Source organism: Flavobacterium sp. SP2, assembly GCF_057626655.1.
Genome location: NZ_JBVHBT010000005.1, coordinates 230687 through 288357, shown reverse-complemented (window position 1 = coordinate 288357; position 57671 = coordinate 230687). Strand labels below are relative to the sequence as shown.

Annotated in this window: 47 protein-coding genes and 3 pseudogenes (2 of these 50 running past the window's edge); 19 read left to right on the top strand and 31 right to left on the bottom strand. The window is 31.5% G+C overall.

Annotated features, from left to right (window positions below):
• The 9 genes from ACZ098_RS12300 to ACZ098_RS12260 all read right to left on the bottom strand — a co-directional run.
• Window positions 1-162 carry the 5' portion of an NACHT domain-containing protein gene (locus ACZ098_RS12300; protein ID WP_487312044.1) on the bottom strand. Its footprint begins 4092 nt before the window's first position, so 162 of the gene's 4254 nt are visible here — the first part of the coding sequence; its start codon is at window positions 160-162; its stop codon lies off the left edge, out of view.
• A 32-nt stretch (window positions 163-194) separates the two neighbouring features.
• Entirely contained in the window at window positions 195-1439 is a 1245-nt protein-coding gene (locus tag ACZ098_RS12295) for a type II toxin-antitoxin system HipA family toxin (protein WP_487312043.1), read from the bottom strand.
• A 106-nt stretch (window positions 1440-1545) separates the two neighbouring features.
• Complete coding sequence (locus ACZ098_RS12290) at window positions 1546-1836, bottom strand: helix-turn-helix domain-containing protein (protein ID WP_487312042.1); 291 nt, start codon at window positions 1834-1836, stop codon at window positions 1546-1548.
• A 383-nt stretch (window positions 1837-2219) separates the two neighbouring features.
• Entirely contained in the window at window positions 2220-2840 is a 621-nt protein-coding gene (locus ACZ098_RS12285) for a hypothetical protein (protein WP_487312041.1), read from the bottom strand.
• 213 nt (window positions 2841-3053) lie between these two features.
• Window positions 3054-3680 carry an ATP-binding protein gene (locus ACZ098_RS12280; RefSeq protein ID WP_487312040.1) on the bottom strand — a complete coding sequence of 209 codons (627 nt, stop codon included), beginning with the start codon at window positions 3678-3680 and terminating at the stop codon, window positions 3054-3056.
• 379 nt (window positions 3681-4059) lie between these two features.
• On the bottom strand, window positions 4060-5310 hold the full coding sequence (locus tag ACZ098_RS12275) for a hypothetical protein (protein WP_487312039.1): 1251 nt from the start codon (window positions 5308-5310) through the stop codon (window positions 4060-4062).
• Window positions 5311-5370: 60 nt separating this feature from the next.
• A complete protein-coding gene (locus ACZ098_RS12270) occupies window positions 5371-5661 on the bottom strand; it encodes a helix-turn-helix domain-containing protein (RefSeq protein ID WP_487312038.1) in 291 nt (96 codons plus the stop codon).
• 1224 nt (window positions 5662-6885) lie between these two features.
• Window positions 6886-7716: an RteC domain-containing protein gene (locus ACZ098_RS12265; protein WP_487312037.1), complete on the bottom strand. Its 831-nt coding sequence runs from the start codon at window positions 7714-7716 to the stop codon at window positions 6886-6888.
• A gap of 32 nt (window positions 7717-7748) precedes the next feature.
• Complete coding sequence (locus ACZ098_RS12260; RefSeq protein ID WP_487312036.1) at window positions 7749-10178, bottom strand: aminotransferase class I/II-fold pyridoxal phosphate-dependent enzyme; 2430 nt, start codon at window positions 10176-10178, stop codon at window positions 7749-7751.
• Between the two features lie 223 nt (window positions 10179-10401).
• Here ACZ098_RS12260 and ACZ098_RS12255 point away from each other — a divergent pair, with 223 nt between their 5' ends.
• The 12 genes from ACZ098_RS12255 (at window position 10402) to ACZ098_RS12200 (ending at window position 18882) form a co-directional block, all read left to right on the top strand.
• Complete coding sequence (locus tag ACZ098_RS12255) at window positions 10402-10785, top strand: DUF7793 family protein (protein WP_487312035.1); 384 nt, start codon at window positions 10402-10404, stop codon at window positions 10783-10785.
• Window positions 10786-10878: 93 nt separating this feature from the next.
• Complete coding sequence (locus tag ACZ098_RS12250; RefSeq protein WP_487312034.1) at window positions 10879-11793, top strand: helix-turn-helix transcriptional regulator; 915 nt, start codon at window positions 10879-10881, stop codon at window positions 11791-11793.
• A 158-nt stretch (window positions 11794-11951) separates the two neighbouring features.
• Window positions 11952-12278: a hypothetical protein gene (locus ACZ098_RS12245; protein ID WP_487312033.1), complete on the top strand. Its 327-nt coding sequence runs from the start codon at window positions 11952-11954 to the stop codon at window positions 12276-12278.
• A 6-nt stretch (window positions 12279-12284) separates the two neighbouring features.
• The gene (locus ACZ098_RS12240; RefSeq protein WP_487312032.1) at window positions 12285-12914 is read left to right on the top strand and encodes a hypothetical protein; all 630 of its coding nucleotides are present in this window, start codon (window positions 12285-12287) and stop codon (window positions 12912-12914) included.
• Window positions 12915-12917: 3 nt separating this feature from the next.
• Complete coding sequence (locus tag ACZ098_RS12235) at window positions 12918-13808, top strand: HTTM domain-containing protein (RefSeq protein ID WP_487312031.1); 891 nt, start codon at window positions 12918-12920, stop codon at window positions 13806-13808.
• On the top strand, window positions 13798-14154 hold the full coding sequence (locus ACZ098_RS12230; RefSeq protein WP_487312030.1) for a DCC1-like thiol-disulfide oxidoreductase family protein: 357 nt from the start codon (window positions 13798-13800) through the stop codon (window positions 14152-14154). The genes ACZ098_RS12235 and ACZ098_RS12230 overlap by 11 nt, the downstream gene beginning before the upstream one ends.
• Window positions 14155-14416: 262 nt before the next feature.
• On the top strand, window positions 14417-14962 hold the full coding sequence (locus ACZ098_RS12225; protein ID WP_487312029.1) for a DUF4199 family protein: 546 nt from the start codon (window positions 14417-14419) through the stop codon (window positions 14960-14962).
• A 95-nt stretch (window positions 14963-15057) separates the two neighbouring features.
• Window positions 15058-16146, top strand: a complete 1089-nt coding sequence (locus tag ACZ098_RS12220) for a serine hydrolase (protein ID WP_487312028.1) — start codon at window positions 15058-15060, stop codon at window positions 16144-16146.
• 215 nt (window positions 16147-16361) lie between these two features.
• Window positions 16362-16751, top strand: a complete 390-nt coding sequence (locus ACZ098_RS12215) for a helix-turn-helix transcriptional regulator (protein WP_487312027.1) — start codon at window positions 16362-16364, stop codon at window positions 16749-16751.
• A gap of 166 nt (window positions 16752-16917) precedes the next feature.
• Window positions 16918-17148 carry a hypothetical protein gene (locus ACZ098_RS12210; protein WP_487312026.1) on the top strand — a complete coding sequence of 77 codons (231 nt, stop codon included), beginning with the start codon at window positions 16918-16920 and terminating at the stop codon, window positions 17146-17148.
• Between the two features lie 1130 nt (window positions 17149-18278).
• Window positions 18279-18446: a hypothetical protein gene (locus ACZ098_RS12205; RefSeq protein WP_487312025.1), complete on the top strand. Its 168-nt coding sequence runs from the start codon at window positions 18279-18281 to the stop codon at window positions 18444-18446.
• 106 nt (window positions 18447-18552) lie between these two features.
• Window positions 18553-18882, top strand: a complete 330-nt coding sequence (locus tag ACZ098_RS12200) for a peroxiredoxin family protein (protein WP_487312103.1) — start codon at window positions 18553-18555, stop codon at window positions 18880-18882.
• A 434-nt stretch (window positions 18883-19316) separates the two neighbouring features.
• Here ACZ098_RS12200 and ACZ098_RS12195 read toward each other — a convergent pair whose 3' ends face one another.
• From ACZ098_RS12195 to ACZ098_RS12165, 7 genes are all read right to left on the bottom strand, one after another.
• Entirely contained in the window at window positions 19317-20603 is a 1287-nt protein-coding gene (locus ACZ098_RS12195) for an HlyD family secretion protein (protein ID WP_487312024.1), read from the bottom strand.
• Between the two features lie 2 nt (window positions 20604-20605).
• Window positions 20606-22801 (bottom strand): peptidase domain-containing ABC transporter, encoded by a 2196-nt coding sequence (locus ACZ098_RS12190; RefSeq protein WP_487312023.1) that lies wholly within the window; start codon window positions 22799-22801, stop codon window positions 20606-20608.
• 42 nt (window positions 22802-22843) lie between these two features.
• Entirely contained in the window at window positions 22844-23935 is a 1092-nt protein-coding gene (gene gwsS, locus ACZ098_RS12185; protein ID WP_487312022.1) for a grasp-with-spasm system SPASM domain peptide maturase, read from the bottom strand.
• 1 nt (window position 23936) lies between these two features.
• Window positions 23937-24107 (bottom strand): hypothetical protein, encoded by a 171-nt coding sequence (locus ACZ098_RS12180; RefSeq protein WP_487312021.1) that lies wholly within the window; start codon window positions 24105-24107, stop codon window positions 23937-23939.
• Entirely contained in the window at window positions 24100-25026 is a 927-nt protein-coding gene (locus ACZ098_RS12175; protein WP_487312020.1) for an ATP-grasp domain-containing protein, read from the bottom strand. Before ACZ098_RS12175 ends, ACZ098_RS12180 begins: the two co-directional genes overlap by 8 nt.
• 9 nt (window positions 25027-25035) lie before the next feature.
• Window positions 25036-26784, bottom strand: coding sequence for a hypothetical protein (locus ACZ098_RS12170; RefSeq protein ID WP_487312019.1), 1749 nt, complete (start codon window positions 26782-26784; stop codon window positions 25036-25038).
• Window positions 26785-26943: 159 nt separating this feature from the next.
• The gene (locus ACZ098_RS12165) at window positions 26944-27225 is read right to left on the bottom strand and encodes a hypothetical protein (protein WP_487312018.1); all 282 of its coding nucleotides are present in this window, start codon (window positions 27223-27225) and stop codon (window positions 26944-26946) included.
• A gap of 618 nt (window positions 27226-27843) precedes the next feature.
• Here ACZ098_RS12165 and ACZ098_RS12160 point away from each other — a divergent pair.
• Together ACZ098_RS12160 and ACZ098_RS12155 are read left to right on the top strand one after the other, a co-directional pair.
• Complete coding sequence (locus ACZ098_RS12160) at window positions 27844-29337, top strand: MauE/DoxX family redox-associated membrane protein (protein ID WP_487312017.1); 1494 nt, start codon at window positions 27844-27846, stop codon at window positions 29335-29337.
• A gap of 88 nt (window positions 29338-29425) precedes the next feature.
• Window positions 29426-29686 (top strand): DUF6520 family protein, encoded by a 261-nt coding sequence (locus ACZ098_RS12155; protein WP_487312016.1) that lies wholly within the window; start codon window positions 29426-29428, stop codon window positions 29684-29686.
• Between the two features lie 38 nt (window positions 29687-29724).
• Here the strand turns inward: ACZ098_RS12155 and ACZ098_RS12150 are convergent, their stop codons facing one another.
• The 3 genes from ACZ098_RS12150 to ACZ098_RS12140 are packed head-to-tail and all read right to left on the bottom strand — an operon-like array spanning window position 29725 to window position 36825.
• A complete protein-coding gene (locus ACZ098_RS12150; protein ID WP_487312015.1) occupies window positions 29725-32334 on the bottom strand; it encodes a S9 family peptidase in 2610 nt (869 codons plus the stop codon).
• A gap of 60 nt (window positions 32335-32394) precedes the next feature.
• Entirely contained in the window at window positions 32395-33798 is a 1404-nt protein-coding gene (locus tag ACZ098_RS12145) for a RagB/SusD family nutrient uptake outer membrane protein (protein WP_487312014.1), read from the bottom strand.
• 18 nt (window positions 33799-33816) lie between these two features.
• The gene (locus tag ACZ098_RS12140) at window positions 33817-36825 is read right to left on the bottom strand and encodes a SusC/RagA family TonB-linked outer membrane protein (protein WP_487312013.1); all 3009 of its coding nucleotides are present in this window, start codon (window positions 36823-36825) and stop codon (window positions 33817-33819) included.
• 1107 nt (window positions 36826-37932) lie between these two features.
• On the opposite strand from ACZ098_RS12140, the gene ACZ098_RS12135 reads away from it, so the two are divergent.
• The 3 genes from ACZ098_RS12135 to ACZ098_RS12125 all read left to right on the top strand — a co-directional run bounded on the left by ACZ098_RS12135 (window position 37933) and on the right by ACZ098_RS12125 (window position 40676).
• Entirely contained in the window at window positions 37933-38187 is a 255-nt protein-coding gene (locus ACZ098_RS12135; RefSeq protein WP_487312012.1) for a helix-turn-helix domain-containing protein, read from the top strand.
• An 841-nt stretch (window positions 38188-39028) separates the two neighbouring features.
• The gene (locus ACZ098_RS12130; RefSeq protein WP_487312011.1) at window positions 39029-39823 is read left to right on the top strand and encodes a Fic family protein; all 795 of its coding nucleotides are present in this window, start codon (window positions 39029-39031) and stop codon (window positions 39821-39823) included.
• A 76-nt stretch (window positions 39824-39899) separates the two neighbouring features.
• Window positions 39900-40676 carry a S1/P1 nuclease gene (locus ACZ098_RS12125; RefSeq protein WP_487312010.1) on the top strand — a complete coding sequence of 259 codons (777 nt, stop codon included), beginning with the start codon at window positions 39900-39902 and terminating at the stop codon, window positions 40674-40676.
• A gap of 790 nt (window positions 40677-41466) precedes the next feature.
• Here the strand turns inward: ACZ098_RS12125 and ACZ098_RS12120 are convergent.
• The 7 genes from ACZ098_RS12120 to ACZ098_RS12090 all read right to left on the bottom strand — a co-directional run bounded on the left by ACZ098_RS12120 (window position 41467) and on the right by ACZ098_RS12090 (window position 46515).
• Window positions 41467-41655: a hypothetical protein gene (locus tag ACZ098_RS12120; RefSeq protein ID WP_487312009.1), complete on the bottom strand. Its 189-nt coding sequence runs from the start codon at window positions 41653-41655 to the stop codon at window positions 41467-41469.
• 652 nt (window positions 41656-42307) lie between these two features.
• Window positions 42308-42715 (bottom strand): hypothetical protein, encoded by a 408-nt coding sequence (locus ACZ098_RS12115; RefSeq protein WP_487312008.1) that lies wholly within the window; start codon window positions 42713-42715, stop codon window positions 42308-42310.
• A gap of 123 nt (window positions 42716-42838) precedes the next feature.
• Window positions 42839-43195 (bottom strand): hypothetical protein, encoded by a 357-nt coding sequence (locus ACZ098_RS12110; RefSeq protein ID WP_487312007.1) that lies wholly within the window; start codon window positions 43193-43195, stop codon window positions 42839-42841.
• A 156-nt stretch (window positions 43196-43351) separates the two neighbouring features.
• Window positions 43352-43954, bottom strand: a complete 603-nt coding sequence (locus ACZ098_RS12105; protein WP_487312006.1) for a LuxR C-terminal-related transcriptional regulator — start codon at window positions 43952-43954, stop codon at window positions 43352-43354.
• A gap of 445 nt (window positions 43955-44399) precedes the next feature.
• Window positions 44400-45281, bottom strand: coding sequence for a hypothetical protein (locus ACZ098_RS12100; RefSeq protein WP_487312005.1), 882 nt, complete (start codon window positions 45279-45281; stop codon window positions 44400-44402).
• A 405-nt stretch (window positions 45282-45686) separates the two neighbouring features.
• Entirely contained in the window at window positions 45687-45881 is a 195-nt protein-coding gene (locus tag ACZ098_RS12095) for an ATP-binding protein (protein ID WP_487312102.1), read from the bottom strand.
• A 112-nt stretch (window positions 45882-45993) separates the two neighbouring features.
• On the bottom strand, window positions 45994-46515 hold the full coding sequence (locus ACZ098_RS12090; RefSeq protein ID WP_487312004.1) for a peroxiredoxin family protein: 522 nt from the start codon (window positions 46513-46515) through the stop codon (window positions 45994-45996).
• A 179-nt stretch (window positions 46516-46694) separates the two neighbouring features.
• Between ACZ098_RS12090 and ACZ098_RS12085 the strand changes: the two are divergent.
• Window positions 46695-48079: pseudogene (locus ACZ098_RS12085) on the top strand (IS3 family transposase).
• Here the strand turns inward: ACZ098_RS12085 and ACZ098_RS12080 are convergent.
• The 4 genes and pseudogenes from ACZ098_RS12080 to ACZ098_RS12065 all read right to left on the bottom strand — a co-directional run bounded on the left by ACZ098_RS12080 (window position 48076) and on the right by ACZ098_RS12065 (window position 54857).
• Window positions 48076-48885 (bottom strand): hypothetical protein, encoded by an 810-nt coding sequence (locus ACZ098_RS12080; RefSeq protein WP_487312003.1) that lies wholly within the window; start codon window positions 48883-48885, stop codon window positions 48076-48078. The pseudogene ACZ098_RS12085 and the gene ACZ098_RS12080 sit on opposite strands and share 4 nt — an antisense overlap.
• 2038 nt (window positions 48886-50923) lie before the next feature.
• A pseudogene (locus ACZ098_RS12075) lies at window positions 50924-51013 on the bottom strand (IS200/IS605 family transposase); the annotation flags it as partial.
• Between the two features lie 169 nt (window positions 51014-51182).
• The gene (locus ACZ098_RS12070; RefSeq protein ID WP_487312002.1) at window positions 51183-52679 is read right to left on the bottom strand and encodes a hypothetical protein; all 1497 of its coding nucleotides are present in this window, start codon (window positions 52677-52679) and stop codon (window positions 51183-51185) included.
• Window positions 52680-52979: 300 nt separating this feature from the next.
• Window positions 52980-54857, bottom strand: coding sequence for a fibrobacter succinogenes major paralogous domain-containing protein (locus tag ACZ098_RS12065; RefSeq protein ID WP_487312001.1), 1878 nt, complete (start codon window positions 54855-54857; stop codon window positions 52980-52982).
• Between the two features lie 448 nt (window positions 54858-55305).
• Between ACZ098_RS12065 and ACZ098_RS12060 the strand changes: the two are divergent.
• Window positions 55306-56690: pseudogene (locus tag ACZ098_RS12060) on the top strand (IS3 family transposase).
• 77 nt (window positions 56691-56767) lie between these two features.
• On the opposite strand, the gene ACZ098_RS12055 reads toward ACZ098_RS12060, so the two are convergent.
• Window positions 56768-57671 carry the 3' portion of a sensor histidine kinase gene (locus tag ACZ098_RS12055; protein ID WP_487312000.1) on the bottom strand. 92 nt of this gene lie beyond the right edge of the window, so 904 of the gene's 996 nt are visible here — the last part of the coding sequence; its start codon lies off the right edge, out of view; its stop codon occupies window positions 56768-56770.

Below are 57671 nucleotides of genomic sequence, written 5' to 3'. Positions count from 1 at the left end.
TTTACTTAAATATTTATTATCAATTATTTCAATTGCATTATCATACCCATCTTGAGAACCTGAAACTTGGATTCTTTTGCGTACAACTGTGTATTTTAATTCCCTAAAAATCAATTCTAAAAATTCAATAGCTAATATTTCTAAATCTCCTCCTTTTTTCATACTTTTTCTTAAACTTCGAATAATTAATTTTACTATTTAAATGCTTTCTCCATTATTTCTTGTTCGCTTCTTGCGATTCCAATTTCAGAGGCTCTTTTTTTCCATTGGCTTACGCTTTTTAGCACCTCATTTATTATACTGCTCATTTGATCGTTATCTAGTCTAAAAAAATCACCTACACTTTTCGCTACTTCAAAATCTAAAGCATTATTATCCATATCGATGTTTAATGCTAAACCGTCTTTATCAATTGATGGGTTGAGGTCATAGGCAGGAGATAAAATCCAACCCTCTTTAGTTAAAATAAATCCATGGTTTCGCAAATGGTCGTCTGTGTTGGATATAGCAATATTAAATACTATTCTTCTCCATAGTTGGTGTAGGTTTTCTTCAATGTTTGCGCCATAATTGCTTATGAATTCTGCTAAATCTAAATAACTGGCTGGATTGTCGCGAATGGTGTCTTCGTTGTTTGCTGTCATTGTCATTGCAGATGCAAAGTGAATTCTTTCCCCGTTTTCACGGTCGAAGCGTTTGGTAAAAAATGTATTGTAATTGCCTGAAATTTTATCCATTTTGCATGGTGCCATGGTAATCCCTGCATCGCAAGCTAATAGGTAAACTAAATATTCCCAGGCGGCTTTGTCTGTGGTATCGTTTTTGGAAGGAAATTTTGCAATCCAAAGTTCTTTATTTTCATCTAAAATATTGGCTTTCGGTCTTGCACCACCTAATGATGAACCTGGTGCCATTAAAATTGCCAACCATTTTTTTATGTCATCATTATTTTCGTCATTTTCAAAAGTATTGGCCGCTTGTTGTAATTCACGAATTGACGACCATGGAGGAGTAGGAGCTTCGTTATTATTGTCTAGGAAAGGTCCTTCAAGCTCTGTTTTAAATCGTAATGCTCCCATTCGGCTTTCATCATAAACGCCTAATAAATAATCTATATCATATAGAGTTGGCGCTTTTTCATTTTTCGCATTGGCTTGTTGTGCGTTTCTTCTTTTCATTAAAGTACGTCCCCAAGTATCGGGCATGCTGTCTAAGAATACTCCAAAATTTTCTTTGTTGTTTGGGAATTGAGTTCCTTTGTATAATTGAATATCTGGATCTAACAGGAACTTTTGTTCGCTTTTTAACCAATCGTCACTATACTCAAAGCTAAATGCTTTTTTTGCTTTTGCAAAGTGTGCTGAGAGCGTGCCAATTATTTTAGGTTCTGGCATTCCTTTCCAATGAGCGTAAACGTATATATCGATTTTTGTGGACATTCTGGATGGTTATATTTTTAGACTTTTGGATTATTCTAGATGTAATTTTCGCTCCATAGCATTGCGCAAAAATCACTCGAACTGACGTATCATTTATATTTTATAGTTACTTTAGAAGTTCAAGGTCTTGTAATTTTCTTCCTAATTCATCATCTGCTGCTAGTTTTAGAAAATCATCTTGAAGACCTAAAACTCTTAATACATTAAAATAAGCACCAATTGCCACACTTGGATTTCCTTTTTCTATTTGATATAAAGTAGTTCTAACAATATCTGCTCTTTCAGCTACTTGTATAGCTGTTAATTTTCTTCTTTTTCTAGCTAACTTTATATTTTCTCCCATCTGTTCTAATAGTATTAGATGCTTAGGAAATATGGTTTGTTTTTTTCTACTCATTTTACTAATGTTCATTACTATGAACAAAATTAGTTTTTTTGTTCATAATAACAAACATTTCTAACTTTATTTTTATTTATACTATTACCATCTATTTTATCTACTATTTCTTTATCTATAGTTTTAGTTGCTTTTTTTGTCCCAAATTTGGTAAATAATTTGGTCACATATTTCATATTGCGAGGTGCGATAAGTATTTGATGATAAACAACAAAATATGACAATAAACTTATTTGGTTTATTATTCAAAAACTAGTTTATTATTTTGAAATACATCTATTTATTATAAAATATTTCATTTGCGATTTACTACTGATTGTGTAGTGTTTTGCGAACAGAATATTTGTTAAGTTTTGGCAATAAATGATTTTATTTACCAAAACTTAATTTTCTAAATAAATATCAATAAATGATTTTAGATTATATAAATCGATTTGGTTTTCATCTTCTCCTTGCAATTGTCCAATTTCGATAAACGCAATATCATTTGCAAAAGATTTTTCACCGATTAAGTGTTCGATATGGGTATAAACTGCTTCTCTAAGTCGTGGATTGTCTTTGTGTACGATGTAGTTTTTCAGTAGCACTCTAATTCCTAAATCGGTTGGTTTGTTTGGGTTTTCTAATGGAATGAAATACATTTCGCTTATTCGTAAAGTTATGCCGTAATATTCTAGTGGTTTGTCGGTGCCGTTTTCGTATTTGGTTATGTCGCTTTCTGGTTGGAGGAAGGCTGTAATTTTCCAATGCTTTACTGTTGGCGCATAATGGACTACTAATTCCACTTCTTTGAATAAGTATGGATTTCCGTTTGCTGTTATGATTAATTCGGCTTTGTTTTTTTTGTTTTTGATTATGATATCAAGATCCTCGTTGTACTGGTGCAGGATCTCTAGTAGGTTGTCGAAATGGGTTTTTAGTTCGTCTTGTGGTATTTCGTTTAGGAGTAGGAAAACGAAGTTGTTATGTTGGAAGTGGTTCCAGAAGTTGGTTATTGTTTTCATTTTGTTTTTTGTTTTTGGAAGCGGATTATTTTGATTAATTGGAATTTTGGTTTTTTTTAAACACATAGAAGCATAGGATTTAGTTGCTTATTAAGGCGCTTCGCTTTGGATAGGTTTTAATAGTTTTCGCTGAAGCGAATTTTGGGACGCGGATGAAACGGATGCTTTGCAACGCGGATTTTTACAGATTTTTTTATTTTTAGTATTTGCAATTTATCTTCGTTTGTCTATTACTTGCCCGTCATAGGCAATTAAATTGCATAATTCTCTTAGTCGAGAGCGAACACGATTGCCATAATGGGTTTCAATCTCGCTTGCAGAGAGGTTTGTGGTTATGTGGGTTTGGATTTTTTTTGATATGAAAATATCGTAACGGCTTAGAAGTATTTCTGCCATTACGTTGCATTCGTTTCCATAGTATTTTAGGTTGTTTTCTGTACCTAAATCGTCGAAACAGATTGTTTTTGGCGCTGCTTCGTACAGTTTTCCTTTGCTGTATTTGTGTATGATTTGGTAACCGTCTTGTATGAATTCGAAGCTTATGTCTCTGCATGGTTTTACGTAAAATTTGTGTTCGGTAGGAGTGAGGTATTTCATGATGTTCATTAGTGAGGTTTTGCCGCAGCCTATTGGTCCGGTTAATAATATGCCCTTATCGAGATTTATGCCATATTGGAAACATGTTGGTTCGTCTTTGAGGAAATAGGCGATTAGTTTGTAGATTATTGGGTAATCGGTTTCAAGGATTTTGAAATGATTTCCGTATAGTTCGATACCTTTTTTTTCTATCCAGTTGGCTATGTCAGGGTAGCTGTAATTTGATTTTAAATTTTCATTCATTAGGATGATTTTTTGTTCGCTGACGCGATTAATGGGACGCGGATGAAACTGATTTAGCGGATTTGTGCGGATTTTTTAAACACATAGAAACATAGATTTTAGCTGTTTGTCTAGGCGCTTATCTTTGGATAGATTTTCATAGTTTTCGCTTAAGCGAATTTTGGGACGCGGATGAAACTGATTTAGCGGATTTGTGCGGATTTTTTAAACACATAGAAACATAGATTTTAGCTGTTTGTCCAGGCGCTTCGCTTTTGATAGATTTTCATAGTTTTCGCTTAAGCGAATTTTGGAACGTGGATGAAACGGATTTAGCGGATTTGTAAGGATTTTTAAATATAAAAGCACTTCGACTGGGCTCAGTTTTACATATCATTTATTACAATGGTTCTGCATAGTTTTTTTTGGTTGTTGTGTTGAGTTGTTTTGGGCGGTATGTTGGAATTGTGTCGGTGTTGTGATTGAAATTTATACTGTTTAGAATCCAGTTTTGAGCTGCAGCTTGCCAATCTACCATTGGTGTTTTTCCTCCGACTAACCAACCTACACTGGAGAAATAATTGAAAAATTTTTGGGCTTCCAGTTCTGGGAATTTGTTTTCTTGGAAATAGGATTTGACATTTTCGATTGTTGGTTTTTCATTTTTCAATTGAGATACATCGACTGCGCTCGGTATGACAAAATCGTTGGTTATGTCTTTTTCTTTTTTTGCGGAACTTTTTTGCCGACTTGTTTCAGTGTGCTCCGCATTGTAGTTGGCGAATGCCAGAGAAGATGATTCTGTTCTTTTATCCAATTCTGGTTCCAGCATTTCTTTTTCTTCTTTTTTGGCGAAACTTTTTAGCCGACTGTTTTTAGTGTGCTCCGTATTGTAGTCGGCGAATGCCGGCGAATGTGATTCGGTTCTTTTTTCCAATGCTGCGTCCGGCATTTCTTCTTTTTCTTTTTTTGCGAAACTTTTTTGCCGACTTGTTTCAGTGTGCTCCGCATTGTAGTCGGCGAATGCCGGAGAAGTTGATTCGGTTCTTTTATCCAATTCTGGTTCCGGCATTTCTTTTTCTTCTTTTTTTACGGAACTTTTTTCTTCTTTAGAATTCTCAATTTTAAAATTGAAATCATTTTCTTCAATTTTTTTTGCTTGCTCGTCCAAGTTTACAATCTTTAAATCGTTTGAATTGTTTGGTATGTTTTTATTGTTTATATAAGGTACTAGTGCTTGTTCACTACTTGTTTCATTGCTAGTATAAGACTTGTCTACTACTAGTTCTGTAACTAGGCTAATGATGGGTTCATTTTTTGGTAATGTTGTTTTTTCGCTTTTTGGTATTGGCTTTAAATCATCTGCGAAATTGAATAGGTACACGTGACTTCCTTTGAATGGATTGAATGATGGTTCGTATTTTATGTAGCCTAATGCGTGTAAGTTTTTGAGGCACTTATGGTAGGTAGCTTTGGAACTTATTTTGCTTATTCTCATTATTTCATCACGAGAAATGCTTATTGGATTTTTGAATCGGTTGCAGTTCCAGAATTGGAATAAGGCTATGTATAAACTTATGTGTGTTGGATTGAGTGTTTTGTCTATCGCCACTCTTTCGAAGAAACCTGTAAGGTGTTTTATGTAGTTCATTTTCAATTAGGAATTAAGAATTGAGAATTAGGAATTATTGGTTCGTACCTTTAAATGACCTTATTTGAATAGTGTTGGTGTGGCTGCTACTTTATTTGCTTTTAGAAGTTTTTCGATGTCTGTGTTTTCGTAGTAGAAGGTGCCGCCTATTTTGGTGTAGGTTAGGGTTCCGTTGATTCTTAATGTTTGTAATGTTCCTGGAGAGATTTTTAAAAGCTCAATTACTTCTTTGGATTTTAGCCATTTTTTGTTGTAGGTTGTTTCTCCTGATTGTAGTAATTTTTTAATGTCATTTAAAAGGTCTGTTTTGAATTCTTGAAGGTCTTCTTTTGTTACGATTGCTACTGTCATAGTGTTTGTTTTGGATTAGGTTAAATTGTTATTATTTGACAAATTTCCTTATCCTTTGTTGGTTTTTATCCCAATGGCTTTCGTAGTACCGTGAAAATTTAACAGTATTAATTTTGAATGACTTGATTTTGCTTGAAAAATGGTGGTTGTAAAAGATGCGATTTATTTGTAGTTTAAATATGATGGTTAATGTTTATTATAATTTTAATTACGACTAAAAAAAAATAGTAAAATCTCGATTTTAATGAGGTTTTGCTGCTGGTCGCTTTCGTAGTTACGTATTCGTGTTTTAAGTTCTCGATGAATTTTCAATCCATAAAGCTGGCGCGTTATTGATCGAAAACACTCGAACTGACGGTATTAGTGAAATGACGGTAATAGTTAAGAGATGGTTTTGCTTGTCACGTTTACGTATTTAAAGTTCTCGATTAGCTGTGCTCTGTTCGGCAAAGGCCTCGGGTTATTTTCAATCCATAAAGCTGGCGCGTTATTGTTTGAAAACACTCGAAGTGACGGTATTAGTAAAGTAACGTTGATAAGTTCTAATGCCAAATTAAGTTATTACTAATTATTTTCGTTATTACGTATTCGTGTTTTAAGTTCTCGATAAATTTTCAATCTATAAAGCTGGCGCGTTATTGATTTAAAACACTCGAAGTGACGGTAGCGGTGAAATGACGGTAATAGTTAAAAGATGGTTTTGCTAGTCACGTTTACGTATTTAAAGTTCTCGATTAGCTGCGCTCAATTTGGCAAAAGCCTCGGGTCATTTTCAATCCATAAAGCTGGCGCGTTATTGTTTGAAAACACTCGAAGTGACGGTAGTAGTTGATTGACGTTGAAAAGGTTTGATTCCACATAAGGTTTGTACGCTGTTGGGTTACTTAGTCAAGTTTTCGTATTATAAGTTCTCGATTAGCTGCGCTCTGTTCGGCAAAAGCCTCGGGTCATTTTCAATCAATAAAGCTGGCGCGTTATTGTTTGAAAACACTCGAAGTGACGGTATTAGTAAAGTAACGTTGATAAGTTCTAATGCCAAATTAAGTTATTACTAATTATTTTCGTTATTACATATTCGTGTTTTAAGTTCTCGATTAGCTGCGCTCTGTTCGGCAAAAGCCTCGGGTCATTTTCAATCCATAAAGCTGGCGCGTTATTGATTGAAAACACTCGAAGTGACGGTAGCGGTGAAATGACGGTAAGGTTTACATGATTGTGTTGGAATTAAAGATCTTCTCTGGACATTTTTTGCTGTAGGTTTAGGGTTAATTCTTCTAGGAATTTGGTTTTACTACTTTTTCGTGCTTTGATTTCAGTGTAGGTTTTATAGATGTTGTCTAATTTGATATTGAAAAAATCTTCAAAGGAAGAGGTGATCATGTTTATATCTGCTGCACCGTGATTGATTGCGCCATTTGAGAATAGCGCATAAATCAATTCGGTTAAAGCTGTTTTAGGACCAGTCCAGACTAGTACTTTGTGTTTCTTTTCGTCAAAGATATCCGAATCATTTACTTTGAGTTTTTTAAGTTCTTGTCGGATGTAATGAATGAAACGGTACATTGCTTTTACTTTTGCCCACAGCATGTCTTGTGAAGTTGTAAATTCTGGGAACTGGTAGTAATCTGTCATTGGTGTGAATGGGAAATTATCTCGGTGGTTTCTGGTGAAGAATTGGTGGTCGAGGTAGTTGTAGCCTTGTTCCATGTAATGAACGAAATCGGCGTTTTTGTAAAAGAACTTGTTGATTTTGCGTAATTCTTTTTGAAAGAATTGCACTTTATACGAGTTACCCGCTTTAGGCATTCTTAATTCACAAGAACGGACTTCAGTAAAATATATTAGCAAACTCATTGGTATAGGTTTGACATTCTTGAAAAAATCAATCTCTTCGGGAATGGTATTGAAATCTTTTTTATCGACTATATCTTTTAATTCGGTTAGTGTCTTATTACATACTGTTATACCGCTTCCTGCTTTGCTGAGCGTTGTTTCGTTTGATTCGAGAATTTCGTTACAAATAGTATTAAATGTATCTATCGTCTTTTTTAACATCGTTTATAGTATTAGTTATCAATAGGTGTCGATTATTTTTTGATGGATTTGTATTCGTTTTGTAACGTACTCATGACTTCCATTGCATAATTGTCTCTGGTTTGTATGTAGGCCACTTTGGGAATTGCTGTGGCTCCTAATTTTCTTTTTTCAAACGATGCCGATACTCCAAAATCTATTTTTGGAATGTTTAGTGTGTTGGCTCTTTTTATGGTTTGAAATAATAACTGACGGTATAATTGGAATTCTTTGGCCCATTTGTAATCCATCCCAATCAATTCCGGGACATAAGCGTTTTTATCATTTTTGTAGCAAAACATGACTCCGGTAAATGGGTTTTCGGTATCGGTTTTCAATGCGACTAAAATGAATTCCCAATTAGGACTATTGTTCATGTTTTCAAAAATCTCGATTGTGTATCTGAATGTATTTATTGCGTAATTGTTCTCTTTTACATTGTTGTAAAGCTGGTATGCTCTTGCTATTTCTGTTTCACTTAATCTATCTTTAATTATGACTTCGTAACTGTTCTCATAAGGAAGAATTTCTTTATTGAAATGTTTGCGAGATCTGGGCGACAAACCATTTGCAAACTCTTCGTTTGTGTTCCAGTTTTTGTTTTGTACAACACACGATTCTGGCATGTTCATTTTGAAATATCCTTGGTCTTGTATTGTTTTGTTCCAAATGTTTTCTTCTTCGAAATCTCTTAAAACTAGCATTTCTGCTTTTAAATCATTGTATTTTTCTTCTATGTTGTTTAACAGTAATTTCCAAGCTTTTTCTAGGGCAGGATGTTCTTCATTGATAAAGTAATGGCTTCCTTCCGTGAATAAACAACCCATGCTCAACACTTTTGAAGTGAGATACAATGGATTTGTTTTTCTTATTTCTTCTAGTTGTACCGAAACTGATTCTGTTGCCAGCATGTCGTCTTTCCATAGTCCGTGCGTGAAAAAAGTCATTAGTATTACTTCGCCGTTATTGTCTTTAATGGTGTAATAGTAAAAATCGCATTGGTTGGTTACTTCTTTATGTTTGCTGAAGGTTTTTTCTAAATACATCATTCCTTCGTAATTGAAAATGTTTTGTTTTCCCATGAAATTATTCCATTCTGATTTATCGATGTCCTGGATGGTAGTTTTCTCCTCTATAAAAAGGTTTTGATTTTGAATTATTTTAGCGGTTTCTGCTTTTTTGAATTCTAATCCAAAAGCCTGTCTGATTTTACTTTCGCTGTTGTTGGTTTCTTCTAGCGCTTTTGGAAAATGGTATTCTATTGCTTCCGCCAAAGCTTTGATGTCTTCCCTGCGATTGTGGCTTGATAATGTAATTCTGATGCCGGTATTCTTTATAGGAACTGCTGGATAAATCCCTAGATTTAAAAAAAAGCCTTCGTTGAAAAGACGGTGTGAAAAGTTGTAGGCTGTGATTGGTGATCCCATTCCGAGAAAGAAAACAGGAGACTCATTTTTTGAAATGATAGGTAAATTTCCATTTGATAGCAATTTATTGAAATAGGCAATTTTATCCGCTAAGTCATTTTGTTTTACTTCAATTTCAGACGATAAGTGAATGTTTGCTGATGCAATTGCTGCTGCTACTGAGGCTGGCTCTAATTGTGCTGAAAAGGTTAATGGTCCACCAAAGTTTTTAATTTTGTCTCTTAATTTTTGATTTTTACAAAACACGGTTGCTCCGCTCGCACCGAAGGTTTTGCTTAATGTACTTACCACGACACAGTTTTCAGGTAGCTCTTTTATGGCGTCAAATATGAACCCTGTTCCGTTTTTTCCTTTCCAACTCATACCGTGTACATCATCGAAATAGAAGTGAAGTTGTTTGTATTTCTCCGCTAGAGCAAATAATTCTGGAATTGGGGCGTAATCGCCAAACATAGAATATACACCGTCTGCCATGTACCATATTTTGTTACATTTACTACTGAGCTGTTTGATTTTATCTTCTAACATGTTGAGATTACTGTGTCGAATCATCTCCACAGGAATTCCTCTCAGTTTTAAAAGTTGACAGGCATTTTGAACACTCCAATGCACTTGATGATCCATGATTACGGCATCTTCATCTCTGATTAGTGTTGGAATTACTGCTAAATGTCCTAGTGTGCTGTTCTTGGTTATGATAGGAGGAATGCCATACATTTGTTCGAGTTTAGTTTCTAGTTCATGGTATAGCGGATGTGAAATATAGGATTTTGATAGCGGAAATTGCGTACCGTAATCTCGTATCGCCTGGATTGCTGCTTCTTTGAGTCGGTCATCCTGTTCTAATCCTAGATAGCCAGTGGTTCCGAAATGAAACATTTCTTTTCCTTTGATTTGGATTGTTCTCCCTGTTAGTATTTTGTCTTCTGCATAGAGGTGTAAAACGCCTTCGTTCTTTGCTCCAGATAAAACTTCATCTACGGTATCGATGAAGTTGTTGTGTTTGATTTTTGCCATTTCTTGGTTTTTTTTAGAGGTTATTTTGTTTAGGGAATTTAAAAGTCATTATAAAATTTGAAAGTATTTTCATGTTATTACTGAATACTCCCAAAAAGACAAGTTAAATTCCCGAATTGACAACAGAAACCTCAATTGGCAACAAATAATCCCAAATTAACAACCATTGTATGTACAAATGTTTCTATTTTTGTTAAATAACTACCCCCTAAACTCTTAAAACATGATTGCAGCCCATGATTTTTATGAGAATGACTTTGCGCAGTTTTGGATTGCCGACGGTGTTCTCTTTTTTACCTATAAGTCCAATATCGCCATTGATCTTAAAGTAGCCCAACGTGTTGTAACGGATCGGATTCATTTTCAAGATGAACGGTCGTATCCTGTTTTATGTGATATTCGAGGCGTTGTTTCTGCTGATAAAGCTGGAAGAGATTATTTAGCACATTCGGGTTCTATATTAACAACCGCGGTAGGACTTATTGTGCATGAAAAAGTATTATTGACCATTGGTACTTTTTATTTACAAATAAGTAAGCCTTCTGTTCCCACGCAGATTTTTACAAATGAAAGTGATGCTTTGGTTTATTTGAGGAGTTTTGTTTAGAAGTTGGAAGCAAGAGGCAAGAGGCAAGAAGCAAGAGGAAAGAAAATAGAATAGAAAAATAGAGAATCGCGATTTGATAGCACAGTAATCATTATGGATAGACCTCATAATCAAGAACGAATTGTTTTCATGCACCAGATGTTGTTTGAGATGGCTCGTGGTAATTTTAATAATCGGATTCCTTTGAGTTCCTTCGATGATGAATTGGAAACACTTGTTGTTTTGATTAATATGGTTGCTGAGGAAATGAAAGAAGCTATTTTTCATGATGGGTATGTAAATGCACACAGCTCTCAAGAATTTGTTACACAAACTACTTTTATACTCAATGCAACTTTTGTTATTCAGAGTTTTACTCCAGAGGTTACTTCTTTTTTGGGTTATTCAGAAAACGAATTACTTGGTAAACCCTTTTGTTCTATTGTAACATCGAAATCTTTGGAGCAGCTGCGTACCGTTTTGGAAGGTGGTATTTCATTGCCTACAACCTTGCCGCTGGATTTTACTACGCAAGACAAATTATTGATTTCTGTTTCCTGCAGTATTGGTAGATTAATTAATCGTTCGGAAATTATTGTTAGTCTTTTGACCCCAGTTCGTAAAAATATTTATACTCCCATGGCCGATGCCGTTGGTGCTGAAAAGCACACTAAAACACGAAAGTCCGATGCTCTTTTGATTCAGAAACTTTACGATTATATTTTAGCGCATCTTGATGAACCACTTCCATCATTGAAAGAATTGTCTCGTGTATTTGGTACGAACGAGCATAAATTAAAAGACGGTTTCCGCCATTTTTTTAAGACTAGTATTTATCAGTTTTACAATGAAGAACGTTTGAAACGCGCTCATTATATGATTCAGCATACGGCGTTACCGCTAAAAAGTATTTCTGTTATGAATGGATTTAATAACTATCCCAATTTTTCAAAATCCTTTAAGAAATATTTTGGATGTTCGCCTTATGAAGTTAAGCGGCTTATGTTTCTAGATCAGAGTCTTGAATAAGAGATTTTATACTACTTTTTTTTAGAACTCCTTTTTACTTTTTATGTGAAAATTAAAATTTTAAAATAATATCAATTTTAAGTATTTTAAGTCACTTTTAAGCGTGTGTTTATTAATTAATTTTAGTTTGTTTGTAGTGTTAACAATTTAAAATAAAAATGATGAATTTATTTAGTAAGAAAATTGCAATGTTTAGTGTATGTGCTTTTGGAGCGACATTTTTAATGAGTTTTGACCAAAAAGCTGATGATTATGGACAGTCTGTGCAGGTTTATTCAAACGCTCAAGTAAATGGTAAAATTGAAGCACCAGCTATCACTGGTTTGGTTAGAGCTGCTGTTGGATTTACAAGAGTTGCAGTTCGAACTGCAACACATTTAACACCAGAGGTTGAACAAATGACTTATACTATTTTTGGAGTTGCTGATAGCGGAAACGGAAATGTTGAATTAAAAAATGAAAAGCTTTATAATTTAGATAAATAAAATTATATGTTTAGATATGTTTTTTCAACCCTGATTTCAGGGTTGTTTTTATTTTATGGAATTGCAACTTTAGTATTTTCTACTCCTGATAACTATATAAATATTAGTTTAATTGAATATAATGAAAAATTTAATACTTTCTTTTATCAAAGATGGGGTTTTTTTGCACCACCACCACAATCGAATGATAGACTTTATTATGTTTTTGAAAAAAAGACTAATAAAGCAGAGATTATTGTTTATGAGGTGATTGAACCATTATTAAAGCAAAAATGTAGTAAAGCACCATTTAATGGGAATGAAGATTTGGTAGATTACTTAATATCAAATTCTATTTACTTGATAACGGATGGTATAAGAGCGGTACGAGAATCATTTGAATATGATGCAAAATTAAAAAATAAAAAAGTTGATGAATTTGAGTTAACAAAAAAAGTAAACAAAGTTATTGAGACTACAAAACCATTTATGACACTTCTAAATTATTCAAAAAAAGTTGCATTAAATAATAAATTAGAATACGATGATTATAATGTTTATTTAAAAATAACGCAAAAGAAAATACCTAAATTTATAGATAGGTATAAAAAAAATCTTAATGAAGATGAACAATTAATTTTTGATAGCTCAAATTAAATTATGAAAAAGTTTATAGATAATTTTAGTATTGACAACAAATTTAGTTTTTACTCTGCATTTTTTAGAATATTTATTTGTTTTCATTTGCTTAAAAAAGTATTTCTGTCATGGGAATATAAAGATTTGTTATATATGTCAAAATCATTTTTTGTACATGAAGAATCAGGATTTTTTGATTTTTTTAATATCAATAGTTTGATTATTAGAGATAATTTTCAATTTTTTTATTTAGCGTATATAATTCTTATTTTATTTTATTTTTTTGGAATTGGTAAAAATGCAACAGCATTTGTTTTGTTTATTTTCTATGAAATTTTGCAGAATTTATGCCCGAGTATTTTAAATGGAGGTGATAATTTATTGAAGTTTATTATGATTTATATGATTTTTATTGATTCATATAATTATTTCGCAATTAAACCAAAGTTTTTTAAAAACGTCGAATATTTTAAGTTTAATGTTTTTTTATCAAATCTTGGCGGTTATTCAATTTGCATACATTTATGTTTGGCTTATTTTATTTCTGCAATACATAAAATTCATGCCGATTTTTGGTTTAACGGAATAGCGACTTACTATACAATGTCTTTAGAAAGGTTTAGAGGAACTAGTTATAATTTATCACTTGCAAAAAATGCAATTTTTGTTACATTATCAACGTATGCAACGATAGTAATTGAATTATTTTATCCTGCTTTAGTATGGTTCAAGAAGACAAAGAAGTTAATAATTATTTTAGCAATAATGTTACATATATCGATTTATGTTTTTATGATGATATATGATTTTCAATTGGTATTTATTTTTGTTCAAGGATTTTTTATTGCAAATACTGATTGGGAAAAGTTTTATGAAAAAATATTAGAAAAAATGAGTAGATATGGTAAATAAACTTACAATATACATTGATGGATGGTGTCCGATTTGTAAAAAGTTTAAAAGAATTGTAACTAAATTAGATTTTTTTAAACTCATAGTAGTTGAAGATATCAGGACTTCTGATATTTTAGATGAGAAAAAAATTAAATTGATGTTTTCAAAATCAAGTAATGATTTATCGTTTTATGGTTTTGATAGTATTTTTGAAATAAACAAACGGCTTGTGATTTTATGGGTTTTATTACCATTTACATTTGTCTTAAAAATAACAAAAATTGGAAGTTTTTTATATAATGAGCTTTCAGTAAAAAGAAAAATAATTCAATTAAGTTGTGATAATAAATGTAAACTAAATTAACGTATGAAAATAATTTATATAATATTATTCTTTGTGATTTATCACTATATTTTGAATTTCTTCTTCATGCAAATGAATGATTCAAAATTAATGTTTTATGTAAAAAAAGCTTTTACAATGTCAATCTTAAGTTTTGGAATTTTATTGCCAATTTTAATACTATTTTTAATATTAAAAGTTGATGACTATAAATATTCAGGATTTATTTTTGCAATTTCATTTATTTACACAAAATTTTTCTTTAACTATAAAATTTTAAAAAATGATTCAAAAAATTAAAAAAGAAATGCCTTTAATTGAAATGGGCTTTTTGATTGGTGTGGTTACTTTTTTGTTTACACTTTTAACAACTACATTATGGCAAAATGAAGGAATTAGTATGAGTGAAACAATAATGTTACCATTAATAGGAGGTTTTTACTTATTTCTATCAATAATAATTGTAAATATTATAGGTATTAATAATGTTAGAAAGAAAATTGTAAAGAATGGTGAACAACCAATAAAAAAACTTTTTCAAATATTAATTGTTCTTTTCATTTCAATTTTCGTCTACACTTTGTTCGATTCAATTTACTTTTTATTTGATAATTCTTTGTCAAAGGATTATGCAAGTTCTTTAGAATTACTATTACAGTCTTCGGGTGAAAAAACTGATGATATTAAGGATTTTGAGAAGTTACCCTTTAGTGTTCAAAATATATTTTCTAGCATTTTCTCCGCAATTATATCAGGACTAATTTCTTTACCATTTATTAAAAAAGATGGTGAAATTTTTAAAAGTAAAAGCAATAATTACTATAGGTAAATATCTTACATTAATTATAAAAGACTATATAAATATGATAATAGTATTTATGTTGTCTTTTTTCATTTGTTTAAATAAATTTAAAAGCATTATAGATGGTAAAAAGAATGTTTATACTTTCAGTAGTGATCATTTTAATAATAATTTCTATAATAATTTTTAATGATTATGTTTCTGGCCCGAATGAGAATACGGTTCTTGATTTTATTAAAAAAAATCCAAGCAGAAGTGCAATACTTTTGCAAAGAAACGATAGTATTTTAGCCATTCAAAATTCACAAAAAATTATGCCTTTGGCTAGTACAGTTAAGATAATAATTGCAATTGAATATTCTTATCAAGTTAAAAATAAAATAATAAATCCTGATGAAGAAGTTAATTTAAAGGATGTAAACAAATTTTATATTAAAGACACTGACGGAAATGCACACCAAAGTTGGATAAAATCGGTTTCAAATAAAATATCAAACAATAAAACTACGATAAGAGAAATTGCAAAAGGAATGATAAAATTTAGTTCTAATGCAAACACCGAGTGGTTAATTGAAAGGCTAGGGATCAAAAAGATTAATTCAAGAATTAATGCTTTAGGATTAAAAAATCATTCCCCAATTTATTATATTGTTTCTGCTTTATTTGTATCAACTGAAATTTATCCTAGATTAAAATATGAGGAACTTAACAGTAAAATGAAATTACTTTCTAATGAAAAGTATATTGCAATATCAAATTCAATCCATACAAAACTAAAAACAGATTCTTGTTATAAGAAGAAAATAGGTAATTTAAATTTTGATATTCAAAAAATTTGGTCTGGTAATTTGCCTCGTTCAACAGTTTATGAGTATGTAAGTGTTATGAAAAAGATAAATAGTAGAGTTTATTTTGATAGCACAACACAAATGCATTTAGACGAATTGATGGAATATGTTTTAGACAATCCAAAAAATATAAAAAATAAAGCACGTATTGGAATGAAAGGAGGTTCTACAGCATCTGTAATAACAAAGGCGCTTTACTCAACGGACAAAGAAGGCAATAAAACAGAACTTGCATATTTTTTTAATAATTTAACACTACTTGAAACTATAAAACTGCAAAAAAGTATAAAAAAATTCGACCTAAAAATATTGACAAATGCAGAATTTAGAAAATCTATTGGAGCAAATTTTAAAAACAATTAACCATTTTCAAAAGTATTTTTAGAAAATGCTATAGAAATGTTTAATTTATTAATTTTAAATGGAAAGTATTAAGAAAAACTATATTATTAATAGATTCTCTTTATGCGTAATATTGTCATAAGGTTTCTGCCAACTGCAGTATAGGGAGGTTAATTAATCGTTCCGAAATTATTGTTAGTCTTTTGACACCCGTTCTTAAAAATTATTATACTCCCATGACCGATTCCGTTACTCTTGAAAAGCATATTAAAACACGAAAGTCCGATGCTCTTTTGATTCAGAAACTTTACGATTATATTTTTGCGCATCTCGATGAACCACTTCCTTCATTGAAAGAATTGTCTCGTGTATTTGGTACGAACGAGCATAAATTAAAAGACGGTTTCCGCCATTTTTTTAAGACTAGTATTTATCAGTTTTACAATGAAGAACGTTTGAAACGCGCTCATTATATGATTCAGCATACGGCGTTACCGCTAAAAAGTATTTCTGTAATGAATGGATTTAATAACTATCCCAATTTTTCAAAATCCTTTAAGAAATATTTTGGATGTTCGCCTTATGAAGTTAAGCGGCTTATGTTTCTAGATCAGAGTCTTGAATAAGAGATTTTAAATCATTTTATATTTAGAAATTAAACTTTTCTTATAGTTAAAAATCAAAATATTAAAAAAAATTATCTATTTTAATCATATTGCGTCAAATTATAGCAAGTCATTTTTTTTATTGTTCTTTAACTTCGAGAATCATTAATATCTAAAATTTTTTATTATGAAAAAATTAGAATTAAATCAGATGGAAAATCTGGAAGGTGGATTAAGCGGATGTGCATGGATGGGTATTGCTGGTGGAGTTATAGGAATAGCTTTATTAGCATCACCAGCCGGTTGGATTTATGCTGGTGGCGTTGCAGCAGCAGGGTATACAACTGGCGGAGGTATTCTAACTGCATTTGGTGCTTCATTTGGAGTTGTTGGAATTGGATGCGGAATTAAGGATTAATTTAATATGCTGTATGGTTGCAATGGTAATCATACAGCATAAATTTAAAATTAGATGAAAAATTATAATTTTTTATTTTTGTACTTTACAGTTTTTGGGTTATCTTATCAAAGTATAATAAACGGAGGAGTTGGAAATAAGTTAATAGATTCTGTTTTAATATCATTTTTTTTTGTTTTTACTTATGTTAATATTTTTAGTTTAAAAATATATAATTTTAAAGAAAATAGAATAATTATTCCTGCAATAATAATTACGAGTAGTTTTTATTTTTATAAAGTCAGTTATTTTTTATTATTTTTTTATTTTTTTATTGTATCATATTTAGTTTTCTTTAAAAATATTATAGGAACATATAGTCCAGTTAAATCAGTTTTTAAGAATTTTTATAAGTTTTCAAATAAAATTGATATCATTTTTATTGTATGCTTTGTAATTTTTGCTTTTTATTTAAGAATTAATAATATATAATAGATTTTGCATGAGATTATTATTACTGATTCTTAGTTACATTATAATATCTTATATATCTACTTTTTTATTTAATGCAGATAAGCTTTTATCTGACTCATTATCAAATAATTTAACAAATATTGAAATAACTAATTATCTAGAATTGCAAAAAAAGTGGCAATCGTTATCCTATTTTGTAATACCTTTTTTTTAATTATTAAAATATTTTGTATCACTAATATAATTTATATCAGTACATATTTTTATAGCAGAACAAAAATTACCTATCATCAATTATGGGATATTGTAGTAAAAGCTGAATTTATTTTTTTATTTGTTGGTATTTTAAAGATATTTTGGTTTTATTTTATTCAAACTAAATTTACTTTATCCGATTTACAATCTTTTTATCCATTATCTGCGCTCAACTTGATTGGTTATAAAAATATAGACAATTGGTTTATCTATCCATTACAAGTTATAAATTTATTTGAAGTGGTTTACTGGTTATTGTTATCATCTTATATTGGGAAAATAGCAAGTCCAACCATTATAAACCTAAATCACAATAAATACCCAATGGATTTTGGTTTAAAAATAATTACAATTAGTTATGGTTCATCATTATTCCTATGGGTTTGTGTTGTTATGTTTTTTACTTTAAATTATTCGTAAAAATGACAAAAATCAGAAAGTATTTTTTAATTGCCTATGTTATTATGATTATTGGACATGTTGTTTTATACTTAATGAAAGAAGAAAGTTTGACTTCTTTTATTTTGGATATTGTAGCAATGATTTGTTTAATAATTAGTGTAATTGTTTCTAAAGGAAAGGAAGGATGAAAAAATATTTTAAAATAATAATCCCTATCCTTTTTATTAGCTTGTTTGGCTATTTCGTATTTCAAATTTATTCTAAAATTAAGCATAAAAAGAAGTTGCTGAGAATATAAAAGTAATTCCGAAATTTGATTATCAAAATAGTAATGGAAGTATTTTTACAAACGAAAATTTAAAAAAAGATATTCCAATACTTTTTATTTATTTCAATACAGAATGTGAATTTTGTAATGAAGAGGCGCAGATGATTAAAGAGAATATTGAAAAATTTAATGATTTTCAATTGGTTTTTATTTCGTTTGAAAAATCGGATTTAATAAAAGCATTTGCTACTAAATATAAACTTAATAACTATGTTAACGTTAATTTTTTATCTGACACAAAAATTAATTTCGGTATTACTTTTGATGTTAAATCATTGTTTTGTGCTTTAAGGTAAAAATCGGAAACTTATTGAAAAACTTAAAGGTCAAACAAAAGCAGAAACTTTGATAAAAAAGTTAGAAATCACAAATTAGGAATGATATTGCTTCGTTCCTCGTAATGACAAAATAGTGACAATAAAGCATACACGCTACAACGTGGCCAATTAGATTGTGGCGTTGCTTGTTTAATGAGTAGGTCAAGTAAAAAATAATCAAAACAAGCCCAAGGGTTTAATTAAGGAGTATCGCAGTATTTAATTGCAGTAATATTTAAAGAAAAAAGTGACTTTCACAATTAAAGTCCTCATAATATCTTATTTTGATATTTATCTTGCTATAATTATTATTTATTTCTATAAAATAATTAATTGAAATATCTTTTCAGGCCATACTTGTTTAGATTACTTAGTGATAATCATCATCAAGATGACTCTAAGATTTTTCCATTTTATCTTTTAAATAAATCCCTAAACTGATATACTAATTTTTCTAGTAATCTCAAATCTTCGGTAACAATATCAGCAGTTCCCGACATTTCTTGTTGAAAAACAATTTGTTTTTTATATGAGGTTGTTAATCCTTTTGGTAAAGTTACATCAAGAAGCAAATTTCCATCTTTGTCTGGCGTTAGCGAAATTGCTTTTACAATTCCATTAATAATTCCAAATTCTCTATCAGGATAATTTGCCAAACGTATATTTACTTTCTGACCTATTTTAATCTTTCCAGAATTTAAGGCAACTGCTTTTATCTTGCCAATATAATTACTTTTCCTATTAGGAATTACAGCAAATACATTATCCCCTGCATTAACAGTCTGATTTACTGCCCAAAGTTGTAAAAATGAAACTTTACCGTCTATTGATGAGCGGAAAATATAATTTAATTCCCAGTCTTTAATGGCTTTTTTTAATTGGTAAAACGCTTGTATTACGTTTCTTTCAAGATTAGTACTTTCTATGTTTTCGTTAATGGTTGTGGTTTTACTATTTTTATTCAAATCATTAATTGAAGATTTTAACTGCGAAATAGAACTCAATATACCTTTGTAATTCTTTTGTGATTGTAAAAATAACAACCGTTGCTTCTCCATTTCTTGCGAAGCTATAATTCCTTTTTTAAATAAAGATTCATAACGTTCTAAATCAATTTTTTGCAATTGTAATTCACTTTCATTGATCTCCTTTTGTGAAATCAATAAATTCAATCGTTCTTTCAATTGGACAGCTTCGTTACTTAAAGCCGCTCCTTCAACTTTAAAAGGTTGTAATTTTGAATTAAGTTCGTTGGCACTATATTCCTTTTGAAAAACTGCATAGGCACTTTCTACTTCTCCAAGTTGTGCGATTTTTATTTTATAAAAAGGAAAAGCGTGTTTATCAATATTTATAGTATCAATAATGCTTTTCAACATAAAAACATCATTATAATTTGCTGCGTTTTCAATAACTGCAATGGGTGAATTTTTTATTATTTGCTTTTCATTTGTTGTGAATAAAACTTCTATTTTGCCTGACGATCTTGCAACTAACTTTTGTGGTGGAACTTCAGTAGTTATTATAATTTGAGCATTGATAATGTCTGGATACTTTATCATCCACGAAACGCCAAGTATTAGTAAAACGAGTAACAAAATCACAATATTACCCCAACGAAGTATCCAGTGTGGAACTCGTGTAAGGATTTCTTGTACTTCCTCGCTTCTAAGTTCAAAGGATGTGTTCTTATCTTCCATAATTAACTTCCTAATTGTAACTGATTTTTAACAAGTTCAAAGTAACTTCCTTTTAAAGCTACAAGTTGCTTGTGATTACCAATTTCTACTATTTTGCCTTTTTCCAATACAACTATTTGGTCAGCATTCATAACTGTACTTAAACGATGTGCTATTACTACAACGGTTTTATTTTTAAAGAAAACATCTAGTTTCTGCATGATTTCCTTTTCATTATTAGCATCAAGTGCCGAAGTTGCTTCGTCAAAAAACAACATTTCTGGATCTTTATAAACAGCTCTTGCAATAAGCATTCGTTGTTTTTGTCCTGTACTAATGCCAACACCTTCCATTCCAATCTTGGTATTATAACCAAGCGGATAATCTTCAATAAATGTTTTAATATTAGCAACATCACTTGCGTATACAAGCTTTTGTTTGTTTATAACATCAACTCCTATTGCAATATTATTGGCAATAGTGTCATTAAAAATGTAACCTTCTTGCATTACAGTACCAACATGATAACGCCATGTTTTCTGGGCAATTTTAGATAATTCCGTTTTGCCAACACTTATTACACCGCTGTTTGGATCATAGAATTTTAGTAACAATTTCATTAAAGTTGTCTTTCCACTTCCGCTTGTTCCCACAACAGCAGTTATTTTATTGGCTGGAATAGTTAAATTCAAGTTTTCTAAAACATTTACGTCGGAACCAATATATCTAAAATTCAAATCTTTAATTACAATATCGGCATCTTGCGGAATATCGTGAATTTTTTCTTCGTCGTGTTGTGTTTCATCTTCTTTGTCGTGAATTTCTGCCAATCGTGCTAACGATATTTTGGCGTCTTGAGCCTCTCTAATAAAGCCAATTAATTGCATAATTGGACCATTTAAACTTCCCACAATACTACTAATTGCCATCATCATTCCTAGGGTAATTTGTCCATCGATTACTAATTTAGCCGATAGAAAAATGATGATAATATTCTTTAATTCGTTTATGAAATTAGAACCGATACTTTGTGTTTGTTCTAGGACTAAACCTTTCATAGAAACTTTAAACAATCGAGCTTGAATGTATTCCCAACCCCAACGTTTTTGTTTTTCGGCATTATGCAGTTTTATTTCTTGCATTCCATTTATGAGTTCTATAACTTTACTTTGTTCTTGACTTACTTCTGCAAAACGTTTGTAGTCTAGTTTTTCACGTCGTTTTAAAAATAAAGTTACCCATAAAAAATATAAAAAACTTCCAACAAAGAAAACGGCGAATATTTTTAAATTATAATATGCCAAAACGCCACCCATAATAAACATATTAATTACCGAGAACAATGTGCTCAAAGAGGAGGTAGTTAGAATACGTTCTATCCGATGATGGTCATTTATACGTTGCATGATATCGCCTGTCATTCTCACATCAAAAAAGGAGATTGGCAAATTCATTAGTTTAATAAAAAAGTCGGAAATCAATGAAATATTAATACGTGTAGAAAGATGCAACAATATCCAACTTCGTATTAATTCTAAGGTGGTTCGTCCAAAAAACAAAAACAATTGCGCAAACAAAACCAAATAAACAAAATGAATATTTTGATTCTGAATACCAACATCAACAACACTTTGCGTTAAAAACGGAAAAATAAGCTGCAATAAACTTCCAGCAAGTAAACCAATTGATAACTGAATTACAAAAGATTTATAAGGATATATATACTGTAAAAGCAACCCAAAACCAAAAGATTTTTGTTCTTCTTTATCAAATTCCGATTGATAAAACTTGGGTGTTGGTTCTAACAATAGCGCAATTCCTTCTTGTGTAGTTGCATCAGCATTATTACCAATCCAAAATTTAATAAATTCCTCTTGTTTGTATATTATTAAACCAATTCCTGGGTCGGAGATATAATAAACATTTTTTTTTATTTTGTATAAAACAATATAATGATTGTAGTTCCAATGCAAAACACAAGGCAATGGCGCTTCTTGTAGTTTTTCTAAACTTAGCTTCACACCAAGTGTTCTAAAACCTATTTTCTCGGCAGCATCGCTCAAGGTTAATAAATTACTTCCTTCTCTTGTAGTTTCGCTAAGTTTTCTTAAATTTTGGATATTTATAACCTTACCGAAATGCTTGGCGATTATTTTTAGGCAAGTTGGTCCACAGTCTTTGCTGTCAGATTGTTTATAGAATGGAAATGACTTTGTCATTCACGAACTCCTTTCCTTAAAATATGTATGTGAGTTAATTTTTTAAGCATCTTTTTTTACTAAATCTTGCATACCATAATACTCAATAGCTTTTTGTTTTAAAGGATTGGTGCTCCATTCTTCCCAAACATTAGTATATGGATTATAACCACATTTTAAAGGTTTAGAATAAATATTTTCAGGATCTTCAATGTAAGCACGACAATCAGTACAAATATGTCTAAACTCGCAGTCTTTGCAAACTTCTATTTGATCCTTAGTAATGTTCCAATACTTTTTAAAATCAGGATGATTCAGAGCTTCTTCTAAGGTAGTATCTTTAATGTTACCAAAACTTTGAGCCATAGATGGGCAATTTTTTATGTTGCCGTCTTTATCGATGGAAATTTTGCGGTTTAAACAAGTGTTGTGGTGTTGAGATTCTGTGAAAAGTTTAATGTTAGAGTGAAAATACTCATAGTTGACTATACCACAACTTTTTTCATTAAGAATATTTTTTTCTACTTGAACTAAATAACCCATTTTTCCATTTTCTGGTTCGAAACTCTTATTCCATGGTGAATTATAAATAATTATTGTATGTATTCTACTGTTTTCTATTAATAACTGTTTTACTTCTAATAATTGAAAATTTTCATGAAAAGGCAAAATGAAATCTATTGAAACAATTCTAGACTTCACGTCATTAATATATTGCACAATGCTTCTTATAAAATTTAAATCCATCTTTTTAAAAAAACGCATTTGTATGTAAGAACATTTTAAATCTTCAAATTGAGATATTATATCAACATAATCATTGTGTTCTTGGTCAAAGTCTATAATTGCATTAGTAATTTTTGAAGGACTATCCCATCTTAAATCAGTTTTAGGAAATGCTTCAGGATTTGAATTAAAAAAAATAAGCCTATTTTCAATTAAAAAATTAAAATACTCATCAATTATATCATCATAAAGGTGTTCAAAGTCTTTTTTTATTATTTTAATAGTTTTACCATTATATTCTTCTAATAAATCATACAATCCATTTGGGATAAAATAATATTTATTATTCATCATATCACAGATAATACTTCTATTATTACCTTTTATTGGAATACAATCAGAAAAAAGGTTAAAATTTTTTGATTTCAAATTATATTATTTTAGAAATTGGTTTTGTAAATGCTTTAGTAATATTTTTAGAATTTTGAAATGCTTTTATTGCCACAAGTCTACTAACCGGTTTTTTATCAATCTTATTTAAATTAATATTTTGAATTTCGATTTTGAGTCCGTTGAATATATTTATTGGTTTCCTATTCATATTTAATTAGTTTTTCGCTCATAACATTTTCAATGTAAAAGTTACAAGAATTATTAATAAAACTTATTTGTCCTGAAGGATTTATCTCTAAAAAATAGTATTCCCCGTTACTATACATTAGATCGGCAGAACCAAAATTAATATTAAATTTCTCAAAGACTTTTAATATTTTGTCTTCAATCTCATTAGGCAATTTGTAAGGTACTATTCTAATATCTCTCATATTCCATAACTTGGTCCTGTAATCAATATTATTATCAAAGTTATAAATACATGCAGCATTTATAATTGAATCAATATATATTACCCTAATTTCAAAATCAGCAATTATACATTCTTGAAAAATTGAAACTGCAAATTCATTCGGCACCTCACTCAGAATTTCAGGTGTAATGGGAAAAGTTAAGTTGAAATTATAGGAATATTTATCGTCTTCATAATAATAACTATCTAATATCCTTTTTGATACAATACCATTTTTATTGCTATACTTATCATAGAAATTTTGAAGCTGTATTTTATCCGAAGTAATTAATGTATGAGGTATTTTAAGTTTTTGATTTTTTGCCTCCAACATCACATCTAATCTATTAAATTCAAAATCAGCTATACGTGTTCCTAATTTGTACGTTTGTTTTTGCAACAAATACGCATCGTTTAATATCTCATAACATTTATCTTCATATTCATCTCCAAAAGAATTAATAACTCCACCGTTAAACCAAATACTTTTGACTTTTTCTAAATCTACATTTTTTATATACTCACTATCAATTAAGTAAGAACTGTTTTCGTTACAAAATTCCATTTTCAATATTTCAATTTTATCAGATTCACTAAATCTAATAAATTCATCTTCAAAACAATCTATTACTTGATTTACAAAATCATCAACATCTTTACTATAAATTAATATCATATTAAATAATTAATTTTCATAAAATTCCCACTCATTGGTCAATTTCATGACAAAATTGAAGTTGTCTCTATAATATTTATCATATTCTTCTGGGCTTTCCTTGTTGTATTCAGTTACAACATAATTATCAGTATGTATAAAAAAGCCATTAGGGTTGTTGAAAATAAATATCATTTTTCTAATCATCAAGTCATTTGAACCGCACGATTTTGAATTATATAAATTTCCCTTGTAGATATGAAAACAAGAGTTATAATTAAAAACATTATTTGGACTCCTTTTACTATCATATTCATATTTTTTTACACTTTTAGTCAATAGCTCATTCAAAATTTCTAGTCTTTTTGGCTTTTGTTGTATAGCATGTCTTATTAATACATGATAATCTGGAAATGGAATTATAACTGTGTCGTTTTTTGTATAAACTCCTATTTTTTCTTCTGAAGGGTAACCTTTTTCGTTTAATAAATCTATTAATTTATTTGTAACTCTATCGGTTGTCTCAAATAATATTTTAGGTTCTTTCCTATTTGCTAATCCGTAATCAGCTTGGTCTTCTTGTAATAGATTTTCAATTTCTTCTTTAAATTTTATGTCTCTTCTAGTTTGAAATTCATTGTATATGGAATCATATTTAACACTAAAGCTATTCCATTGTTTTTGTTTTTTTAACAAATTGAATATTTTTGAATCAAAATATTTAAATGGAATTCCTTTTTTTGCTAACTTTTCTGCCCAATAAAAGGTGTTTTCGTAATCTCGAGAAAACAGAGCACAACGTAGGGCGTTATGAATGTCTCTTGCAAAAACAGTATTATACTTTTTATTCAATAACTTATACTGTTCTTTTGCTTTTACAAATTGTCTTTTTATGATATAATTTTCGGCTTCCTCAGTATAAGTGTAATAATTTATTTCTTTAGTTTTTTCTTTTACAGTTTCTGACAATAACTCATTATTCTGTATAAGTGTTATGTAAGATAGCTCCTTTCTATGGTTAATTTTTTTTTGTTTATTTTTTTTAGGATAATAAACCATTGCACTCAAATCAAAAACTTCTGAATAACAATTATAACCTCCAAAGGCCAGCAAAGTGTTGTTTGTAACTTTTCCCTTAATTTTAAAATAACGCCTTCCCTTAGGTAAAGTTCTAAAAAGAGAATAATTTTTAAAATAAAAAGCAGGAAATGTATCTAAAATTGTATTTTCATTAACTTCTATTCTATTCAGTTTTACTTCAATTAGTTCCTCGTTTACAAGTTTTCTGTAATACAAGTTTTTAATGGTATCTTTTTTTTCTCCTAGAAAAACATCTATTTTATTATCAATACCTTTTTCTATAAGCCCTTTTTTTGCTAAATCACCCCAACCTCCTGTTACATATCCTTCAATTTCTATGATGCTGTCTTTAGGGTTAAACATTGTTTTTTCAAATTCAACTTTCAAAAAAAACATATGATGGCCCTCTGTAAAATGAAAATTTTCAAAATTTTTAGCCCTAAATTGCACTCCATAATTAATTAATCCCTTGTAAGTTCTATCGTCAACAAAATATGGTTGTAGTAAAGTATCTTTTTTGACAGGAATCCATTTGTTCTTATAAAACCACAAATTATAGATTTGTTCATAAATTTTGTTTTTTTCAAAATCTTGTTGACTATATTTATTTTTGAATTTTCCACTCTGCCCATTTACATGATGAACTATTAAAATATTTAAGGTAAAAAGTAATAATGCAAAAATAGTTTTTTTCATCATATTAACTGTTCTAAAGTATGTCTAATTAATAAGGATATTTTAAAGAAAAATTCAAACTTAAATTGATGATATTTTAAAATTAAAATTTTAGTAAACCTAAATTTAATTTAATTTAGATTTACTAAAAAGTAAAGATTAATTTAAATTTTATAATCACTATTATGGGTTTTGATTACTGTAACATTCCTCAGCAGAAATTATCGAAACATTAGTTCTGTCATGATAAGTTGTATATGTAGACCCATCAGCTCTTGTTCTTATAGCATCATATCCAAAGTCATACTCGTAAACAGTATTCGGATGTGAAGCAGAAGTTCCCATTCCGCAACCATGTCCAGCTGGCGTTGCAGTACCTGCTACACCACCATTAATAAATGACATTTGCTCTCTTTTTAAAGACTCATCTTTAAACTTTTCTAGTTTTAAACTTTCTAATTTCATCTTTTTAATTTTTTAGATGTTAATAAATTTTCTTATTGTACTCAAGCCTTTAAAGTCAGTTGAGTCTCTGACTATCGTTGCAACAATATTTTTATAATTGGTATAAATAACTAATCTAGAATACACTATTTAAACACGTTACAACTTTATTTACGAATTTTTTCATAAACATCACTACTAACCTTGATGTTGCACAATTTTAATTATTGAGAATTATCCTCGATCGTATTGAAGTCAAATATAGATAGATAAAATTCCATATTCATGCTTAAAACTAACGTGATGTGTTGCAAATAGACTTTTTTTAAAAAAATAAATAAATTGTATATCTTCAAACTAAATTGGACATTTCCTAAGAGAGTATTTCGTTAATAATTCAAAGTTGATGATTATAAATATTCAGGATTTATTTTTGCCATTTCATTTATTTACACAAAATTTTTCTTTAATTATAAAATTCTAAATAATGATTCAAAAAATTAAAAGGCTAGTTGACTATAATTGAATTAAGTATGTTTACGAATTAAATCCTTTTTGGCTATCTTTTTCTCCCGATAAGACAAGTGTTATTATTTTGAATTTCAGAATTTTACTTCGTGAAATTTAAACTTTAACGATATGCGAATTCCTGCTCGACTACAACCTATTTTATTAGAGATTATCTGTTTGCTTTATATTCTATTATTCGTTTACGCGGCTGTGAGTAAGCTGTTGGATTTTGAAAATTTTCAGGTTCAGCTGGGACAATCGCCGTTGTTGAGTCCGTACGCTCACATTGTCGTTTATAGCATTCCGCTTTTGGAACTACTTATTGCACTATTTTTAATTGTACCGAAGTATCGCTTTATTGTACTTTTTTGTGCTTTTGGAATGATGGTGCTGTTTTCGGTTTACATTGTTATTATTTTAAATTACAGTTCTTTTATTCCGTGTTCTTGTGGCGGTATCTTATCGGAGATGAGTTGGACCGAACATTTAGTTTTTAATATAAGTTTTGTGGTGTTGGCTTTAGTCGGAATTGTGATTCAGAATAAAGGAGTTCTAACCCAGCTTAAACTTTTTCTTACTATTATCGTGATTGGTTTTTTTAGTTCGTTGCTGGTCGTTGTTCTATTTTTACTTTCGGAAGAAGAAATTCATAGAAATAATAGTTTTCTGAGACGTTATCCGCATCATCCTATCGCTTCGTTAAAAGGAATTCCGATACAATACAACTCTTATTATATTGCTGGATTTTCAAAAGACAATCTCTACTTAGGCAATAGTACTGCGCCGTTGCATTTGCTTACTGTTGATACTTCTTTTAGCAAACAATTGCCTGTTCGCATTGAACTTGTTGGTTCTAAAAATTATAGTTTTTCTTCTGTCAAAGTCAGTGTTCGTGATTCTGTTTTTTATCTTTCCGATGGCAGCGTGCCGATTGTTTATAAAGGAACTACCGACTTGTGGAACGCTAGTACATTGCTTAAAGGATCAACTAGGTTTTCTTTGCTTGAGCCGATTGCCAATAATGACTTTGTAATTAGAGGAAATAGTGCTAAAAATGGCGAGCACGTTTTAGGAATTCTAAAAAAATCTAACACCTTACAAGCTAGATTATATCCTAATGTATTGCAAAAGAAAATCGATGGAATATTTGATACTGATGGTATGCTGCTCTACAATGAAGCTTTAAAGACAGTTGTTTATGTTTATTATTATCGAAATTCTTTTGTTGTTGCTGATATTGATTTTTCTAAAGTTTATATTGGAAAAACTATTGATACTGTTCGTCAGGTTCCGATGGAATTTGCTTATTTGAAGGCTACTTCAGAAAAAAAGTTTGCTAAACAACCTCCTATGATTCAGAACTATGCCACCACTTCTGGTAAGTATCTTTTTGTCAAATCTGATCGTTTGGGTCAATATGAATCGGAGGTGATGCTTGCTCAGGCTGGTATTATTGATGTATATGATTTGGAACAGCGTACTTATGAATTCAGCTTTTATCTTTACCATTACAAGAATGAGGAAGTTAAGACTTTCAAGATCTACGGAAATCAGTTGTTTGGTTTGACTAAGAATTATTTGATTTCGTGTACTTTAAAGTCGCGTTATTTTAAGAGAAAATGAAAATCCTATTTTAACAAAATACTGCAGTGTCAGGGATACGATCGAAAACCTGTAAACAGAGTAGATCATCACTATTAATTCTATTATTATGAAAAAATTTCGTTTTCCAATAGCGGTTGTATTACTTGCTATTACCGGTGCTTTTGCATCGCAGGTTACCCCAGCGAAACCTTTTGCATTGCAAACAGGATGGATTGATTCTCCATCGCCATGTCAAATTGAAGTTTCGTGTAGAACCGAAGTCGGTCCCGTTTGTACTATGTTTCATCAAGGACAAACCAAGCAGGCTTATGGCAAAGTAAATCCTAACGATGCTACTTGTGCTAAGGTGCTTTACAAAGCGTTGTAATTTTTAAAATTGAAAGGTGTCCGTTATGGACACCTTTCTCATTGTTTTCCCATCCAGTCTTGTTTGGGTTGCTTTTTTAAATAAAAATCTAACCATTCTTTACACTTTAGCGTTAGATCGAATTGGTTGCTTTTCTGGGTTATGATATGATCTTCGTTTGGATATACTAACATGGTACTTTTTTTACCTAGTCTCCATAGTGCACTTTGTAATTTCATGCTGTGTTTCCAGTCGAGTTGTTTGTCGTCGGTTCCTGTCCAAATCAAAATTGGCGCGGTGATGTTCTTGGCGCTTTTTAACGGTGCGTTAATATCGAATATTTCATTATCGAAGGTGGCTAGCATTCTGAATTGGTCGAATTCAAACCGCCACATGTTTGACATTCCGTGTCCGTCGGTGGTTAAATAGGCACTTACTAAATCGATCATTGGTGCACCGATTATTGCGGTTTTGAATATGTTGGAATGTCCCATGATGTATGCTGTTTCAAATCCACCAAAGGAATGGCCGATTAGTGCGATTGCATTTTTATCGATAGTTGCAGTTTTTACTGCTTCCTCTACGGCTGCTTTTACACAATCAGTTGCATCGTCGCCGGTAGTATTTATTCCGTACGCGATGTCTGGATATAATACAAAATACCCTTCGGAAGTATAATTTGTATTGTTAAATCCGTGATCGGAATAGGTACAAGGATTGTTATACTCCAACACTTCTTGTGCTTTCTTTTCGTAAATGCATACTATCATAGGGTATTTTTTGTTTGCGTTATAATTTGCAGGATAGAATAATGCTCCTTTTAGCGCTTTGCCGTCCTTATTTTTATAATTAATGAGTTTTGAATTGCCCCAATAAAATTCCTTTTGTTGTGGGTTGGATTGTTTTATTTCGGTTTCTATTCCTTTAGTATTTGCGCTGAATAGTCTTGGTGGTAAGGTGAAGTTACTTTCTAGAAATAGGAAATCGCTTTCGCTTTTTGCTATTACTTGCACTTTACTTTCTTTTTTGAAGAGTTGTTTTATAATTCCGTTATGGTACGTAGCAACTCCTTCGCCTCCTGTTTTACTGTCTTTTGTGATAAGTAAAACCATTTTATTGAAATCTATTACACGAGTTTGAAATCCGAAGAAGGTGTATCTTGGTGATTGTTTTAATCTGTTTTCGTGCACTCTGTATATTGTACCTGTTGGTTTTCCGTTGGTAATTCTTTTTCTGGAAGTGCCATCAGGTTTTAGTAGCCAAATATCAAATTGATCGTAAATGATCATGTTTTCATCATTTTTTGTCCATCCTGGACTTCCGTATGGTGGAATTAAATTTGGTCGATCATAATCGAGACAATGCACTGCTAAAGGCATTCCAATTGTTATGCATTTGTGTTGTTGCAATTCGATGTTGTAGGTCCACCAATTGTTGTCTTTAAAGTAGGCAACGTATTTACCTGCAGGTGATACTACAACTTGATTTTCAATTCTTGTTTGTTTTGATGACAACAACGTTTTAACTCCAGTTTTTAGGTTTTTAATGCAGATGGCAATGTACTCACCACCGTATTTGTAAAATGGCGTTAGTTCGATAAAACTGTATAGCAACACATTGTCATCGTTGGCTGTTAGCACTGCGTTTTTATGTTTTTCGTCTTCAACTGGAATAAATTTTTGTTCGTCTGTATTCCATGAAATCCAAGTTGTTGCGTTGTTGGCTTCTTCGTTTTTATCTGTGGGTGGAATTGACTGGTCTTCTGAAAGCCAAATTTGTACCGCGTCTTTATTTTTTGATGTTGCATTTTCATTCGGAATTTGCTTGTAATCCAAAAACACTTGATTGCTTTTTGCTGAAACGTATAGTCTTGAAATAGGGATGTAGCTGTTCTTTGGAAAGGTCGAATTGGTTGTAGGGTTTATTTCTTTTAAAATTAAATTTTCTTTTAAAGTATTGCACCAATACACTATATGATTTTTGTATAATATATCTGGTTCGTTTATTTCTTTGAAGAAGGCTAGTTTTGTGCTTGAATCGTCCCATTGCAAACCTTTGAATATTGAATTGCTATCCGTTGCAATGGCTTTTTCTGATATAATAGAATTGAGGGTATATACACTTACTTTATTTATTCCCTCTTGCTTTGTATAGATTGCTATTTTGGTATTGTCTGGACTGAATTTGTATTCTAATACATTGGTTATATTTTTTGCTTTGAAGGTTTTTAAATCTAGTATTTTTAAACTTTTGGTTTCGTTGGTTTGCACCAAAGCAATAACGTAACTCCCATCAAATGAAAAAGTATATTCTTTAACCTCTGTACACACAAGTTGTTGTTTGCCTGTAGCTAGGTTTAGTATCTTTAAACTATCGTTTTTTATACATCCGAACCATTTGCTTTTTGGAGCGAATGAGGCGTTGTATGCTCTTGCAAATGACTGGGTTTTGTTATTTATTTTGTTCACTAAAAATAGTGTATCTGTTTCTTGATGTAGCATATTATAATATACCCATTTGCCATCGGCACTTAAATCAGAAGCTCCAAAATCGCTCCATGATTTATAGTCTTGTGGTGTCAGGTATTTCTTTTGTTGTGCTGGTAGGGTGGTTTGATTTAACAACAGTAACCCATAAAAAACCACTACAATTAACTTTACTGATTTCATATTCGTTCCTTTTAAAGTTAAGTCCAACCAACTGTTTAGTACTTGGTTGGACTGTTGGTTTTAATATCCTGGGTTTTGCGGTGCTAAATTTCCGTTTAGGAGTAGTTCTGATTCTGGTAATGGCCATAGTAGGTCTTTTGTATCCCATCCCGGTTTCTTGCTGCTTAAAATACTATTGGCTGTTCCTGTTCTTTTAAGGTCGAACCATCGCTGTCCTAATTCGGTGAACAACTCTTTTCTTCGTTCCTCGATTACGGCTGCTAGGACTTCCGTTTGTATAGTTGCTGCGGTATTTGGCAATCCGGCTCTGTTTCTAATTTTGTTTAAATCAGTTTTGGCATTTTCTAAATCGTTTAAATGCGCTTTAGCTTCTGCGCGAATTAGGTATAGTTCTTCCAATCTAAAGAGAATTGAGTATTCAACCGATGCGCTTGTGCTTGCGTTTTCTTTGTATTTGTTTGGGAAGTAGTAATTTTGAGCTCCGTCGGTTACTGTTCCAATCCAATTGATTCTTCTTAAATCGCCTGCTTCAAATTCTTCTACCAAGTCGTTGCGTAAGGCAAATGTTGGTGGAGGTGCGCTTGAAAATATGAATGTTTGGGCTTCCAATGTGTTGCTGCCGCTGAATTGTGGTGCTAGTTGCCAAAGGGTACCTGTGCTGTTGTTTAGAAAAACATTATTCAAATCGTCTACAAAAGTGTACATTGTTGTTGCATTAATTACTGCATCCGCATAGTTGATTGCTTCTGACCAATTCTCCGTGTATAGCATTGTTCTTGCTAATAGTGCCTGTGCTGTACTTTGATTGGGTCTGGTTCGTTCGGTTCCAAAGTAATTTATTGGCAGTAACGTAATGGCTAGTTGCAAATCGTTTTTTATGTTATTGTATACTATTGGTATGCTTGATTTACTAATGCTTTCATTTACTTGATAATCTGTAGTATTGATAAAAGGTACTTCACCAAAAAGATTCACTAAATAGAAATGCAAATACGCTCTTATGAAATAGGCTTCGCCAATTAATCTTTGTTTGTCTTCGGTGCTAATTCCCGTTGCTGCTGTCGCGCCTTCTATTATGGCATTGGCTGCGTAAATTAGATTGTACGTTGCGTTCCAAGTTGACGATACTGTATTATTGGATGGAATTAAACCGTTTTGATAGAATTCTTGCGCTGGTAAACCACTGGTGCTGTAGTACTCCATTTCGTCAGCGTAGTTGCTTAGTAATGCGCTTAAACCCGTTGAGGTTCCTTGTACCAAAACGTCATTTCGCATTTTGGAATAAATATGTGTCAGCGCCGCATCCGCGGTGGCTGCGTCTTGGAATACCGCTTCTCCTGTAAGTTGATTTGCTGGTAAATCTACCTCAACGAAGCTTTCACAGCTGTTTAGTAGCCAGCTTAGTATTGTGATGGCTAACCACAACCCAATTGTTCTTATTGTATTTGATGTATATGCATTCATGTTTTTAGCTTTAAGTGATTAAAAATTTAGTTGTGTTCCTATTGTTACAACTCGAAGTGTAGGTAGTCGTCCTTGTGACTGGTTTTCTGGATCGGCACCTTTAAACTTTGTAAACGTTAGTAGGTTTTGCGCTTGGAAGTATATTTTGCAACTCCCTTTTTTGAGTATTGTATTTGGCAACGTATAGGACAGTGAGAGGTTTTTTACGCGAATGTAAGAGGCATCACTGAATGCGGCATCGCTTGACGCGTAATAGGTGTAAAATGCATTAACAGCTGCATCGTTAAAACCGGCTGTGTACACTTGAGTCGGGTTGGTATCGCCAGGTTGTTGCCAATTGTCTAAAACATCAGTTGTCATGTTGCTTGCTGATCCTGGTAAATCTGCTACTGCATTGTTGTTTATTCCTACTTGTTTTACGAATTGCACTAGGAAATCCAATTGCCAGTTTTTGTAGGTCAGGCTATTTTGCACGCCTCCAAAGAACTTTGGTGCTGTGTCCACTACTTTTTGTCGGTCTTCTGTGGCTGTGAGTAGACCGTCGTTGTTGAAGTCGGTGAATTCGTAAATTCCGGTTGTTGGATTTACTCCTGTGAACTCATATACTTTTCTGATGCTTAGTGATTGACCGATTATGTATTGGTTGGCGTAGACCGAACCTTCTAAATTTGGGAATGCAATTAGTTTATTTTTTGGTATCGTCAAGTTCCAAGAAGTCGTCCATTTGAAATTCGTTCTGTTAAAATTGTTGGTTCTTAGTTCGATTTCTAGACCAGTGTTTTCCACTGTTGCGTCTAAGTTGGCTTGAATGGAATTGAATCCTGTGGTTCCGGGTAATGGAATGCCAACCAATTGGTTTGACGAGCGATTTTTGAAAAATGCCGTTGTTAAAAAAATACGGTCGTTGAGAAACCCTAAGTCCAACGCCATTTCTAGTTTTTTGTTGACTTCCCAACTGAAATTTGGATTGAATAGGCGAGCAGGTTCTAAACCGATAGTTCCGTTGTAGGCAATTCCAGTTGGCGTATAGGTGTTTAAAAATTGATAGTCGCCGATTTGGTCGCTTCCTGTGGTTCCGTAACTGGCTCTTAGTTTTCCAAAACTTAGGAATGGTAGAGCTTTGTTTATTGCTGTTTCTTTACTGAATATCCATGCGGTTCCTAATGCACCAAAATTTGCGAAGCGATTTCCTGAACCGAAACGGCTTGAGCCGTCTCGACGTCCTGTAAGGTTGAAGAAGTATTTTTCGTTTACGCTGTAATTTGCTCTTCCAAACACTGCATTATAACGGTACATTGATGTTGCATTGTTCATTATTTGTGTAAAGGATGCTGCCGCTAGGTTTGTAATTAAACTGTTGCTTGTAAATCCCGAAGCAAACACTGCCAATTGAGCAGCTGTTCGTTCTTGGAATGTACTTCCTACCAATAGGTTTAGTTTTGATTTTGCAAACGACTTTTGGTAGTTTAGTTGCGGTTCGATACTCCATGACTGCTGGTTGGAATTGCTTACCATGCTCGTCGATGCTGCGCTGGTTAATCCGAATGCTGGATTGTAGATGGTGTGTGGCGTGGTGCTTGATTCTTCTACTCTTGTGTCGTTGTAGCCCAATGCTGTTTTGAATTCTATATTTGAACGTACTTTATATCCAACCACTCCGCCAAGATATAGGCCTTTGGTTTTGGCTAGGTATTTTCCTTGTAGTAGGCGCAACGGATTTTCCCACGTTCCGTTTTCCCAGTTGAGGTTTCCGTTTTCGTCGTAAAGTGCTGGTGCGTTTGGTGCTAGTGTTGTGGCGTTTCTGGTTAGGTCGGTGCTTAACAGGTTGTTTTTATCTGCCACATAATTTCCTGAAAGGTTTATTGTAAAGCGGTTGTCTTCGGAGGTGTGGTTTATGTTGAAATGCAGTGCGGACTTGCCGTAACTGAAATCACCTGGAAAGACTGTGGTTTCTTTAAAATTGGTTCCTCTGATTAAAAATTGCGTCGTTCCTGTTCCTCCTGAAACGCCTACTTCTACATTTCTTGAAGTGGCTGTACCGCCAATTAGTTCTTTTTGCCAATCAGTGTAGCGGTTTCTGTCCCATGTTCCGTTTACGTCGTACGCCCAAGGTGGTAGCGTGGTTATGCTATCGTTTGCGAATGCTTCTTCGCGCATTGAAAGGTATTGTTGTGTGTTTAGTAATTTTAGTCTTCTTGCTATTGTTCCGGCGCCTGTGTAGGTATTGAAGGAGAATTGTGTTTTTCCTTTTTTTCCTTTTTTGGTTGTGATTAGGACTACACCGTTGGCACCACGCGAACCATATATGGCTGTTGCATCGGCGTCTTTTAGGATTTCGATGCTTTCGATGTCGGATGGGTTGATGTTGTTTAGTGGGTTGATTCCTGCGCCTGGTAAAATTGCTCCCGAAATATTGGTATTGCCTAAGCTTTCTGATGCAAAAGGTAGTCCATCGACAATGTAGAGCGGTTGGTTTCCTTCGGTTCGGATGCTGTTTCTGCCTCTTATTTGAATTTCGAAACCGCCACCAGGTACACCAGTTGTTTGCGTTATGTTGACGCCCGCCATTCTTCCTTGGAGTGCAGCTAAAACGTTGGTTACTGGTTGTTTTTCGATGTCTTTGGCTATTACTTTTGCGATGCTTCCTGTTCGTTCTTTGTCTTTTACGGAGTAGTAGCCTGCGTTTATGATTACTTCTTTTAGTGTTGTGGTGTCTTCTTCCAATTTCATATTGATAGTAGTGCGGTTTGCCACTTGCATTTCTTTTGTTTTGTAGCCTATGAAAGAAAACACTAGTATGTCTGTTGGTGCTACCTCAATTGTGTAGTTGCCGTTTTCATCGGAAAGGGTAGTGGTTGGCTTGTCTTTCACCTTTATGGTTACGCCTGGTAACGTACCATTTGCATCGGTGGTGGTGCCTTTGATGGTTGTTTGTGCTTGTACTCCTATACAGATTAGGAGTAGGATGTAGTACATTTTGGGCGGTAGTGTTGATGCCCAGTACTTTGTGTTTGAATTTTTATTCATACTTTTGGTTTGGTTTAATTAGACTTCGGTTTGGTTTGCTTTGGTCCTCTATTCGTCCGCCAAGAAGAGTTAGAGGGCCTTTTTTTTCTGAGATGCTTAGATTCTGAGCTGTTGGGGTTTTTGCTCCGCTCATGTTTTTGACCACAAATTGCACAAATTATCACAAATTTTTTATTCGCTTTGCTCAGTTTTGGGACACGGATGTACTTCGTCTGTTCGACCTTTGGTCTAGGGTCACTGATTTAGCGGATATCTTCGTCAGTTCGACCTTTGGTCTCGGGTCACGGATTTAAAAGATTACTTCGTCAGTTCGACCTTTGGTCTCGTGTATCGCGGATTTTGCGCTTCGCTTTTTACTGATTACTTCGTCAGTTCGACCTTTGGTCTCGTGTGTTGCGGATTTTTTTGTTTCGCTTTGCTCAGTTTGCTGGCACGAATTACACGAATTTTTACAAATTTTTTGATTCGCTTCGCTCAGGTTATGGGACGCGGATGACACTGATTAAACAGATTTTCACGGATTTTACGCTTCGCTTTTTATGCCGCGGATTAAATGGATTAATACTGATTTTTTTGCGGTGGTTTTTTAGTGATTTATTTCGTGTGGTGTGGTTTGTATTTTTATTGGTTTTATGGCATAGGCTTTTGGTTTTTAAGGTTTTTTTAAAGGAAAGTGCTCTGCCGTTGCTTGTTGCAGCCAAGCGCAGGCAGTGCCTTTCCCAACTAACTCATTGGACTAACAGTGTTGTTGGTTGCGAGACTTTTATAGTAGGAGCAGTGCTAAGAATGGAAGTGAGTTGCCTTTGGGAATAAAAAAAAGGCGTGGAACTCAGCTTAAACGCTATCAAGGTACTGGTATACCCGCACACGAATAAGTGAGCCCACGCCAATGGACGTGAGCATCGTACTTATCATCTCGCGTGCTAAAATTACCAGTTTTTGATAACGAGATTCAAAGCGAATGCTTCAATATTGCATTTGAAGAATCGCAAAATTACATCTAATGATGTAATTGAAGAACAAATATACTAAAAAATTTCAATAGTGGGATATATACCAATAATATTTTTACCTAAATAGCGCAAATTGCTAGTAAATATTGTAATTATGGACATTAGTGAAGACTTACAAAAGGAAATAGGTGTTAAATTAGCTGAGTTAAGAATCAAAAATAAACAAACTCAACATGACATAGAATTTCTGACTGGTATTGATTCGGGCGAAATCAGTAAATATGAACAAGGAAAAAGAAATTTAACTGTAAAAACATTAGCTAAATTTGCATTAGCACTTAATGTACACCCAAAAGTCTTGTTGGATTTTGAATTTGATATTCAAAAATATAAAGTAGATAATGAATAAATCCATTTGTTAGATTATAAATATTTTCCGAATAAAAAAGATGCTCCAGCATCTATTTTATTTTAATAACATGTCAATTTGGGAGTAACACCTGTCAATTTGGGAGTAATTGAATTTAGTGTATTATTAGTATATGATAGCCGTTTTATCTTTGAAGGATGGAATGGTATGAAATAGTTGTGTTTGTTGCTTTGTGGTTTATAGGGCTTTACTTAAGAGGTAAGTTTTATGAATGGATGAGAGATTATAGAAATGGGAGGAGAAAGTGATCGATGCTAGGAGGCATCTTTTTTTTGTTTCAATAGAAAATATGCACTGTAGTAGCAATATTTCACACAGATTAGCTATTGTTTATTTTGAATTAAATTAATTAAGCAAACAAAGTGCTGTTTATGCGTTGGGAAAGCCAAAACCCTGTGAGCGTTAGCAGAGCGTTGGATTGGGTGGGTGAAAACACGTCAGCGATAGCGTTCCTATTTTTTTTAATATATTGATATTTGGTAGTTTAAATAAAGTTTCTATATTTGAACAGAATACCTTAAACATTAGATACTTAAAACTAAAAAATGTTAATATTTATATATAAATGTTGAAAAATTGAAAGTATTTAATACATTTGCAGCATGTTATTGACAAGACAAGACATATTATCATTAAAAAATTTATCAACTACAAGAGACCTTGTAAGTGTTGACAACATCCCTGTTGTCTTCAAAGATGATTTTAAATTATACTTTTTTGGTAAAACTTTATTAAAAAAAGATAACTCATTATTTGCTTACCCTCACGACATCAAAATGTGGATTCATTTTATGTTTAATAAATATAATGGATAACCTTAATGCTTCCAGATTATTTATTAGCATTTAATGATGCCCTACTAAAATTTCAAGAAAAATATCCTAGAGAAAAATGGTCTGATGATTTTAGAACATCATTGATTAATGACTATTCTTTTTTTTCAGCTAGAGTTGAAGATAATAAACTTGAATATGGTGATACTATTCGTTTTCTGAATAATGAAACCATTAGAGGTGTTAGTTTTAATTCATTACTTGGAGTATCAGACCATCAAGCTGTATTAAAAAATGTGTTGGATAATTTGAATGATTTTATCTTAACTGAAGACACTGTAAAGGATATTCATCGATGTTTGATGGAAAACCCATTGGCATGGGAAACTGAGTTCAAGCCAGAACTTGTTGGGAACTATAGAAATATACCAACTGTAGGCTCTAGAGAACCATTTTTTGAAAATAAAGAATATGCACCACATTATAATTTGGAAATAATCATGGCCACTTATGTTGATATGTTCAACGGAAGATTAAATGATGTAGATAATGAAGTACTTGAAAAACATTTATTAACTAGAATTGCCTATTTTCATAATAAGTTTTTGAATGACATTCACCCTTTTGCTGATGGTAATGGTAGAGTATGTAGAATTATTATTGGTGCAGTTTTGATGCATAATAATTGTCCTCCCATTTTTCCAGAAATTATAACACAAGAAGAACAAATTGAATATATTACTACTATTGTTCATTGTGAACAAAATAAAAATGATGATTTATTAATAGAATACTTTGCAAAAGGTATGACTAACTATTTACAAAAAAGAATAAACAATTAATTTAAAATTTTGTTTTTAGAAAAAAGTTATCTACTACTTCTTTTAGTTTTTATTCTTCATTTCAATAGTATTTTATTTGACATTATTCAGTTTTAAACTCTATCTTTTCTCTGCTTTTGTTTTGCTTTTTTTATCGCTTCCTACTACTTCATTTGCTTGGGGTAAAAAAGGACATGCTTTTGTTGCTGAGGTCGCCTTTAATTATATGGATCCCACTACCAGAAAAGTATTGCTGGAATATCTTGATGGGATGACTATTGAAGATGCGGCGAACTGGATGGATGATATTAAAAGTGATAAATCGTATGATTATCTTAAGAAGCAGCATTATATCAATGCTGAAAGAGGACAGAAGATAGGAGCTGATGGAGGAGAAAACATTATAGGTTTATTGACTAAAACTATTGAAGAACTTAAAAACTATAAATCACTTTCAAAGCAAGAAGTCAAAATGAAACTTTGTATTTTATTTCATTTGATTGGTGATTTGCATCAGCCGTTGCACGTTGGTTATGGCGACGATAAAGGAGGAAACGACTATCAGGTTAACTTTTATGGTAGAGGTACGAATTTGCATTCGTTTTATGATTCTGGAATTATAGAATATAAGAATTTGACGCTGTCGCAATGTTTGAAAGCCAAAGTGTATTTGAAAGAGGAGTTAGCGCAAATTGGAACCATTGATGTTGTGGCATGGGCTAATCAGTCTAGAAGCTTTTTACCAGTTATTTACAAAACTAATGGTGCTAAACTAACGGACTCTTATGTTGATAGTAATGCTATAATTATTCAGGAACAAATTCAAAAGTCTGGGATTCGATTGGCTAGTGTTTTGAAGGTTGTTTTGGTTTAGCAGTTGCACTTGTTATCAAAAAAAAAGATTTAGCGCTATTTTATTTATTTATGATGGTCATCAATTTATCCTTTAATTGAGGCTGCATACTGCGAAATTGAGGATTATTTTCTATTTTGTTTTAAAGAATGTACTAATCATTACAAATAAAATCAAAGCAATTACTACCAAAAATGAATTTTCCATTTTAAATTTATACAAGATGATTATATGCAATAATAGTAAGACTATTGCATTTGCGATTACCTTATTTTTTTTGGAGAAATCCATATTTATGATTTAAACACTTTATTTGAATTCAGACAATTTATAGTGCTAATACTATCAGAAAAAAATCAAGCAAACTGTAAATTCCCTACTTTTACACCATTTTAGGCTATGGTTGTTTGCTTGATTTGCTTTTACTTTAATGTAATCAAGCTACTAAACAAAATCTAATTACAAAAAATTAAACATTAGAGCAAAAATATCAATTTGTCCTTTAATTTGATGTCAATTAGTGTTTATAGGTGTTAGTTTTAGATTTTATGTGCTGCGAATCGGGAAGAATTAACAAGCAATATTGTCAACATTTAAATTTATAGGGAATTACATTATGATAATGATGTTAGTAATTTTATTACTTATAGTGATTCATTTATCATAATTGATTAAAATAAATTTGTTTGCTTAGTACCTAAATATATTGCATTTGTGGTTATGTATCTAAAATCCTAATATTATAGAAATACAGTAAATAACTGATTGAATAGGAGCAAAATGGGGTTACTTTTTGAGTTCAATTATTAATTTATTTTTTCACCCATTTGTTGATTTCGTTCTTCCACTCTTGAATCGGTTCATTTTTATTGTTTTTCCATTTTTTGGAAGAATAGTGGTTGTAGAATGCTTGTGCAATAGTGATATCAAAATTATTTTCAATGAAATAATTGAAGATTTCAGAAAATGTTGGTTGTAAGTATTCTTGGTTATTATTCATATTAGAAAACATTTATCTTGTTTTCACTTTGGAAAGCAGGTTTAATTTCAATTTCACCATATTTACGTTGAAACTTTTTATTTGGTTCTCTGTAATATGAATTTTGCTTTAATATTACTTTACTTCAACTAAAAGTTTGCTACTTTCATTTAGTAAAAATAGTAATAATAAAGTAAATAATTATTTTTTTAAAATTTTAAATTAAAACTTTCGTCTGTTTTGAACGGATTCAGTTTTTAATTTGTAAATAATGAGGTAGTTGTGAAAGTTTAGTTGGTTGTAGAATTATTGTTAAAATTAAACCAAACATTTTCTTAATGTTTAATTTAGATTGTCCAATCTCACTGTAAAATATTATCATGTTTTTAAAAACACCTAATTATTACTACAATATGTTTTACTTTTTTCGAAGTTAACTCAATTTTTAAAAGTTTACAAGAAGTTGTTCAAAAGTGACTGACTAGTTCAACTAAGTTCTTTATCTAAATGATTTTTATAGTTTTCATTATATAATTTTGACATTAATCTATGGACATTAAAGTCTGGTCTTCTCGTCTTCATTTTTATAACCATTATGTAGAATCGATTCATTTCTGCAATATCGATAGTACATTTTTTTTTTTGCTTTTTAAACATTAGATAGATTATTATTTTAATATATGAATGCCCAGCATACTTGATCCTGCCATAAGGTTTGCATGACCAATTCCTTTACGTAGTATGGAGTATCTAAAACATCTATTAATAAAAAACCATTTTCTGAATTATATCCATAACAAGCAACATAATGTTTTTTATTTGGATCACTACTTATGTTTATGATCGATGGATATTTACAATTTTTTAACTCTTGAATATTAGTATTATTGCAATTTACTGACAATATATTATACGTCATTGCTATTTTTTCTATCGCTTCAAATGGATTGTCAAAGTCAAAATTTTTTACTAGGGAATCTAAAGGTTGGGTTATGGCTTTTTCCTTATAAAATTTAAGTATATATATAAAAGAATTAATAGCATCGTTTATCTCTACCTTCATTTTTTTTTCTTGTATCATCGATTTTAAATTTATATAGATTTCTTATAACTTTATAGTTGTCGTTTTTCGATTTAAAAATTAAGATTAGCGTTTATGCTATATTTTCAATTTTTTTAATAATTTGTGCTTTAGATGAAATCGTTAGGAACTTTTATGATCAATTCTTTTTCTTTTTTGTTTCTTGGGAAAAGTTGAACTACTATCAAAAAAGCTAATGATTGTGTGTATATTTAAATCTATTGCCAACTTAATTTCCAAGTTATTTTTACTTAGTTCTACATCTGGCATTATGTAAACTGCATCTGCAATCATTAAATCTTTCAGGTTTTTTCTTTTTGCATCCGATTTAGTATATTCTTTACTGCAAAGCCGTTCTAATGGATTGATGGCATTATAACCCAATTCTGTGAACATCATCTGCACCTTATAATAATTTAATTGCGTGTCGGAGTCGATAAATGGTGGATAATTTCCAATTATATATACACTTTTTTTCATATCTAATAATTTATTTTAATTAAATACACTAGTCCAAAAAGTTATGCAACTTTACTTAAAAAATAATATTTCATTTTTAATTATATATTTATCGCTTTCATACATAATATATGAGTCAATGTCTTTATTATTGAATACTAATTATATAATAAGGCATTAAGATTTTTGTAATTCTTCATAATTTTTATTGTAACATGCTGCTAATTCGAAAAGATTATTAACTTTAGTTTTTTCAATTATTCTTTTTTTAAAAGTACTTATTGTTGAAATAGTTAAATTTGTTTTTTTTGAAATAATTGAAATTTTATCTCCTTTTATTAACATTAATCCAATCTGATATTCTCTGGCAGAAAGTAAGTTATTTAAACTTGTTGAACGATATATTTTTTTATTATTACTTATTATTTTGGATGTTACTATTGCTATTATCTGGTCACTACTTGAAGTGTTTACTATTAAGCTGAAATCGTCGTAATTTATTAATTTTAAAAATGCATCATTTAATACACTGCTGGTAAAAACGATTATAGAAGCTTTTCTCTTTTGAAGTTTTAATTTAGTAAGTAAATTCAAGTCACTTTTTTTATTTTTTTCAATTTGTATTATTATAATATCAAAATATTCTAGGCGAGGATTATCAATTAAATTATATTTTTCAACATTTTTTATATTAGCTCCTAATATTTCGCTTTTGATTATAGAGGTTAGTCCTGCTGCATAAATTTCATTTTCAAAACATAATAAAATGTTACTATTCATATTCTCATTTTTTTTTGTAATCTGGCAAACGGCGGGATTCTTAAAAAATTTGCAAATGTTCCTGCTATTATTGCTGCAAAAAATTCATTGTTTACCTGATAGAATTTATTTTGTTAATTTGATGCTTAAATTTTCTTTACTATTTTTTATTATTTGCTTGTCTGATTTCGATTTCACCAAAACTTAGATTATTTTACAATTAAAGAAAATCAGGCAAACCTTAAATATTCCCAAATCTATATTTCATAAACAATAACCTACTACGTGTTTCATGAAATCGTTTGCCTGATAAAACTATATAAAATAAAATAAAAATAATTTATTGGTTGGTATTTACGTTTCCTTAATGAATTCCAAAACATTGACTTAGCTATTTATTTTATCCATTGTCTTGATAAAATCTCAAGCAATAATTGAATAAGAAAATAAAACATAAACTATTTTCTTATATTCTAAAATTATATTTTACTGCCAGAAAATCTATTATCGATTTATTATCGATTTTTTGTAAACCAGAAACAACATAACGTAATACCCAATCTTTTGTATTATCATTATTGCTAAAAACATCAATAATCTCTTGAAAGATTGACTTGTATTGTTCTTCGTCACAAGTGCCGCAAAAAGTCATTAAATAATATCTTATTAATTCTTGATATATTGGTGTATTTATCAAATCGGTATTGCTCGTGTCGAATTTAGACCAAAACGTTGATTTATCCTTTTCATCAAATCTCAAGTATGTAAGGTCGTATTGAACCATATAAGTTGACCATTTATTAAAATTTTTGATGATAAAATTGGTTTTTATATTCTTTAGTTCTTGGATTTCGTTTTTTAGAATATCTTTTGAGAATTTTGGAAAATTCCCACCCTTATAATTTGAATCGTTGGTTAATTTAATCTCATTGACTACTGCTATTCGAAAGTTTTGTAGTTTTAAAAACTCAGACCAATTTCGGTTGCTATTAGAATTTGTAAATGTTGGAACGTAGTTGTTTTCTGGATCGAAAAAGAATTCAATAATACTTTCGGATTTTTCAATAATTAAATTAAAAAAGTAATTGTTTTGGTTGTTTTCTAAGATCGGTCTATTTACTACAAGCTGATAGACTCCGTCTTGCAATGCTGGTAGATTTGCTAACGTACATTGACTTGATTGTACACTTGCTTGTGCAATTATACTATTTTCATAATTGTATTGGCATAGCATAACCGTTGAATTATCTAAAATATTTTTAAAGGAACCTTGAATTATTATTCCATTATTGGCAGTAGCATTCCAGAAAAAAAATATAAGTAAAAATTGGGATATTGTTCTATTCATTTTAAAAATATTGCGTAAAATTATTTTTTTTTTTAATAGGAACCGTGTCAATAAATATTGTAATGTGTTAGATATAGATATTAATTAGGAAGCATTTTTATGATTATTGTAAATTGGTTTGGAAATTAACATTATGATTACTACTACAATTTTGGACATATTAATAATTCGAATACATATTTATTATATTGTATGGTTTACAATTCCAGTTCAGACATATAGTACTACAAAGTTTTATTTTAAATGATATCACTTAATCAAAGATTTTTTTTCTGCTGAAATCAATTGGTGTATAAATGAATTTTAAATTGAGATACATAAGATTACTCAATAAAAATATTTTTTTGATTGGCTGTTGTGATGTTAAGTGGTATTGATTAAATAATTATAACTCTTATAATTACTTTAAAGACTGCCATTTGTTTTATGGATGTTAATAATGAAAGTGGTTCCAATGTGTAATTCACTTTCAACTGAAATTGACCCTTTATAATTGTCTACAATTCTTTTAACGATTGATAAATCGATTCCAGTAGAACTTTCTAAATCGGAGAATGATTGAAAAATTTTAAATATTTTATGTTGATTTGCTTGTGCAATTCCACGTTCGATAACTTTAAGATTTTAGTATCAAACTAAAATTTTAAACTTGAAAATTTATGATTTTCAACTTACACTAAATTTTTAAACTCATAAACTTTTGTCTTAATTACTATTTGGTCTTACTCCATTCCATTACCTGTTCAAGCGATACCATTTTTTCTAGGATGACGCCATTACTGTCCAATAAAAATAAAGTAGGTGTGCCAATAATTGCATAGTTTTTAAAATTCACTCCTTGTTTTCCTTCAAAATCACAATACTTGTCTTTCCACGGATAATCTTTGGAACTTTTATTGTACAATAATTCGTCTTCATCAGCAGATAGGGTGATGACGCGAATGCCTTTTACTTTAAGACTTTCATATCTTTGTAATAAATCCACCATCAAGTCTTCGCAAGGACTGCAACCCGATTGATAAAACACCAAAAGGGTTTGTTTATAACCTTTTGTTGCTAATTCTTTTGTTTTTAATACCGAAGTTTTATGATTATGATCTGCTAATTTACCTATATGTTTGGTAATTACTAAATCTGGTGCTTTTCCTGCTAAATCTTTCTGATACATGCTTAATAAACCGTTGTAGTTTAGTAAACGATTGCTGTTTTCAATGGTTGGTATAAGTTTTGCCAACACATTGTCTTTACCGACTTTGGTAAGTTCTTTGGTAAGATTGCTTACAAAATTGGTATATACTTTATCTGTTTTTATTCTTTTTAAAATAATTTTAGCATGTAAATCGTCAGCAAAAAGTGTACTGATTTAGACAAAAACTAAGAGAGTGTTTTCAAAATCCTTAAATTTGAATTATTATGAAAACACCAAAGAAACAAACTGCAGAAAACTACATTAAAGAGATTCGTAGAAACACACGAAGAATCTTTAGTTCCGAACAGAAAATCCAAATCGTTATGGAAGCCTTGCGAGCAGAAATGTCAGTTGCAGAATTGTGTAGAAAATATTCCATTCATGAATCTCAGTTTTATAAATGGAACAAAGAGTTTTTAGAAGCGGGTAAAAAACGTTTATCAGGCGATACAACAAGAGAAGCAACTAGTGATGAAGTAACAGAACTCAAGAAAGAGAATCAGCGTTTAAAAGTAATGATTGCCGATTTGGTTTTACGCTATGATATTGTAAAAAAAAGCTTGGACATGCTGGATTAACTGAAAAGTTCAAGAAATATATGAGACTTACAGTATCCGAAAAACAAGAAATCATTCACATGGTTACTCGTTCTGAAATTGGTGTTAATCGAACTCTTCGGGAAATTGGAATCAACAAAAGTACCTTCTACAATTGGTATCATGCTTATAGTGAAAATGGAGTTGAAGGATTGATTCCAACCAAGAGAGCATCAAACAGGCAATGGAACAGCATTCCGCAAGAACAGAAGAATTTGGTTGTAAAATTAGCGTTGGATTATCCTGATTTATCATCCCGAGAATTAGCCTTTAAAAAGACCAATGAACAACAAATATTCTTATCAGAATCAAGTGTTTATCGAATTTTAAAAGCAAGAGGATTAATTACAGCTCCAGCTCATATTTTCCTGAGTGCTGGTGCTGAATTTACCAATAAAACTGGGTTCGTACATCAAATGTGGCAAACCGATTTTACCTACTTTAAAATCCTTGGTTGGGGTTGGTATTACTTGAGTACGGTTTTGGACGATTACAGCCGATACATTGTGCACTGGGAACTCTGCTCAAATATGAAAGCCGATGACGTAAAAAGAACCGTTGATACCGCAATTAAAAAAGCAAAATTAATCACCAAACAAAAACCTAAACTCTTGTCTGACAATGGTTCGTGTTACATTGCAACTGAATTAAAATCCTATTTAAAAGATAGTTATCAAATGGATCAAATTCACGGAAGACCAAATCATCCGCAAACACAGGGAAAAATTGAACGCTATCACAGAACTATGAAAAACGTAGTAAAACTCGACAATTACTTTGCTCCAGAAGAATTAGAAGCTGCTTTAGAAAAGTTTGTTTATCGTTACAATAATGAACGTTACCATAAATAATTAAACAACTTAACCCCAGCAGATGTCTATTTTGGTAGAGGTGACTTGATTTTAAAAGAACGTGAAAAATTAAAGAAAATTGCAATTACAAATCGAAGAATTGAGTACCAAAAATCAAAATTATTAACAAATCAAAAAAATCATTTATCTTTGAATTATTAACTAAATGCTCTCTTATATAAAGTCCAATTTAGTTTGAAGATATACATTTTAGCATAGGTTTCTAATTGTACATCATCCTTTATAATCATGGTGTGTATTTGTACCCAATTATTTATAACACCACTCCAATGATTAGAGGTATAAAGCAATTCAAAATCTAATTTATTGGTAATAAAATCATCAATGTTGTTGGCTTTTTCCTGCTCATCAAGAGTTATAATGCTGCCAATACCCATAGTAAGGTTTACTATTTGCCTAAACTTAGCTGCGTAAGTCTTAGACGTCGATAAGCACTTGTTGTAATCCTCATATTGTTTTTTTATGTTTTCATACTCAATGCTGGCTAGTTTATATAGCTCTGTGTTTTCGTCATAAGCTCTTATAGTGGCAAGCATCGCATCGTGTTTTTCAAACAAGGCTCGCTGTGTTTTAAAATTGTCTTTATCAAGTAGATTTTCTTGCGTGTTTTTGTAAATAATGTTTTGCTCGGTAGGTATTGACTCTAAACAACTAACAAAAAATTTTTCATTATTAATAATTAAATCAAGCCCTCCGCCTGAGGAGCTATTGGTAATATACCAAGTTGCCATACCATTATACCCCTTGTATTCTTTTGGAATAGAGAGATTTACTTTGCCTCCTTTAGGTATTGTATCTGATTGTAGCACCACCCGTTTTTCTCCCTGAAAAATAGTAAAATCGTAAGTGTTTCCAGCTAAATACGGAAATTCTAGGTTTATGGTTTGGGCTGTTATATTACTATTTATTAAAAATAATAGGCCGAAATAAATGTATTTTTTCATCATGTTGGAATTGTTTTATATAATTTAAAAATTATTTTTATACTTAAAAAACTCAATGTAACCGATGATAAAGAGTTGATTACTACGGTTCTCTTTAACAGCACATTTTATATATTTTATTGTACATGCAAAAACACTTTTTTAGGATGCAGTATTAACTCAAAATGCGTAAAAATAAGTTTTTAACTGTTTTAACCAAAGGTTTATGATAACTGGTGGTATTTGTGTACTAAATAAAAATCGTCTACATATCTGCCATAATATTGTAATCTATTTTTTTGTGTCATAAAAACATCAAAAACTTGCAAATTAATATTGCTAAAATGCTGCGAAGTTAGTTTGCTAATGGGTAAACCGTAATTGGCCTGTGTGCTGAACAAGCTTTTAGACTTGGTCAAAGTTTTCCAACCGTTTTTACTACCTTTTATAATACAATTTTTGATAGGGTTATCAGTAAGAATGGTTGTTGTTATATACACTGACAGTTCTTTTATTTATGGTATAATTGTAGTTGTTTTTTAAATAGTGTCTGTTAGTTTTTTTTCAAAATAGTTTTTTAATACTCAAAAAAATAACCTTGAACGTCTAGTTTTAACACATATAATTCCTTTTTATACATAGTACTACATTCTTTAATAGCAGTATTAAACTATTAGTATCATACAAGCTGCTTTTAACTTTTCTAAAACTATAACTATCTTTAATAAAATAACTTTCAAAAGCATGGATTAATTTAATTATAAAGCAAATGATGTACCACTTTTTCTCTAAAACTCGCTGCAAAAATTTCTCGTTTAACAGGCCTGTTTATTATGAAACAAATGCTTGACTAATATTTATACTCTATTCATAATGTCATCATAGAATTGTATTAAATTGGATTTAAAATTAATTTCAAATTACAATTGTTTTATGGTATTGCGTTTGTTTTTGTGTGCTTTGTAATAAGCAATAAAAAGGACTTGTAATAAATTTGGTTCGTTCATGCTTTATCAGTTAAATAAGTAATCAATATTTGTGTTAAATGATGCGATGCAACGTTCAGAAAGTCTGTTTGAACAATTGGTATTGTTCGCGTTTGCATTACTACTGTTGAAGTTGAGATTTATTGAGTTAGTGCTATTTTTTGTACTACTTTGATAGCTACCGTTGTTGCCACGGTTATTCAACGTACCATTACTGTTGTTGCGGTCGCCTTCAGCCGTCAGAAAAAAACAAGCAGTTGATGTCATAACTTACAAAATGATTTTTTATATTGCCTTTACTTGTAAGTAACCTGCTGAATATAACGAAACTCTTTTATAAATCAAAAACCTCATAAAACTCTCACTTTATCAAATTTGATTATTATTGTTTTTAATTTACTAAAATTTTACACCTTTTTTTTTATTTAATTTAATTTATTACTTTTTTGTAAAGCTCTTGAAACGAGTTTAGGATGACAAAGAATTCTTTTAATTATTCTATTCTTTACTTTATTTTTCAAATGCAACTAGTTATTTACTTATACTTTTTAAGTAATTTAGCTTTTATAAAGACGTTTAATGAAAACTGTTTTAATCATTTGGCAAACGCATTAGCAACCTTATTACCTCTAAATGTTCTCTTTCATTACTTAAAAGTATTTTTTTTGGATCCCTGCAACTGGCACTATAAATATTAGTTATTAATGCTACTAACTCTTCTTTTATTGTTTCCCCTAGGCTTTGTCTTAATCTCTGTTCATGCTTTTACTGCATCTAAAAAGTAGTAATAACAAATTATTAAGAAACTTTATAAACGGGTAAATTGTTATAAGTTCCAATTTGATTTTTTTTTTAAATTAATTATAAAAATTAGTGACTCTATGGGTGTTGTGTTACTAATTGCAAATTGAGCAATACGCTCTTCCAATTTTTTTTAAATGATTAGTTTTAATTGAGTTTTTTTTGCTTGTGGAATGACAATAGAATTTTTGATGCGTTTTCTCATTTTTGAATTTAAAGCATACATAAGCCTTTTGTTTTACAATAATTTCAATATCATTTGTTTTTAATACTTCTTCTAAATCAGGATACCTATATTTTGTAACCCATACAATATGCACTTTTAAGCGTGATACAGAATGTCCATTTGTTCTTTGATAGTTCATCTGTCAAAGATAGCATTTTTACAAGCTGAAGACAAAATGCACTAAAGTGCATAGTTTTAACTATTTTTGAGACCAATTAAAGACCGCTTCTAGGTAATAAAATCCTACCAACCTAACGGGATGGTAGGATAAAGTGTCAAATTATCAAAGCGCTATGCTTTTCAAAGGGTCAATTCTTGATGCAGCGGACGGAGCTTCCAGCAAATCGATGATTATAGTATAGATAGGAATTACTTGAATTAACATCCATAGAACCAGCAAAGAGTCCATTAACTGAAGAAGTCCAATACGACCCTATTGATTGATAACCACTATCACGAAAGCCAGCTGCAGGCAATTTTAGCAGTGATGCAAATGCGCCATCAACATTGCTACTACTCCAGGATTGTCGTTCATTATCTAATTCGGTATAGGTTGGTAAACGAAAACCAGAAGGACAAGGATTATTAATACCATTTACACCTTGCCATAAGTTGTCATTTTTTGGACTTCTCCAATCAGTACCGTTTATGATAAAGTTACCATGACCTGGTGAATCGGTAGTACTTAATGTAGTTATTACCGCGCTTGTTCTTATTTGATGCCCATCAACGCCTCTTCCCCATTGAAATAAATCACCATAAGAAAGTATATCGTAGATGCTTGTGGCTACTTGCGAGGCACCTAAGTTACGATCCAACCAACATTTACCATTAGGAGATGCAACTACACCGTACGTAACACTTGTACCATTATAAGTAAAGGTTACTGGCCCACCACAATTAACATACACGGTTCTCACCAACGTACAAGTTTGTCCGCCTATGTTAACTGCAAAACTTGCTGTACCACTACTGGTTGGTGTGCCTGTAATGGTATAAGTTAAAGTTCCTGAGCCATTGGCAAAAGTACCTGCACTTAAAGTAGCTGTTAAACCTGTTACCCCAGTAGAGGTAACCGTTTGCCCACTGTGTGAACCTGCATTACCGCCTGTGTAAGACAATACACTATTTACTCCACTTGCCGCAACTCCATTTACTAAAGTACCATTATTAGTTCCCGAGCAATTTATACTTGCAATTGCGCCTGCTGCAACTGTTCTTGTTAAAGTACAAGTTTGTCCGCCTATGTTAACAGCAAAACTTGCTGTACCTGTTCCGCTTGGTGTACCTGTTATGGTATAAGTTAAAGTACCCGCACCACTAGCAAAAGTACCTGCACTTAATGTTGCTGTTAAACCTGTTACCCCTGTTGAAAATACGGTTTGTCCGTTATGCGGTCCACCGTTACCAGCTGTATAAGAAATTACACTACTTACGCTACTGGCTGCTACGCCACTTATTAGAGTACCATTGTTAGTTGCTGAGCCACAAGTAATACTTGTAATAGTACCTGGGACAACAGAAGCTACTCCTCCTACTAAATTTGTCCAAGAAGAACCATTATATCCTTGAAATTCTCCTGAAGATCCACAATCAGTACACCAAATAATAAGTCCTGCAGCAGGGCTCGCTATGGCATCTCTTTGGGCTTGTGTCATACGTGGTGGTAAAAAACCTAGGGTAGTACTTGTTACATCTAATAGCGCCGAGGCGTGAGGTGTTGTTGTACCAATACCTACTTGTGCGTAGAAACTTGTTGTTGCCAATAGAATAGCCGTAACTACTATTTTTTTTATTTTTTTCATATTATTGGCATTTTTTATAATAACTTATAATAACTTTGTTTTAACTTTAGTAAAGTTGTATTTTTAATAATTTCTCTTCATTTTTCATGGGTAGGTACCATAAATCTCTTTTCTGCTATTTAAGAGACAAAGACCTATTTTATCAATGGTCAGAAATGATATTATGACCATTTTGAAAACTAATCCAATTTGCCATTTAAGCGGCAAGATGACTTTTTATAACAATCAGTAGTAGCTCAACATTAATAAAACGTTTTTTAAAGACCGCTGTTACCATTTAATTATATTACTCAAGTTATTTTAATTTTTAAGACAGCGAATAGAATGATGTGTTCCGCCAGCAAAAGTTGCATTTCTACTAATTCCAGTACTTGTACTAGATAAATTTCTCATTGCAGAAAAACCTACAGTTCCTTGTGTTGAAGTCCAAAATGCAGTACCCGCTCCACGTATATTATACTGGCTACCAGCCAGTAAAGCACTAAAGCCAGAACTATTTGTTCCAGAACTTGTAAATGTTGATAAATCAGAACCAACAGTTCCAGTAGTTCTATCACTATTAGCTGTTTGCTCTGCCGAACTCATTCCCAAAGTATTTTCAAGATACATCCACTCACAATCACTTGGGATATGCCAATCAGAAGGACATATTCCTTGACCTCGTTCTGTGCTACCTCCATTCATTGCTGCATTCCATGCATACAATCTACCTTCATTAGGAAATGGACCACCCGAATAATAAGAATATGTTCCTGTACTTGGTATGTTATCCATATTGTATCTCATCCAACATTGTCCACCAATATCAACAATTGCTCGTGTAGTGCTTGTATTAGCCATACCACTTATAGTTGCTCCTGTCCAATTGTATTCTACTCCAATTGTGGTAGCTCCATCATCATTAATTGTAGCGCCAGCAACAGTACTACAAGGTGTTGCGGATATTGTTTTACCAATACAGTATGAATGATTTACTAATCTTGTTAGTGTACAAGTTTGTCCACCTATATTTATTGCAAAACTTGCAGTTCCAACATTAGCTGGCGTTCCAGTAATAATATAAGTTAAAGTTCCCGAACCAGAGGCAAATGTTCCTGCAGCTAAAGTTGCAGTTAAACCAGATATTCCCGTAGAAGTAACCGTTTGTCCTGTATACGTTCCTCCATTACCTCCTGAGTATGGTATTACACTTGTTACACCACTTGCTAGTACCCCTTGATACAAAGTACCATTATTAGTAGCCGAACCGCAGGTTATGCTTGCAATTGTACCTGCATTTACTGTACGTGTTAAAGTACAAGTTTGACTTCCAATATTAATGGCAAAACTCGCAGTTCCAGCACTTGCTGGCGTTCCAGTAATATTAAAAGTTAAAGTCCCCAAACCAGAGGCAAATGTACCCGCAGTTAAAGTAGCGGTTAAACCTGTTACCCCTGTTGAAGTTACGGTTTGTCCGCTGTGCGGTCCACCGTTACCATCTGTATAAGAAATTACACTACTTACCCCACTAGCAGCTACGCCACTAACTAATGTACCGGTAGCCGTAGCACCCGCACAATTAATAGAAGAAATTAAACCTGCATTTACTGTACGTGTTATAGTACAAGTTTGACCTCCAATATTAATGGCAAAACTTGCGGTTCCAGCACTTGCTGGCGTTCCAGTGATATTATAAGTTAAATTACCCGAACCATTGGCAAATGTACCCGCAGCTAAAGTTGCAGATAAACCTGTTACCCCTGTTGAAAATACGGTTTGTCCGTTATGCGGTCCACCGTTACCAGCTGTATAAGAAATTACACTACTTACGCTACTGGCTGCTACGCCACTTATTAGAGTACCATTGTTAGTTGCTGAGCCACAAGTAATACTTGTAATAGTACCTGGGACAACAGAAGCTACTCCTCCTACTAAATTTGTCCAAAAAGAACCATTGTATCCTTGAAATTCTCCTGAAGATCCACAATCAGTACACCAAATAATAAGTCCTGCAGCAGGGCTCGCTATGGCATCTCTTTGGGCTTGTGTCATACGTGGTGGTAAAAAACCTAGGGTAGTACTTGTTACATCTAATAGCGCCGAGGCGTGAGGTGTTGTTGTACCAATACCTACTTGTGCGTAGAAACTTGTTGTTGCCAATAAAATAGCCGTAACTACTATTTTTTTTATTTTTTTCATTTTGATTGCTGTGTTATCTATATTAGTTCTATTTTGTTTTTAATTGACTACAATCGAATAAAATGACATGCATTTAATACTTCCTGCTTTTTATTTCTGGATTTATTAAAAAAAATAAGAATGAACTATACAAATACATCTTTTAAGTTGACTATTAAAATAGAATTAAAAAAAAAAATTTGCATTTAATATTCTTTTACAACAAATGTAAATTTTTTAATTTAGCTTTATTGTCTGAAATTGCCTCGAAGTGCTACTTTTAGATATTTTTTTTGAAGTAGTATTTGTGGAGACTTATTCTAATTTCTGTAGTGCTGCTTTATTTCGTTTTTAGTTTTTTATATTATTATTTACAAAAATTCACGAAATTGTAAATCGTCAGCAAAAAGTGTACTGATTTAGACAAAAACTAAGAGAGTGTTTTCAAAATCCTTAAATTTGAATTATTATGAAAACACCAAAGAAACAAACTGCAGAAAACTACATTAAAGAGATTCGTAGAAACACACGAAGAATCTTTAGTTCCGAACAGAAAATCCAAATCGTTATGGAAGCCTTGCGAGCAGAAATGTCAGTTGCAGAATTGTGTAGAAAATATTCCATTCATGAATCTCAGTTTTATAAATGGAACAAAGAGTTTTTAGAAGCGGGTAAAAAACGTTTATCAGGCGATACAACAAGAGAAGCAACTATTGATGAAGTAACAGAACTCAAGAAAGAGAATCAGCGTTTAAAAGTAATGATTGCCGATTTGGTTTTACGCTATGATATTGTAAAAAAAAGCTTGGACATGCTGGATTAACTGAAAAGTTCAAGAAATATATGAGACTTACAGTATCCGAAAAACAAGAAATCATTCACATGGTTACTCGTTCTGAAATTGGTGTTAATCGAACTCTTCGGGAAATTGGAATCAACAAAAGTACCTTCTACAATTGGTATCATGCTTATAGTGAAAATGGAGTTGAAGGATTGATTCCAACCAAGAGAGCATCAAACAGGCAATGGAACAGCATTCCGCAAGAACAGAAGAATTTGGTTGTAAAATTAGCGTTGGATTATCCTGATTTATCATCCCGAGAATTAGCCTTTAAAATGACAGATGAACAGCAAATATTCTTATCAGAATCAAGTGTTTATCGAATTTTAAAAGCAAGAGGATTAATTACAGCTCCAGCTCATATTTTCCTGAGTGCTGGTGATGAATTTACCAATAAAACAGGGTTCGTACATCAAATGTGGCAAACCGATTTTACCTACTTTAAAATCCTTGGTTGGGGTTGGTATTACTTGAGTACGGTTTTGGACGATTACAGCCGATACATTGTGCACTGGGAACTCTGCTCAAATATGAAAGCCGATGACGTAAAAAGAACCGTTGATACCGCAATTAAAAAAGCAAAATTAATCACCAAACAAAAACCTAAACTCTTGTCTGACAATGGTTCGTGTTACATTGCAACTGAATTAAAATCCTATTTAAAAGATAGTTATCAAATGGATCAAATTCACGGAAGACCAAATCATCCGCAAACACAGGGAAAAATTGAACGCTATCACAGAACTATGAAAAACGTAGTAAAACTCGACAATTACTTTGCTCCGGAAGAATTAGAAGCTGCTTTAGAAAAGTTTGTTTATCGTTACAATAATGAGCGTTACCATGAATCATTAAACAACTTAACCCCAGCAGATGTCTATTTTGGTAGAGGTGAATTGATATTAAAAGAAAGAGAAAAATTGAAGAAAATTGCAATTACAAATCGAAGAATTGAGTACCAAAAATCAAAATTATTAACAAATCAAAAAAATCATTTATCTTTGAATTATTAACTAAATGCTCTCTTAGATAAAGTCAAATTTAGTTTGAAGATATACAACGAAATATTTATTAATAAATTTCACTAAAATTAGTATATAATTTCTTCAAAAGTTAAACAGTATTTAGTACCGTTATTACGTACAAAATTGACATTCCCATTGAGTTGATTGGTCAATAGATGTACTAGCTCTTTTCCGAAAGATTTTGAATCCTTATTGGTAAAAGAGCAACCTATTCCATCATCTTCTACGATCAAAGAAAATTTATTGTTTTCTAGTTTACTTAATATAATAGTTATGTTGCCTGTTCTATTGTCTGGAAATGCATGTTTAAAGGCATTTGTAACTAATTCATTAATTATTAGTCCGACTGGAATAGCGGTTGTTAAATTTAATACATTTTCTTTAGCATTGATGTGAACTTTAATTAAATCATCGTCATTTTTTAGTGTTTCTTTTATGGAGTTGATGAGATTTTGCAAATAATTTTGAAAGTCAATTTTATCTAACGATCCCTCATTTTGATACAATCTTTCATGAATTAAAGCAATAGCTTTTATTCTGGTTTCACCTTTTTGTAAAAATTCCTGTATGTTGATGAAATTGTTTCTTCTGGCCTGAATATTAAAGATGCTAATGATTAATTGTAGGTTATTTTTTACTCGGTGGTGAAGCTCTTTAAACAATAATTCTTTTTCCAAAAGTGACTTCGAAATTAATTTTTTACTGATGATTAATTCGTCATTTCTTTCTTGCAATTCTTTAGTCCTTTGCTTGATAAATTTTTCTAGGTGCTTTTCTCGTTCTTTTCTATTGAATGTGCCGATAAGAAAGAAAAAATAAATTATCATAATAAGTACAATAAATATTAATATCCAAAACGACGACGTTTCAATATTTGTAGGTACAAAATTTAAATTAATGGACTTTATAACACTTTTATTATAATCAAAACCATTATTTGAATTCAGTTGCGTTGATACAACTGCAGAC

What these genes read in the sequence shown, in the direction of transcription:
- ACZ098_RS12295 (WP_487312043.1), bottom strand. Translation starts at nt 1,439, where the DNA reads ATGTCCACAAAAATCGATATATACGTTTACGCTCATTGGAAAGGAATG.
- ACZ098_RS12290 (WP_487312042.1), bottom strand. Translation starts at nt 1,836, where the DNA reads ATGAGTAGAAAAAAACAAACCATATTTCCTAAGCATCTAATACTATTA.
- ACZ098_RS12285 (WP_487312041.1), bottom strand. Translation starts at nt 2,840, where the DNA reads ATGAAAACAATAACCAACTTCTGGAACCACTTCCAACATAACAACTTC.
- ACZ098_RS12280 (WP_487312040.1), bottom strand. Translation starts at nt 3,680, where the DNA reads ATGAATGAAAATTTAAAATCAAATTACAGCTACCCTGACATAGCCAAC.
- ACZ098_RS12275 (WP_487312039.1), bottom strand. Translation starts at nt 5,310, where the DNA reads ATGAACTACATAAAACACCTTACAGGTTTCTTCGAAAGAGTGGCGATA.
- ACZ098_RS12270 (WP_487312038.1), bottom strand. Translation starts at nt 5,661, where the DNA reads ATGACAGTAGCAATCGTAACAAAAGAAGACCTTCAAGAATTCAAAACA.
- ACZ098_RS12265 (WP_487312037.1), bottom strand. Translation starts at nt 7,716, where the DNA reads ATGTTAAAAAAGACGATAGATACATTTAATACTATTTGTAACGAAATT.
- ACZ098_RS12260 (WP_487312036.1), bottom strand. Translation starts at nt 10,178, where the DNA reads ATGGCAAAAATCAAACACAACAACTTCATCGATACCGTAGATGAAGTT.
- ACZ098_RS12255 (WP_487312035.1), top strand. Translation starts at nt 10,402, where the DNA reads ATGATTGCAGCCCATGATTTTTATGAGAATGACTTTGCGCAGTTTTGG.
- ACZ098_RS12250 (WP_487312034.1), top strand. Translation starts at nt 10,879, where the DNA reads ATGGATAGACCTCATAATCAAGAACGAATTGTTTTCATGCACCAGATG.
- ACZ098_RS12245 (WP_487312033.1), top strand. Translation starts at nt 11,952, where the DNA reads ATGATGAATTTATTTAGTAAGAAAATTGCAATGTTTAGTGTATGTGCT.
- ACZ098_RS12240 (WP_487312032.1), top strand. Translation starts at nt 12,285, where the DNA reads ATGTTTAGATATGTTTTTTCAACCCTGATTTCAGGGTTGTTTTTATTT.
- ACZ098_RS12235 (WP_487312031.1), top strand. Translation starts at nt 12,918, where the DNA reads ATGAAAAAGTTTATAGATAATTTTAGTATTGACAACAAATTTAGTTTT.
- ACZ098_RS12230 (WP_487312030.1), top strand. Translation starts at nt 13,798, where the DNA reads ATGGTAAATAAACTTACAATATACATTGATGGATGGTGTCCGATTTGT.
- ACZ098_RS12225 (WP_487312029.1), top strand. Translation starts at nt 14,417, where the DNA reads ATGATTCAAAAAATTAAAAAAGAAATGCCTTTAATTGAAATGGGCTTT.
- ACZ098_RS12220 (WP_487312028.1), top strand. Translation starts at nt 15,058, where the DNA reads ATGGTAAAAAGAATGTTTATACTTTCAGTAGTGATCATTTTAATAATA.
- ACZ098_RS12215 (WP_487312027.1), top strand. Translation starts at nt 16,362, where the DNA reads ATGACCGATTCCGTTACTCTTGAAAAGCATATTAAAACACGAAAGTCC.
- ACZ098_RS12210 (WP_487312026.1), top strand. Translation starts at nt 16,918, where the DNA reads ATGAAAAAATTAGAATTAAATCAGATGGAAAATCTGGAAGGTGGATTA.
- ACZ098_RS12205 (WP_487312025.1), top strand. Translation starts at nt 18,279, where the DNA reads ATGACAAAAATCAGAAAGTATTTTTTAATTGCCTATGTTATTATGATT.
- ACZ098_RS12195 (WP_487312024.1), bottom strand. Translation starts at nt 20,603, where the DNA reads ATGGAAGATAAGAACACATCCTTTGAACTTAGAAGCGAGGAAGTACAA.
- ACZ098_RS12190 (WP_487312023.1), bottom strand. Translation starts at nt 22,801, where the DNA reads ATGACAAAGTCATTTCCATTCTATAAACAATCTGACAGCAAAGACTGT.
- ACZ098_RS12180 (WP_487312021.1), bottom strand. Translation starts at nt 24,107, where the DNA reads ATGAATAGGAAACCAATAAATATATTCAACGGACTCAAAATCGAAATT.
- ACZ098_RS12175 (WP_487312020.1), bottom strand. Translation starts at nt 25,026, where the DNA reads ATGATATTAATTTATAGTAAAGATGTTGATGATTTTGTAAATCAAGTA.
- ACZ098_RS12170 (WP_487312019.1), bottom strand. Translation starts at nt 26,784, where the DNA reads ATGATGAAAAAAACTATTTTTGCATTATTACTTTTTACCTTAAATATT.
- ACZ098_RS12165 (WP_487312018.1), bottom strand. Translation starts at nt 27,225, where the DNA reads ATGAAATTAGAAAGTTTAAAACTAGAAAAGTTTAAAGATGAGTCTTTA.
- ACZ098_RS12160 (WP_487312017.1), top strand. Translation starts at nt 27,844, where the DNA reads ATGCGAATTCCTGCTCGACTACAACCTATTTTATTAGAGATTATCTGT.
- ACZ098_RS12155 (WP_487312016.1), top strand. Translation starts at nt 29,426, where the DNA reads ATGAAAAAATTTCGTTTTCCAATAGCGGTTGTATTACTTGCTATTACC.
- ACZ098_RS12150 (WP_487312015.1), bottom strand. Translation starts at nt 32,334, where the DNA reads ATGAAATCAGTAAAGTTAATTGTAGTGGTTTTTTATGGGTTACTGTTG.
- ACZ098_RS12145 (WP_487312014.1), bottom strand. Translation starts at nt 33,798, where the DNA reads ATGAATGCATATACATCAAATACAATAAGAACAATTGGGTTGTGGTTA.
- ACZ098_RS12140 (WP_487312013.1), bottom strand. Translation starts at nt 36,825, where the DNA reads ATGAATAAAAATTCAAACACAAAGTACTGGGCATCAACACTACCGCCC.
- ACZ098_RS12135 (WP_487312012.1), top strand. Translation starts at nt 37,933, where the DNA reads ATGGACATTAGTGAAGACTTACAAAAGGAAATAGGTGTTAAATTAGCT.
- ACZ098_RS12130 (WP_487312011.1), top strand. Translation starts at nt 39,029, where the DNA reads ATGCTTCCAGATTATTTATTAGCATTTAATGATGCCCTACTAAAATTT.
- ACZ098_RS12120 (WP_487312009.1), bottom strand. Translation starts at nt 41,655, where the DNA reads ATGAATAATAACCAAGAATACTTACAACCAACATTTTCTGAAATCTTC.
- ACZ098_RS12115 (WP_487312008.1), bottom strand. Translation starts at nt 42,715, where the DNA reads ATGATACAAGAAAAAAAAATGAAGGTAGAGATAAACGATGCTATTAAT.
- ACZ098_RS12110 (WP_487312007.1), bottom strand. Translation starts at nt 43,195, where the DNA reads ATGAAAAAAAGTGTATATATAATTGGAAATTATCCACCATTTATCGAC.
- ACZ098_RS12105 (WP_487312006.1), bottom strand. Translation starts at nt 43,954, where the DNA reads ATGAATAGTAACATTTTATTATGTTTTGAAAATGAAATTTATGCAGCA.
- ACZ098_RS12100 (WP_487312005.1), bottom strand. Translation starts at nt 45,281, where the DNA reads ATGAATAGAACAATATCCCAATTTTTACTTATATTTTTTTTCTGGAAT.
- ACZ098_RS12080 (WP_487312003.1), bottom strand. Translation starts at nt 48,885, where the DNA reads ATGATGAAAAAATACATTTATTTCGGCCTATTATTTTTAATAAATAGT.
- ACZ098_RS12070 (WP_487312002.1), bottom strand. Translation starts at nt 52,679, where the DNA reads ATGAAAAAAATAAAAAAAATAGTAGTTACGGCTATTCTATTGGCAACA.
- ACZ098_RS12065 (WP_487312001.1), bottom strand. Translation starts at nt 54,857, where the DNA reads ATGAAAAAAATAAAAAAAATAGTAGTTACGGCTATTTTATTGGCAACA.